This window comes from Pseudomonas sp. (assembly GCF_030696055.1).
Lineage (GTDB): Bacteria > Pseudomonadota > Gammaproteobacteria > Pseudomonadales > Pseudomonadaceae > Aquipseudomonas.
Map to the genome: position 1 here is coordinate 1 of NZ_JAUYNP010000329.1, position 46,470 is coordinate 46,470.

The 46,470-nt window shown below is 61.8% G+C and carries 45 protein-coding genes, 1 other RNA gene, 2 pseudogenes and 1 riboswitch; of the genes and pseudogenes, 21 read left to right on the top strand and 27 right to left on the bottom strand.

Translation table 11 applies throughout. The features are described 5' to 3' along the window. A pseudogene (locus Q8Q83_RS19800) lies at positions 1 to 138 on the top strand (IS1595 family transposase); the annotation flags it as partial. Positions 139 to 188: 50 nt separating this feature from the next. On the opposite strand, the gene Q8Q83_RS19805 reads toward Q8Q83_RS19800, so the two are convergent. Next, on the bottom strand, positions 189 to 818 hold the full coding sequence (locus tag Q8Q83_RS19805; protein WP_305625843.1) for a LysE family transporter: 630 nt from the start codon (positions 816 to 818) through the stop codon (positions 189 to 191). Between the two features lie 81 nt (positions 819 to 899). Here Q8Q83_RS19805 and Q8Q83_RS19810 point away from each other — a divergent pair, with 81 nt between their 5' ends. From Q8Q83_RS19810 to Q8Q83_RS19825, 4 genes are all read left to right on the top strand, one after another. Beyond that, positions 900 to 1,865, top strand: coding sequence for a 2-hydroxyacid dehydrogenase (locus tag Q8Q83_RS19810; RefSeq protein WP_305625844.1), 966 nt, complete (start codon positions 900 to 902; stop codon positions 1,863 to 1,865). A gap of 28 nt (positions 1,866 to 1,893) precedes the next feature. Then, entirely contained in the window at positions 1,894 to 2,892 is a 999-nt protein-coding gene (locus Q8Q83_RS19815) for a class I SAM-dependent methyltransferase (protein ID WP_305625845.1), read from the top strand. Between the two features lie 30 nt (positions 2,893 to 2,922). Then, a riboswitch (yybP-ykoY riboswitch) is annotated at positions 2,923 to 3,057 on the top strand. Positions 3,058 to 3,130: 73 nt separating this feature from the next. Continuing rightward, positions 3,131 to 3,709, top strand: a complete 579-nt coding sequence (locus Q8Q83_RS19820) for a TMEM165/GDT1 family protein (protein ID WP_305625846.1) — start codon at positions 3,131 to 3,133, stop codon at positions 3,707 to 3,709. 103 nt (positions 3,710 to 3,812) lie between these two features. Then, on the top strand, positions 3,813 to 4,256 hold the full coding sequence (locus Q8Q83_RS19825; RefSeq protein ID WP_305625847.1) for a ketosteroid isomerase-related protein: 444 nt from the start codon (positions 3,813 to 3,815) through the stop codon (positions 4,254 to 4,256). Between the two features lie 74 nt (positions 4,257 to 4,330). Here Q8Q83_RS19825 and Q8Q83_RS19830 read toward each other — a convergent pair whose 3' ends face one another. Further along, positions 4,331 to 5,143, bottom strand: coding sequence for a M48 family metallopeptidase (locus Q8Q83_RS19830; protein WP_305625848.1), 813 nt, complete (start codon positions 5,141 to 5,143; stop codon positions 4,331 to 4,333). Between the two features lie 1,257 nt (positions 5,144 to 6,400). Between Q8Q83_RS19830 and Q8Q83_RS20310 the strand changes: the two are divergent. Then, positions 6,401 to 6,601 (top strand): annotated as a pseudogene (locus tag Q8Q83_RS20310) (HAMP domain-containing protein); the annotation flags it as partial. Between the two features lie 15 nt (positions 6,602 to 6,616). Next, positions 6,617 to 7,459 (top strand): methyl-accepting chemotaxis protein, encoded by an 843-nt coding sequence (locus tag Q8Q83_RS20315; protein ID WP_371132443.1) that lies wholly within the window; start codon positions 6,617 to 6,619, stop codon positions 7,457 to 7,459. 87 nt (positions 7,460 to 7,546) lie between these two features. Here the strand turns inward: Q8Q83_RS20315 and Q8Q83_RS19840 are convergent, their stop codons facing one another. Genes Q8Q83_RS19840 through Q8Q83_RS19850 form a run of 3 tightly spaced genes read right to left on the bottom strand, consistent with a single transcriptional unit; the run spans position 7,547 to position 8,667 of the window. Beyond that, entirely contained in the window at positions 7,547 to 8,164 is a 618-nt protein-coding gene (locus tag Q8Q83_RS19840) for an SOS response-associated peptidase (RefSeq protein ID WP_305625850.1), read from the bottom strand. A 60-nt stretch (positions 8,165 to 8,224) separates the two neighbouring features. Then, positions 8,225 to 8,485: a putative signal transducing protein gene (locus Q8Q83_RS19845; protein WP_305625851.1), complete on the bottom strand. Its 261-nt coding sequence runs from the start codon at positions 8,483 to 8,485 to the stop codon at positions 8,225 to 8,227. Next, positions 8,485 to 8,667 carry a CPXCG motif-containing cysteine-rich protein gene (locus tag Q8Q83_RS19850; protein ID WP_305625852.1) on the bottom strand — a complete coding sequence of 61 codons (183 nt, stop codon included), beginning with the start codon at positions 8,665 to 8,667 and terminating at the stop codon, positions 8,485 to 8,487. The genes Q8Q83_RS19845 and Q8Q83_RS19850 overlap by 1 nt, the downstream gene beginning before the upstream one ends. Positions 8,668 to 8,759: 92 nt before the next feature. Here Q8Q83_RS19850 and Q8Q83_RS19855 point away from each other — a divergent pair, with 92 nt between their 5' ends. Beyond that, positions 8,760 to 9,926, top strand: coding sequence for a 1-acyl-sn-glycerol-3-phosphate acyltransferase (locus tag Q8Q83_RS19855; protein ID WP_305625853.1), 1,167 nt, complete (start codon positions 8,760 to 8,762; stop codon positions 9,924 to 9,926). A gap of 65 nt (positions 9,927 to 9,991) precedes the next feature. Here the strand turns inward: Q8Q83_RS19855 and Q8Q83_RS19860 are convergent, their stop codons facing one another. Further along, the gene (locus tag Q8Q83_RS19860) at positions 9,992 to 10,279 is read right to left on the bottom strand and encodes a hypothetical protein (RefSeq protein ID WP_305625854.1); all 288 of its coding nucleotides are present in this window, start codon (positions 10,277 to 10,279) and stop codon (positions 9,992 to 9,994) included. Between the two features lie 273 nt (positions 10,280 to 10,552). Between Q8Q83_RS19860 and Q8Q83_RS19865 the strand changes: the two genes are divergently transcribed. Beyond that, positions 10,553 to 10,759, top strand: a complete 207-nt coding sequence (locus Q8Q83_RS19865; protein WP_305625855.1) for a hypothetical protein — start codon at positions 10,553 to 10,555, stop codon at positions 10,757 to 10,759. 111 nt (positions 10,760 to 10,870) lie between these two features. Here the strand turns inward: Q8Q83_RS19865 and Q8Q83_RS19870 are convergent, their stop codons facing one another. Beyond that, the gene (locus Q8Q83_RS19870; protein WP_305625856.1) at positions 10,871 to 11,455 is read right to left on the bottom strand and encodes a YajG family lipoprotein; all 585 of its coding nucleotides are present in this window, start codon (positions 11,453 to 11,455) and stop codon (positions 10,871 to 10,873) included. Between the two features lie 188 nt (positions 11,456 to 11,643). Between Q8Q83_RS19870 and Q8Q83_RS19875 the strand changes: the two genes are divergently transcribed. After that, positions 11,644 to 11,877: a hypothetical protein gene (locus tag Q8Q83_RS19875; RefSeq protein WP_305625857.1), complete on the top strand. Its 234-nt coding sequence runs from the start codon at positions 11,644 to 11,646 to the stop codon at positions 11,875 to 11,877. Positions 11,878 to 11,908: 31 nt separating this feature from the next. Here the strand turns inward: Q8Q83_RS19875 and Q8Q83_RS19880 are convergent, their stop codons facing one another. After that, positions 11,909 to 12,286: a hypothetical protein gene (locus Q8Q83_RS19880; RefSeq protein ID WP_305625858.1), complete on the bottom strand. Its 378-nt coding sequence runs from the start codon at positions 12,284 to 12,286 to the stop codon at positions 11,909 to 11,911. A 49-nt stretch (positions 12,287 to 12,335) separates the two neighbouring features. On the opposite strand from Q8Q83_RS19880, the gene mqo reads away from it, so the two are divergent. Next, positions 12,336 to 13,847, top strand: a complete 1,512-nt coding sequence (gene mqo / locus Q8Q83_RS19885) for a malate dehydrogenase (quinone) (protein ID WP_305625859.1) — start codon at positions 12,336 to 12,338, stop codon at positions 13,845 to 13,847. Positions 13,848 to 13,981: 134 nt separating this feature from the next. Here mqo and Q8Q83_RS19890 read toward each other — a convergent pair whose 3' ends face one another. The 3 genes from Q8Q83_RS19890 to Q8Q83_RS19900 all read right to left on the bottom strand — a co-directional run bounded on the left by Q8Q83_RS19890 (position 13,982) and on the right by Q8Q83_RS19900 (position 15,272). Then, positions 13,982 to 14,338 carry a PilZ domain-containing protein gene (locus Q8Q83_RS19890; protein WP_305625887.1) on the bottom strand — a complete coding sequence of 119 codons (357 nt, stop codon included), beginning with the start codon at positions 14,336 to 14,338 and terminating at the stop codon, positions 13,982 to 13,984. 67 nt (positions 14,339 to 14,405) lie between these two features. Beyond that, entirely contained in the window at positions 14,406 to 14,828 is a 423-nt protein-coding gene (locus tag Q8Q83_RS19895) for a DUF4124 domain-containing protein (protein WP_305625860.1), read from the bottom strand. Between the two features lie 69 nt (positions 14,829 to 14,897). Next, the gene (locus Q8Q83_RS19900; RefSeq protein ID WP_305625861.1) at positions 14,898 to 15,272 is read right to left on the bottom strand and encodes a tol-pal system YbgF family protein; all 375 of its coding nucleotides are present in this window, start codon (positions 15,270 to 15,272) and stop codon (positions 14,898 to 14,900) included. A 414-nt stretch (positions 15,273 to 15,686) separates the two neighbouring features. Here Q8Q83_RS19900 and Q8Q83_RS19905 point away from each other — a divergent pair, with 414 nt between their 5' ends. Both Q8Q83_RS19905 and pyk read left to right on the top strand, forming a co-directional pair. Then, on the top strand, positions 15,687 to 16,493 hold the full coding sequence (locus tag Q8Q83_RS19905) for a tetratricopeptide repeat protein (RefSeq protein ID WP_305625862.1): 807 nt from the start codon (positions 15,687 to 15,689) through the stop codon (positions 16,491 to 16,493). A gap of 135 nt (positions 16,494 to 16,628) precedes the next feature. Beyond that, positions 16,629 to 18,080: a pyruvate kinase gene (pyk, locus tag Q8Q83_RS19910; RefSeq protein WP_305625863.1), complete on the top strand. Its 1,452-nt coding sequence runs from the start codon at positions 16,629 to 16,631 to the stop codon at positions 18,078 to 18,080. A gap of 224 nt (positions 18,081 to 18,304) precedes the next feature. Here the strand turns inward: pyk and Q8Q83_RS19915 are convergent, their stop codons facing one another. Genes Q8Q83_RS19915 through Q8Q83_RS19925 form a run of 3 tightly spaced genes read right to left on the bottom strand, consistent with a single transcriptional unit; the run spans position 18,305 to position 21,105 of the window. After that, entirely contained in the window at positions 18,305 to 19,078 is a 774-nt protein-coding gene (locus Q8Q83_RS19915) for an enoyl-CoA hydratase (protein WP_305625864.1), read from the bottom strand. 31 nt (positions 19,079 to 19,109) lie between these two features. Then, entirely contained in the window at positions 19,110 to 20,051 is a 942-nt protein-coding gene (locus Q8Q83_RS19920; RefSeq protein WP_305625865.1) for an iron-sulfur-binding ferredoxin reductase, read from the bottom strand. Beyond that, positions 20,044 to 21,105: a GGDEF domain-containing protein gene (locus tag Q8Q83_RS19925; RefSeq protein WP_371132444.1), complete on the bottom strand. Its 1,062-nt coding sequence runs from the start codon at positions 21,103 to 21,105 to the stop codon at positions 20,044 to 20,046. Before Q8Q83_RS19925 ends, Q8Q83_RS19920 begins: the two co-directional genes overlap by 8 nt. A gap of 345 nt (positions 21,106 to 21,450) precedes the next feature. Here Q8Q83_RS19925 and Q8Q83_RS19930 point away from each other — a divergent pair, with 345 nt between their 5' ends. Continuing rightward, positions 21,451 to 22,974: a fumarate hydratase gene (locus tag Q8Q83_RS19930; protein WP_305625867.1), complete on the top strand. Its 1,524-nt coding sequence runs from the start codon at positions 21,451 to 21,453 to the stop codon at positions 22,972 to 22,974. Positions 22,975 to 23,172: 198 nt separating this feature from the next. On the opposite strand, the gene Q8Q83_RS19935 is transcribed toward Q8Q83_RS19930, so the two are convergent. From Q8Q83_RS19935 to Q8Q83_RS19950, 4 genes are all read right to left on the bottom strand, one after another. Continuing rightward, the gene (locus Q8Q83_RS19935; protein ID WP_305625868.1) at positions 23,173 to 24,135 is read right to left on the bottom strand and encodes an acyl-CoA desaturase; all 963 of its coding nucleotides are present in this window, start codon (positions 24,133 to 24,135) and stop codon (positions 23,173 to 23,175) included. After that, positions 24,135 to 24,698, bottom strand: coding sequence for a hypothetical protein (locus tag Q8Q83_RS19940; protein WP_305625869.1), 564 nt, complete (start codon positions 24,696 to 24,698; stop codon positions 24,135 to 24,137). Before Q8Q83_RS19940 ends, Q8Q83_RS19935 begins: the two co-directional genes overlap by 1 nt. A 147-nt stretch (positions 24,699 to 24,845) precedes the next feature. Continuing rightward, a complete protein-coding gene (locus Q8Q83_RS19945) occupies positions 24,846 to 25,187 on the bottom strand; it encodes an FKBP-type peptidyl-prolyl cis-trans isomerase (protein ID WP_305625870.1) in 342 nt (113 codons plus the stop codon). Between the two features lie 54 nt (positions 25,188 to 25,241). After that, the gene (locus tag Q8Q83_RS19950) at positions 25,242 to 25,754 is read right to left on the bottom strand and encodes a MarR family winged helix-turn-helix transcriptional regulator (RefSeq protein ID WP_305625871.1); all 513 of its coding nucleotides are present in this window, start codon (positions 25,752 to 25,754) and stop codon (positions 25,242 to 25,244) included. An 82-nt stretch (positions 25,755 to 25,836) separates the two neighbouring features. Between Q8Q83_RS19950 and Q8Q83_RS19955 the strand changes: the two genes are divergently transcribed. Continuing rightward, on the top strand, positions 25,837 to 26,772 hold the full coding sequence (locus Q8Q83_RS19955; protein ID WP_305625872.1) for an EamA family transporter: 936 nt from the start codon (positions 25,837 to 25,839) through the stop codon (positions 26,770 to 26,772). Next, on the top strand, positions 26,769 to 27,386 hold the full coding sequence (locus Q8Q83_RS19960; RefSeq protein WP_305625873.1) for a nitroreductase family protein: 618 nt from the start codon (positions 26,769 to 26,771) through the stop codon (positions 27,384 to 27,386). Before Q8Q83_RS19955 ends, Q8Q83_RS19960 begins: the two co-directional genes overlap by 4 nt. A gap of 178 nt (positions 27,387 to 27,564) precedes the next feature. On the opposite strand, the gene Q8Q83_RS19965 is transcribed toward Q8Q83_RS19960, so the two are convergent. The 5 genes from Q8Q83_RS19965 to Q8Q83_RS19985 all read right to left on the bottom strand — a co-directional run bounded on the left by Q8Q83_RS19965 (position 27,565) and on the right by Q8Q83_RS19985 (position 30,483). Beyond that, entirely contained in the window at positions 27,565 to 27,867 is a 303-nt protein-coding gene (locus Q8Q83_RS19965) for a ribbon-helix-helix domain-containing protein (protein ID WP_305625874.1), read from the bottom strand. A gap of 109 nt (positions 27,868 to 27,976) precedes the next feature. After that, positions 27,977 to 28,258, bottom strand: a complete 282-nt coding sequence (locus Q8Q83_RS19970) for a hypothetical protein (protein WP_305625875.1) — start codon at positions 28,256 to 28,258, stop codon at positions 27,977 to 27,979. A gap of 63 nt (positions 28,259 to 28,321) precedes the next feature. Further along, positions 28,322 to 28,903: a DJ-1/PfpI family protein gene (locus Q8Q83_RS19975; protein WP_305625876.1), complete on the bottom strand. Its 582-nt coding sequence runs from the start codon at positions 28,901 to 28,903 to the stop codon at positions 28,322 to 28,324. 149 nt (positions 28,904 to 29,052) lie between these two features. Continuing rightward, positions 29,053 to 29,466: a hypothetical protein gene (locus Q8Q83_RS19980; RefSeq protein WP_305625877.1), complete on the bottom strand. Its 414-nt coding sequence runs from the start codon at positions 29,464 to 29,466 to the stop codon at positions 29,053 to 29,055. Between the two features lie 243 nt (positions 29,467 to 29,709). After that, positions 29,710 to 30,483 (bottom strand): FCD domain-containing protein, encoded by a 774-nt coding sequence (locus Q8Q83_RS19985; protein ID WP_305625878.1) that lies wholly within the window; start codon positions 30,481 to 30,483, stop codon positions 29,710 to 29,712. Positions 30,484 to 30,861: 378 nt separating this feature from the next. On the opposite strand from Q8Q83_RS19985, the gene lldD reads away from it, so the two are divergent. From lldD to Q8Q83_RS20000, 3 genes are all read left to right on the top strand, one after another. Further along, a complete protein-coding gene (gene lldD, locus Q8Q83_RS19990; RefSeq protein WP_305625879.1) occupies positions 30,862 to 32,007 on the top strand; it encodes an FMN-dependent L-lactate dehydrogenase LldD in 1,146 nt (381 codons plus the stop codon). 116 nt (positions 32,008 to 32,123) lie between these two features. After that, complete coding sequence (locus Q8Q83_RS19995) at positions 32,124 to 34,931, top strand: FAD-binding and (Fe-S)-binding domain-containing protein (RefSeq protein WP_305625880.1); 2,808 nt, start codon at positions 32,124 to 32,126, stop codon at positions 34,929 to 34,931. Between the two features lie 106 nt (positions 34,932 to 35,037). Beyond that, positions 35,038 to 35,283, top strand: a complete 246-nt coding sequence (locus tag Q8Q83_RS20000) for a hypothetical protein (protein ID WP_305625881.1) — start codon at positions 35,038 to 35,040, stop codon at positions 35,281 to 35,283. Positions 35,284 to 35,299: 16 nt separating this feature from the next. On the opposite strand, the gene Q8Q83_RS20005 is transcribed toward Q8Q83_RS20000, so the two are convergent. Beyond that, positions 35,300 to 38,215, bottom strand: a complete 2,916-nt coding sequence (locus tag Q8Q83_RS20005; RefSeq protein ID WP_305625882.1) for an ATP-binding protein — start codon at positions 38,213 to 38,215, stop codon at positions 35,300 to 35,302. A 147-nt stretch (positions 38,216 to 38,362) separates the two neighbouring features. On the opposite strand from Q8Q83_RS20005, the gene ssrA reads away from it, so the two are divergent. Both ssrA and Q8Q83_RS20015 read left to right on the top strand, forming a co-directional pair. Then, positions 38,363 to 38,750: a transfer-messenger RNA gene (gene ssrA, locus Q8Q83_RS20010) on the top strand. A 184-nt stretch (positions 38,751 to 38,934) separates the two neighbouring features. Continuing rightward, positions 38,935 to 40,191: an integrase domain-containing protein gene (locus Q8Q83_RS20015; protein ID WP_305625883.1), complete on the top strand. Its 1,257-nt coding sequence runs from the start codon at positions 38,935 to 38,937 to the stop codon at positions 40,189 to 40,191. A 198-nt stretch (positions 40,192 to 40,389) separates the two neighbouring features. Here Q8Q83_RS20015 and Q8Q83_RS20020 read toward each other — a convergent pair whose 3' ends face one another. From Q8Q83_RS20020 to Q8Q83_RS20030, 3 genes are read right to left on the bottom strand one after another with little or no spacing between them, the layout of a single operon-like run. Next, the gene (locus Q8Q83_RS20020; RefSeq protein ID WP_305625884.1) at positions 40,390 to 43,392 is read right to left on the bottom strand and encodes an AAA family ATPase; all 3,003 of its coding nucleotides are present in this window, start codon (positions 43,390 to 43,392) and stop codon (positions 40,390 to 40,392) included. Continuing rightward, a complete protein-coding gene (locus Q8Q83_RS20025; RefSeq protein WP_305625885.1) occupies positions 43,389 to 43,988 on the bottom strand; it encodes an ABC-three component system middle component 1 in 600 nt (199 codons plus the stop codon). The genes Q8Q83_RS20020 and Q8Q83_RS20025 overlap by 4 nt, the downstream gene beginning before the upstream one ends. A 1-nt stretch (position 43,989) precedes the next feature. Then, positions 43,990 to 45,963, bottom strand: coding sequence for an ABC-three component system protein (locus Q8Q83_RS20030; protein WP_305625886.1), 1,974 nt, complete (start codon positions 45,961 to 45,963; stop codon positions 43,990 to 43,992). Positions 45,964 to 46,470 lie beyond the last annotated feature (507 nt).

A 46,470-nucleotide genomic window follows, 5' to 3' on the forward strand; every position in this document is an offset into this window, starting at 1 on the left:
CATGGTGTCGCCACCCGCTACCTGCCGAATTATCTGGGCTGGCGGCGCATGCTTGAACGTTACCAACAGCGTATTCAGCCGGATTACTGCATCCAGGAAGCGATGGGGCGAACCATGCAACACATAATTGGGACATAGCCATAAAAAACGCCCCGCATTCGCGGGGCGTTGTTGTTTTAGCGCCTGGCTCAGCGCAATTCGCTGAACGCCAATTTGACGCCCAAGCCCACCAGCACTGCCCCCATCAGACGATCGAACCAGTGCCCCATGCGCGCGAAACCGGCGCGCACCCGCTGCTGGCTGAACACCTGCGCCACCAGGCAGAACCACAGCGCGGTCGCCAGCGCCAGGTACAGGCCATAGCCCGCCTGCACCGGCAACGGCGTGTGCGGATTGATCACCACCGTGAACAACGAGAGGAAGAACAGAGTGGCCTTGGGGTTCAGACCATTGGTGATAAAACCCGCGGTAAAGGCCGCGCGCGGCGAACGCGCACCGGCCACCAGGCCGAGTTCGGCGCTGGCCGGATCCGCCGGTTTGGCGCGCAGCGCCTTGATCCCGATATACAGCAGGTAGGCCGCCGCCAGCCATTTCAGGGCATTGAACAGGACAATCGATTGCGAAACGATCAGGCCGATACCGAGCAGCGAATAGGCCACATGGATAAAGATCCCGCAGCCCACGCCCAGCGCGCTGAAGATACCGGCACGCCGACCGAAACCCACGCTCTCGCGCACCACTATCGCAAAGTCCGGGCCCGGGCTGGCCACCGCGAGCAAGTGAATCAGCGCCACAGTTAAAAACTCAGTCCAGTACATAAGCGGCTCCGCGACGTGGAAATCTTTCTGCTAGGCTCGCCAGCTTACCCCCCGCCCAGACTCGCAGGAAAGATACAGCTGATGAGCAACAGTCCCCGCGCGGTATTTCTCGATCACAGCTCCCTCGATCTGGGCGACCTCGACCTGACACCCCTCCAGCAGTGCTTTGCCGAGCTGCAACTCTACCCGCAGACCACGCAGGCGCAGGTCATCGAACGCCTGCAAGGCGCCCAGGTCGCGATCAGCAACAAGGTGCCGCTGGACGCCGAGGTCTTTGCCGCCTGCCCCGAGCTGAAACTGCTGCTGGTCGCCGCCACCGGCACCAACCCCATCGACCTGGCAGCCGCCCGCGCCCATGGTGTCGTCGTGAGCAACTGCCAGGGCTACGGCACCCCCTCGGTGGCCCAGCACACATTGATGCTGCTGCTCGCCCTGGCCACCCGCCTGCCCGACTATCAGCGGGACGTACGCGCCGGCCGCTGGCAGCAAGCCCAGCAGTTCTGCCTGCTCGACCACCCCATAGTCGAGTTGCACGGCAAGACCCTCGGCCTGCTCGGCCATGGCGAACTCGGCAGCGCGGTGGCCAAGCTGGCCGAAGCCTTCGGCATGCGCGTATTGCTCGGCCAACTGCCGGGGCGCCCGCCGCGGGCAGACCGCCTGCCACTGGATAAACTGCTTCCGCAGGTCGACGCCCTGAGCCTGCACTGCCCGCTGAACAGCGACACCCTGAACCTGATCGACGCTCGCGAACTGCACCTGATGAAACCCGGCGCCTTTCTGGTCAATACCGCCCGTGGCGGTCTGGTCAACGAGCAGGCCCTGGCCGACGCCCTGCGCAGCGGCCATCTGGGCGGCGCGGCCAGCGACGTACTGACCCAGGAGCCGCCGACAGCGGGCAACCCGCTGCTCGCCGCCGATATCCCGCGCCTGATCATTACCCCGCACAGCGCCTGGGGCAGCCGCGAGGCGCGGCAACGCATAGTCGGCCAGCTGAGCGAGAACGCTCAGGCCTTTTTCAACGGCGCGCCCGTGCGCGTTGTCGGCTAAGCTACGCGACTTTTTTCAAGGAACGCTTATGGACCCGCGAAGCGAAGTACTGCTGCGCCAAGCCGAACTGTTCAGCGGCCCACTGCTGCTCGCCGGCTTGCCGGCCGATGACCTGCTCGGCCAGCTTCCCGAGGCCCAGGGCTGGAGCTGGCATGCCGGCGAACACGCCCTGCTCGCAGCCCGCTTTGCCGGGCGCTGCCAGTTCGGCGTCAGCCCGCCTGAGAGCGACTGCAGTGCCGCCGTGGTATTCCTGTCGAAATCCCGCGAACTGACCGATTACCTGCTGGGCGTCCTGGCGGCACGCCTGGCCGGGCGCGAGTTGTTTCTGGTCGGCGAAAAACGCGCCGGCATCGAGCGCGCCGCCAAGCAACTGGCGGCTTTCGGCCAGGCGCGCAAACTCGACAGCGCACGCCATTGCCAGCTGTGGCAGGTACGCGTGGAGCAAGCGCCGCCGGCGCCGCACCTGGAAAGCCTGGCGCAGCATTATCAACTGCAGCTAAGCGACGGACCACTGGCAGTGGTCAGCCTGCCCGGCGTCTTTAGCCATGGCCGCCTGGATATCGGCAGCGCCCTGCTGCTGGAGCACCTCGAACAGCTGCCCACCGGCCACTTACTGGACTTCGGCTGTGGCGCCGGGGTTCTCGGCGCGGCGCTCAAGCGCCGCTATCCGGACTGCCGGGTGAGCCTGCTGGATGTCGATGCCTTTGCCGTCGCCAGCAGCCGCCTGACCCTGGCCGCCAACGGCTTGCAGGCTGAGGTGATCTGCGGCGATGGTATAGATGCCGCGCCATTCGAGCTCAGCGCCATTCTCAGCAACCCGCCCTTCCATCAGGGCGTGCACACCCACTACCAGGCCACGGAGCAGCTGCTGCGCCAGGCCGCCAGGCACCTGAAGGCCAAGGGCGAGCTGCGCCTGGTGGCCAACAGCTTTCTCAAATACCCGCCATTGATCGAGCAGCACCTCGGCCCCTGCCAGACCCTGACCGAAGCCAAGGGATTCCGCATCTACCGGGCGGCGAAGCGCTGACTTGCCCAACGCTCCCCTAGCGGGCAGAATGCGCCCGTCCTAGGGGAGTAGTCTCCCGCGAGCGCCAGCTCGCCCGGCACGCGTCAACATACTTGCTCAACCGAGCATGGCGCGTGCGACCCAAGGCCCACATATAAATGTGGCCTGCGGTTTGACCAGACCTATGACACGCACACCTTACCCGGGGCGGAAGGCTGTACGTGTCATAGCCATGTCGACCCGCCCTTTAGGAAATCCGATGCTCGAATCCCTGTTTATCCCGACCCTGATAGTCGCCTTGGCCGAAATCGGCGATAAGACGCAATTGCTTGCCTTGCTGTTGGCCGCGCGCTTTCGCCGGCCCTGGCCGATCATCGGCGGCATAGTGGTCGCCACCTTGGCCAATCACTGGGCCGCAGGTGCCCTGGGCAACTGGGTGGCCGGTTGCTTTTCCGCCGCCAGCCTCGGCTGGATTCTCACCGCCAGCTTTGTCGCGGTAGCGCTCTGGACCCTGATCCCGGACCAGCTGGATGACGACGAAAGCTCCAGTCTCAAGCGCTATGGGCCTTTTATCACCACCCTGATCGCCTTCTTTATCGCCGAGATGGGCGACAAGACCCAGGTCGCCACCGTCATGCTGGCCGCGCAATATCCCTACTTGCTCCTGGTGGTCATAGGCACCACGCTGGGCATGCTGCTGGCCAACGTGCCGGTGGTGCTGGCCGGCAATCTTGCCGCCGAACGCTTGCCACTGACGCTGATTCGCCGCAGCGCGGCCTGCGCCTTTCTGGCCCTGGCGCTCTATGCCGGCTATCAGGCCTTTAGACTCGGCGCTTGAAAGGACGCCGACTCACCGGCGTTTCGGCCAATAGGCTTGTGCCCCTACGACTGCTAAAGTGCGCTAAATCCTGCTCACCTAGACAACTCCCAGGGAGACAAACATGTCGCTGGATGATCGAAAAAAACTGGTGCGCCAGCATATCGACCTGTCTTGGAACAAAGGCCGCACGGCCCTGGCCGAACAGCTGCACAGCAAGGACTTCCTCTATAAGAGTTCCTTTGTCGGCCACCCCCTGAGCAGCCTGGCGTTTGCCCAGATGGTGCAGGACGTTCGCCATGCCATGCCGGACCTGCAGGTGGTGATAGAGGAATGCATCGCCGAAGACTACAAGGTGGTCACCTGGAGCACCCTGATCGGCACCATCCAGAAGCCGGCGCTGGGCTACCCGCCGAGCGACAAGATCCTCAGTATTTCGGCCATGGCCTTCTGGAGCCTGACCCCGGCCAACGAGATTCAGGAAATCTGCACCATATTCGATATGGAAAGCTTCCGCTCGCAACTGGGCCTCGCCACACAACCCTTCGCCGCCAAGGCCTTGCCTTAGGCACGGAACCCGAGGCGACAGCCCACCCCTAATAAGAAAGCCCCCGATTCGGGGGCTTTGTCGTCTCTGCCGGCTTAACGGGCCTGCTCGTATAGCGGCAGCACTTTCGGAATGGCGGCCTGCAAAGCCGCAATCCGGCTGCTCGACGAGGGGTGGGTGCTCATAAATTCCGGCGGCGCCCCGCCACCGGCCCGGGCCATCTTCTGCCACAGGCTGACCGCCGCATTGGGGTTGTAGCCGCCGCGCGCGGCCAGCTCCAAGCCCAGCAGGTCGGCCTCGTTCTCATTGCCGCGACTGTTCGGCAGGGTCAGGCTGTACTGCGCCACGGCATCGGCCAGGGCCATGCCACCCTCACCCAGGCCGAGCAATGCACCGGCACCCTGCTTGGCCAAGGCCACGCCATAAGCCCGGGACATTGCCTCACGGCTGTGCTCGCGCAGGGCATGGGCCATTTCGTGGCCCATGATCGCGGCGATCTCATCGTCGCTCAGCTGCAGCTGGTCGATGATGCCCGTGTAGAAAATGATCTTGCCGCCGGGGCCGCAGTTGGCATTCAGCTCGGGACTCTTGATCAGGTTGACCTCCCACTGCCACTGCGCGGAGTCGGGGCGGAACAGCGGCGCCTGCTTGATCAAGCGGCCGGCGATCACTCGCAGGCGCTTGGCATTGGCACTGCTGTTATCCAGCACACCCTTGCTGGACGCTTCGCCCAAGGTCTGCTGGTAGGACTGCGCATACATCTGATTGACCTCTTGGGTCGAGAGCATGCTGAACATGTACTGCTTGCGCTCGACGCCCACTGCGCCGCCGCTGGTGGTATTCACCGCCTGGCAGGCCGTCAGCAGGCAGCAGAGCGCCAGACCGGTCAGGCGAAATGGGGTATTCATGTCAGTCCTCCATCACAACAGGGCACGTATGCTAGGCCGAGCTTCACAGCAAAACAACCAGCACTCCTTGCACTATGACCCTTAGCCTTCTTTGCTAGTTGCATAGTGTGCTAATGCTTTATCGCCAAGCTGCCGATAAGCCAGGGACAGGCGCAACCATACCGTTGAGGAGTCCCCATGCGATTCAAGTCGATCCAGTTTTCCGTAGTCACCATGGCGGGGGCCAGCATCCTTGCGGTGGTCGTGGCGCTGGTGCTCTACGCCCTGTTTGCCGGATCGCGCACCCAGACCCTGGTGCAAGAACGCACCCAGAGCCTGCTGAAAGACGTGATAGATCAGCGTCTGGTGGCCCTGGCCGAAGCCCAGGTAGGCCAATTGCAGCGCCAATTCGAACACCCCATGAGGGTGGCAAAAGCCCTGGCCACCCTGAATAGCCGAATGGGCACTAGCAACGACGGCACGTCCAGCCTCAGCCTCAGTCGCGAGGAATTGACCGCACTGGTCGGCGACTACCTCAAGGCCAACCCGGAACTGCTCGACATCTATATCGGCTGGGAGGCCAACGCCTTCGATCAGGACGATGACCTCTACGCCGGGCAGAAGGAAAATGGTTACGACCAGAGCGGCCGCTTTATGCCCTGGTGGTATCGAGACGGCGATAGGCTGAAGCTCGAGCCCCTGACCGTGGAGCAGATGGAAAGCCAGGAAGTCCAACCCACCGGAGTCCGAACCGGCGAGTACTACCTGTGCCCCAAGGAAACCGGCAACCCCTGCGTGATCGACCCCGCTTCATTCGAGTTCGGTGGCAAGCAGGTGCTGGTCGCCTCCTTCAACGCCCCGATCATGGTCAACGGCCAGTTCCGTGGCATCACCGGCAACGACCTGGCCCTGGACTTTATCCAGGGACTGCTGAACACCGCCAAGGGCGAGCTGTACGATGGCGCCGGCGAGCTGGCCCTGATCGCCGCCAATGGCACCCTGATTGCGGCGACCCAGGACGCCAGCCTGATCGGCCAACCGGCCAGCAAAGCCCTCGATGCTGAACTGCTGGACCAGCTCAAGCGAAGCAGCAACGACCAGCCGATCAACAAGCTCGACGAGGAACACCAGCTGCTCCAGTTGCTGCTGCCGTTCCAGGTCGCCGGCACCTCGACCCGCTGGACCCTGGCCATAGTGCTGCCGACCAGTGCGGTGTTTGCTGACCTGAAAGAACTCCAGGCCGGCCTCACCGAGCAAGCCCAGGAAGATACCCTGGGCATGACCCTGGTAGGTCTGCTGGTGGCCGGTGTCGGCCTGCTGGTGATCTGGTTCGTCGGTTACGGTATCGCCCGCCCGCTCCGGCAGATGGTCGTGATGCTCGAGGATATCGCCCAGGGCGACGGCGACCTGACCCGCCGCCTGGAGGTCGACCGCAGCGACGAGCTGGGGGATATCGCCAAGGGCTTCAATACCTTTCTGGGCAAGTTGCAGAGCATGATCACCCAGGTGGTCAGCTCGGTGCAGAAGGTCAGCGACTCCTCCGAGCACACCGCCGATATCGCCATTCGCACCAACCAGGGCGTGCAGAAACAGCTGTCCGAGATCGAACTGGTCGCCACTGCCGTGCATGAAATGACCGCCACCGCACAAGACGTGGCGCGCAACGCCACCCATGCCGCCGAAGCCGCCAATCACGCCGACCAGGCCGCCAACCAGGGCCGGAAGACGGTGCAGCAGACCGCCGATGCGATTGCCGCCCTGGCCCAGGAAATCAGCCGCGCCGTCGGCGTGGTGCAAACCCTGGCCAAGGACAGCGAGAACATCAATGCCATTCTGGTGGCGATTCGCGGCATTGCCGAACAGACCAACCTGCTCGCGCTCAACGCCGCGATCGAGGCGGCGCGCGCCGGCGAACAGGGTCGCGGCTTTGCCGTGGTGGCCGATGAGGTGCGCAACCTGGCGCAGAAGACTCAGCAGGCCACCGAAGAAATCCAGAGCATGATCCAGCAGTTGCAGCACGGCACCCGTGAGGTGGTGAGGGTCATGGAAGACAGCCAGGACAAGACCGAGATCAGCGTGCAGCAGGCCAACCAGGCGGCCCATGCCCTCGAGTCGATTACCCAGGCGGTGTCGGTGATCAACGACATGAACACCCAGATCGCCAGCGCCGCCGAGGAACAGAGCGCGGTGGCCGAAGACATCAACCGCAACGTCACCAATATCGGCCAGGTGGCCAACGAGGTGGCCGGCGGCGCCGATGAAGCCAGCCAGGCCAGCGCCGAGCTGACCAAACTGGCCGAGCAGCAACGGCGCCTGATCAATCAGTTCAAGGTCTAGCTAGTCGCGTAACAAAAGGGCGGACTGCCACAGACAGTCCGCCCTGTTTATTTATGCGGCATAACGCTGCCTTAACGCCGCATCGACCTAGGCCGGGGTCAGGCACTCCGGCCCATCCAGCTTGGGATCGTTGACCAGATTGGCCAGCACCCGTTCACGCAGCGCGGGCTGCGGACTCGCCAACAGAGCCTGCAGTTCCGCCAATGGCGTATCGGCCGCCAGCCAGGCCTCCTGCCCCGCCGCATCGAGGAGCAAAGGGCGGCGCTGACTGGCGGCGGCCTGGGTCACCACAGCCGCGCTCAGGTAGACGCACCCCTCAACCGGATAGGCTTCCCACAGCGCGGCGAAATACAGCGGCGTGCCCTCGCCGGTCAGCCAGTAGGGGCGCTTGCGCGCCGCACCGCGCCACTCGTAAAAGCCGTTGGCCGGCAACAAACCCCGGCGCAGGCGGAACGCCTCGCGAAACATCGGCTGTTCGGCCAGGGTTTCCGCCCGCGCCTGCGCCGGGGTCTTCGACAAGTCGGTCAGCCAGGGCGGGGTCAAGCCCCAACGCGCGCGGGTCAGCTGCCGCTCGCCAGCGATGCTACGCAGCAGCAGTACTTGGGAATTGGGCGAAATGCTCCAGTGCGGCAACTGGTCAGCAGGAAAACCGGGAATAGCCGCGAACGCGGGCGTCCAACGGAACAGGGCAAAACGTCCACACATGGGGAAACTCGATAACGGTCGGGGGCTGCCCGCAACTTCAATCAACCAGTAGAAGTTGATCTAGCACAGCAGTTCGCCGAGAAAACTCTCCGGCTCATCGCCGGGTAGCGGTTGCGCGGCATTGTACGCGGCGATCAGCCGTTGTGCCTGGTGCGCCTGAGCATCCTCGACCAGCACCCCGAGCAGACCGCAGGCCGGCAACTCACCCACGGCGCCGGACAGGTGCTGCCCGGTCAGGTAGGCCTCGATGCCCTCGCTGGCCAACATGCTTAGCAGCAACTCACCTTCCATCTGGTCTTGTGGCTCATACACTCGCTGCATCAGTCATTCTCCCCGCGCACATCCAGCGTCCAGTCACGGCCATCGGTTTGCAGCGTAAAGATGATTGGCCGGCAGCACACCGGGCAATCCTCGATGTACTCCTGGTCACCCGCCGACAGATCCAGCACGGCTGCAACCTGCTCGCCGCAGTAGGGGCATTGGTAGTCCTGACTTTCCAGCATCGCGGCCTCCGTGTGACTTGGGCGTATAATCGCCGGTCTATAGCTGGCTCCATCCACCGGAGCGCTCCCACAGCCAACCACAACAAGAGAGCATGATGGGCGAATTCGATGCCATCCGACCTTACGCCGACACCGAAGTCCCTGCCGTGCTGGCGCGCTTGCTGGCGGACGAGGCGTTTCTCGACATCCTCACCCAGTTCCGCTTTCCACGCCTGGCGGCCCCGTTGGGTTGGTTGCTTAAACCACTTATAGCCTATCGCCTGCGTCTTGAGTTCCGCGACATTCGCTCGGTGGCGGCGCTGCAGGAAAAAATCGAGGCCTATGTCGACCGCACCATAGAGCGCGCGACGGACGGCGTGACCTATTCCGGTATCGAACGCCTGCAGGCCGGCAATGCCTACCTGTTTCTCGCCAACCACCGTGACATCGTCATGGACCCGGCCTTCGTCAACTACGCGGTGTATCACGCCGGCCTGCCGACGCCGCGCATTGCGATTGGCGACAACCTGCTGCAGAAGCCCTTCGTCAGCGACCTGATGCGCCTGAACAAGAGCTTTATCGTGCACCGCTCGATCGCCGGCCGGCGTGAGAAACTGGCGGCCTACCAGTTGCTCTCGGCCTATATCAATCACTCGATCCGCACGGACTGCGAGTCGATCTGGATCGCCCAGGCCGAAGGCCGCGCCAAGGACGGCGACGACCGCACCGACTCGGCGATCCTCAAGATGTTTCATATGAGCCGCAAGAACGAGCCCTTCGCCGACGTCATAGGGTCTCTGCACATGACGCCGGTATCGATCAGCTACGAGTACGACCCCTGCGACCAGGCCAAGGCCCGCGAGCTGTTTATCCGCGCCAGCAGCGGCAGCTACACCAAGGCACCCGGCGAGGATGACCAGAGCATCGCCCTCGGCATCACCGGCTATAAAGGCCGCGTGCATATACACTTCAGCGCACCTGTCGCTCAGGGCTTGGAAGACAGCAAACAGCTGGCGGCCGAGATGGATCGGCAGATTCTCAGCGGTTACCGACTATTCCCCGTGCACTACCTGGCCTACGCCATGTGGAGCGAGCGCGACCCTGAGCTGGCCGTGCCCGCTGCCGCCGAACTCTTCCCCGCCGCCGAACTGGCGGCGGCGCAAAGCGAATGGCACAAGCGCCTGGGCAACTGCCCGGCCGAGCAGCAGCCTTACCTGATCCTGCAATACGCCAATCCGGTGCGTAACCAGTACCGGATCAAGGCGGGCCTGCCACTGTAGCTGGCCAGCAGCATAAAAAACGGCAGCTCTAGGGCTGCCGTTTTTATTGGTTCGGGATAACGTCTTTAGAGCTGCGTGCTGGCCCAGGATACCGTCAACGCCACAACCAAGCAGGTATAACCGAAGCGATAGAAGAAGCGATTCAAGCGCGCAGTCGGCTCATCGATCACATAGGTTGGTTCGGCCAACTCTTCCATCTCGCTGCTGGCCAGCAAACGGGCCACCGCGCGCTGCTCGCGCATCCGGGTCGCCAGCAGCAGCCAGGCACCGGCCATTGCGAAGAACAGCGCCAAACCATTGAGCAGCTGCCCAGGGTAGGCCAGAAAGAGCGACCACAGCGCTTGCACAGACATTATCGACCTCAACCCCTGACTGCATGCGGCGAGCGCCGCGGCGACAATAACGGCCCTGCGCGCTGCTGGAACGGACAGGGTGAATACGGCCGCGGAGTCTACCTAAGCCAGCTGTTGCCAGGTTTCGTTTCCGACGAATTGCAGTAGATATGACCAAGCGGTCTAAACACTGTCATATCCATGGTCTATGGTTGAACACTTGTCCCCGCGAGCATGACCCAAGCCCCATGGCTTGCGGGAACAGGCCATAACATTCCACGGAGGAACTCCAAGATGCTGCATGCTCAACCCCAGGATCGCGACTATCTGATCGACTCGCTCGACGACGTGGAGGCAGTGATAGATGAGCTGTCCTTCAACGTGCAAGACCATAACTGGCTGGTGTATTGCGCCTTGGGCGGGCATGAACACTATGCCCTGCCAGAGGTAGATGAACTGACGGGCTTCAGCCCGCCGGAGCTCTACCACGAGGCGGCATAAACCCCGCCAACGGCCTGGGTCAGGCAGCCGCGACAGGCAGGCCCAGTACAGTGCCCAGATGCAAAAAGCCCGGAATAATCCGGGCTTTTTCTATTCTGGCGGGAGACAAATTTACTGCGCCAGCATTTGCCCGATGGTCGGGTCCTTGAACGCGCGGGTCAGCGCATCGCTCAGCACATCGCTGATCAGCTTGGTGTTGGTTTCCTGGTTCGGTGCCATGCCGAAACGCTGGTTCAGCGAGGAACCGTAGCGACCACTGTAACGCCGGCTGCTGTTCTGCACATCGGCGCGGAAAGTCGCGGTGATGTTGGCTTCGGTCACGTACAGCCCTTCTTTTGGCGACTGGTATTTCAGCTCCGCCAGAGTCAGGGTCAACTGCGGCGCATTGTAGGCACCCGGGGTCGGGGTAAAGCCGAGCAAACGTACCGCCGCTTCAGCCTGGGCCTGCAGCTTGGGCAGGATGTCCTGGCCGGTCACGCTGATCGCACTGGTTTCCGGATAGAGGCCACCCCGGGTGCCCAGCACCGGCGATGGACGGCCGTCAGCCACGCGAACCACCACAGGCTGGCCCTGACCAACAGCCGTCAACGGGCTATTGATCTTCGGTTGCGGGCTGAGTTGTTGCGGGCTGTGGGCGCAGCCGACCAGAGTCAGGCTGGCGACAGCCATCAGGCCAAACAGCAGACGATGCAGCATGCTCATCTCTCCAAATAAAAAGGGGGCGAAAGTGCCGCGCAGTATAACCAGCGCTTACTAGGCCTGACAGCACTGCCTAGCGGGCGCTGTTGAGGTAAGACTTTTAAGCGGGCCGTGGGTTCCCGTCACAGGCCTGTCATGGCGCCATGGCATAAGACTTTAGTCATCCGCCCCCTGAGTCATCCGCCATGTTTTCACTGCGTGCCCTGCTGGCTCCAGCTCGCCCCCTGCGCTCCTTTGCCCTGCTGGACAACCACGGCCTGTGCCGCGCGCTACGTCAGTCAGCCAAGGCGCCACTAGGTGCAGGCTGGGTCGAGGTGGCGCAGATAAACCCGAGCTGGCTGCAGCACCCGCTGCCGGCCAGCGCGCGAGTCGCCCAAGTCACGGCGCACGCGCAAACCGGCAAGGCGCTGGCGGCCTGACCGACGGAAGAAGAAAAGTCACGCCAAGCGATCAATTTTCCTGCTTTGCCCTTATAATCTCGCCCCGATTATAAGGACGCCTCCTGATCGGGCCTTGCCGTAGCGCTGATGCATCATTCATCGGCCACGCCCCAGAGAGTCGCCCACTTCGCGCTGCCTTCCGGCTGCCGCTTTCACCCATCACGTAGAACGCCTTGCAACTGGCAATGGTGGCTTTACGCCGGTGAAAAGGCTGCCCCTCGCAGACGTGCTTATTGAGGCTCACTGCTCCAAAAGAGCGTGAAAAAGGTTTTAAGAACTTCACAAGAGTGTGGCGAACATGAACGATCTTGCGGCTGGCATCTGCACCCAGGGCCATTTTTCCTTTAATCCAGATTATTTCGGCGACTACCGAGCGACTGTGTTTCACGCACAGGCTACCTAACGTCTATTGAGTGCTGGTTTGCGGAGAAGTGGTAATGGCGCAGAACGATTACGAAACGATGGATGTGGTGCTGGTCGGAGCCGGCATCATGAGTGCGACCTTGGCCGTACTGCTGAAAGAACTCGACCCCAGCATCAAGCTGGAAGTGATCGAGCTGATGGAGTCCGGAGCCATAGAAAGCTCCAACCCGTGGAACAATGCGGGCACCGGCCATGCCGGCCTGTGTGAGCTGAATTACACCCCTGAGTCGGCCGACGGTTCGATCGACATCAAGAAGTCGGTGACCATCAACACCCAGTTCGAAGAGTCCAAGCAGTTCTGGGCCTATCTGGTGGAGAAAGGCCGCTTCGGTTCGCCCAAGTCCTTTATCAACCCGGTGCCGCACCTGAGTTTCGTGCGCGGCCAGGAAGGTATCGACTACCTGAAGAAGCGCTTCAAGGCGCTGACCGCGCACCACGCCTTCGCCGAGATGGAATACACCGAAGACCGCGCCACCATGGCCAAGTGGATGCCGCTGATGATGCCGGGCCGCGACCCGCATGAGCCGATCGCCGCCACACGCGTGCTGGCCGGTACCGACGTCAACTTCGGCACCCTGACCAAACACCTGCTCGACCACCTGGGCCAACAAGCGGACGCCAAGGTCACCTGCAGCCAGAAGGTCATCGGCCTCAAGCGCAATACGCAGGGCTGGCGCGTCAGCATCAAGAACCTGCAGAACGGCAGCATCCGCGAAGTTCAGAGCAAGTTCGTCTTCCTCGGCGCCGGCGGCGCGGCCCTGCCGCTGCTGCAAATGTCCGGTATCCCGGAAGGCAAAGGCTTCGGCGGTTTCCCGGTGAGTGGCCAGTGGCTGCGCTGCGACAACCCCGAAGTGGTCAAACAACACCAGGCCAAGGTTTACAGCCAGGCCGAAGTGGGCTCGCCCCCCATGTCGGTACCGCATCTGGATACCCGTATGGTCGACGGCAAGACGTCCCTGTTGTTCGGGCCTTACGCCGGCTTCTCGACCAAGTTCCTGCGCCATGGCTCCTTCCTCGACCTGCCACTGTCGGTTCGGCCGAACAATATCGGGCCGATGCTGGCGGTGGCCCGCGACAACTTCGACCTGACCCGCTACCTGGTCAAGGAAGTGCTGCAGTCCGAAGAACAGCGCCTGCAGACCCTGCGCGGCTTCTACCCTGAGGCGAAAGCCGAGGACTGGCGCCTGGAGATGGCCGGTCAGCGCGTGCAGATCATCAAGAAAGACCCCAAGCACGGCGGCATTTTGCAGTTCGGTACCGAACTGGTCGCCGCCGCCGATGGCTCCATCGCCGCCCTGCTCGGGGCCTCGCCAGGCGCTTCGGTGACGGTATCGATCATGCTCGACCTGATCCAGCGCTGCTTCCCCGAGCAGGCTAAATCTGCGCAGTGGAGCAGCAAGCTGAACGAAATATTCCCCGCCATGGGCAAGGTGCTCGCCAGCGACGCCGAGCGTTATCGCGAGGTGCAGGCGCGCTCGGATGCACTGCTGCAACTGGAACCCTTGGAGCAGCCCGTCAGCGCCTAAGCGCAGGCTCTACAAGAAAAAAACCGCCTCTCGGGGCGGTTTTTTATGGCCTGCCATCCATGGCGGCCACCCTTCGGGCCGTCGCTGCGCGACGTTAAAAATTGTTCCAGACAATTTTTTATGGGCGGCCAGAATCAGGCTGAGGCGGCCATCGGGTAGAAGCTGAAGTAATGGCGCAGGGCATCGACCATTTCCACATAGTCGGCCGGCGGCGCGACCAGCGCGAAGCCCGAGTCGTAACAGCCCGGGGTGACATCCTCACGGCACCACTGGCAGGTGGCGGAAAAGTCGATGAAGTGCTGCTCATTCAGCCCGGGGATTTTCAGGCGCATGTCGAAGCGCGCACCAACCAGCATCGGCAACTGGCTGACCAACAGCAAGCCATCCAATGACACATTGCCGATATAGCCCATCGGCTTGTCGGTGATGCGGTTGAACACCTTCAGGTAGTAAGGCAACTGATGGCGTTCGATGCGGCGCTGGACTTGCATATGCATAGTGGCAAATCGCTATAAGTGGCCATTGAGTATGGTCCGACTACTGCGCTTAAACCAGATTTCAGGAACAGCGTTCGGACACCCGGTCGCGTAACTGACGACGAGCGGTATCGAGCTCTTCATCACTGTAATACTTACGCTGACCATCCGCCGCGGGCTGGTAATAGGTCGGCCCTTCGGCGATGTCCGCCAGCATGCTGCGCAGCTTGCGGCATTCGGTTTCGCGCTCGGCCTGCTGCTGTGCGGCAGCTGCCATAGCCTGGGCCTGCTCCTCGCGGCGCGCCTGGTAGAAACGACTGGTGCGCTCTTCGCGCTCCCGGGTCAACTGATCCCGTTCGACCACCTGCGGCCTCACCTCGACCTGCTCGGCCCCAGACGCAGCGGGCCGTTGATCGAAGTGCACCTGACCACTGGCATCGGTCCAGCGATAGATTTCAGCGGTGGCCAACCCTGGCACTAACAACAGGCAAAACAACAGACGCATGGATTCCCTCCCTTAAAACCCCAAGCTTAATGCTCCGCCCACAGAGCCTGGACATTCGACGACCAACGGTCAAGGGACGGCCGGGGAAACCTTGACCGCTGCCGAACTGCCGTCATGCCCTAGCTGACGCAAGGTGTCCATACGCGCGCGAGCGCGGTAGGCATATTCGCTGGCCGGGTAAGTGGTGACGATAAATTGGTAGGTCTGCATGGCATCGACGAACAACGCCTGACGCTCCAGACACTGGCCGCGCAACAGGGAGATCTCCGGCTGCATATAGCGACGCGAGCGGCTGGTTCGCTCGGCCTTGGACAGCGACAGCATGGCCGCCTCGCACTCACCGCGATCATAGGCCTGGTAGGCGCTGTTCAAATGGTGATCGAACGAGAAACGGTTACAGCCGACCACACTCAACGTCAGCAGTAAAAGCACAAGTATTCGCATAAAGCCCTCCTTCCAATGTGCAGTGTATCGACTGCCCTGGAAAAATCTGCAGCCATATCCTCCGATGGGTAATGGCCGAGCGCCCTTGGCCTGGCCTCGTGCGCCTGGCTAGACTGCCACTCCATGGCCGAGGGTCTGTTCCCGCTTCATCGCGAGGCGCGTTGCTGCGAGAAATGGCCCCCGGTTAGGCGCAGGACGCAGGTAATGGTTATTCCCTTGCCAAGTCCTGCAACAACAGCGGGGGCCATTTCCCGCACAACCCGAAGGGCCGGGCCTGTTTTTGCGCGATGCGGCGTTTCTCGTCGCTTATTTGGAACAACCAAACCGCGCTCCTCGGGCCTTGCCTCGCGCAAAAACAGGCTCCGGCGCGACCGCGAATGAAACGGAAACAGACCCTAACGCCCAGGAGTTGTCATGTCGTCCGCCCGTATCCTGTTGCCTCTGCTCTGCGCCAGCCTGCTCAGCGCCTGCTCCCCCACCACCCCGCTATTTATCGCCCAGATCACCACCAACGAAGTGGTCGAATACAAGACCCTGAAGAACAACCGCATGCTCGCCGCCATCGAGGATGAGGGCGACCTGCTGACCTACAGCGCCCAGGCCATCCGCGACGCCAAGAGCGAGCAGGCCGAGCGGCTGTACCTGAGCGGCTACCACGACGCCAAACTCAGCAGCGAGGTGCGCGCCATCGCCCTGTACCAGATCGGTCTGCTGTATATGAACCGCTTCAACGAGCAGCGCGACGACAACCAGGCGCTGAACTATTTCTACCAGGTGCTTAACCAGTTCCCCGCCAGCCGCGCCGCCGCACGCGCCGAGGCGCGCATCGCGCTGATCCGCGCACGCGCCAATAAGCCCCTGCACAAAACCTCGCGCGAGCTGCTCGCCCACTGGCAGCCCAATCAGCAGTTCGATCTGTACAAGCCCAGCCTCGATCCAGATATGACCCTGCTGTCGCGCCGCGCCGTGCTAAAGAACCGCGTCGGCGAGGCCGAGGAGTTGTATCTGCTGGCGCTTAGCGACAGCGGCATTGCCGCCGAGATCAAGCAGAAGGCCCTGTATCAGCTCGGTTTGATGCACCTGGCCAGCGATAACCGCAACGCCAATCGCGACCAGGCCATCGACTATCTGCGCCGGTTGTTGGCGGAGTATCCGCAAAGCGAGCTGAAGGCTAAGGCCGCCCGCCATCTGGATCAGGCGCTCAATCGCGGCACGCTATAAGGCGCCCGCCCGAGCCTGATTAAACGCCCGCAAACGCCGGGTTGAAGGACAGCCGTATAGGTAGTGCAGAGGAACAATGACTACAGGGTTGCGGCATAGTAGCCTCGTGCACAGTCGCAATTCAGGAGTCAGTGCATGACCTTTCGCCGCAGCAAAATCGTCGCCACCCTCGGCCCAGCCAGCAACTCCCCCGAAGTTCTCGAGCAGCTGATCATCGCGGGCCTGGATGTCGCCCGCCTGAACTTCTCCCACGGCTCGCCCGACGAGCACAAAGCCCGCGCCAAGCTGGTGCGCGAGCTGGCCGCCAAGCATGGCCGCCACGTCGCCCTGCTCGGCGACCTGCAGGGGCCGAAGATCCGCATCGCCAAATTCGCCAATAAGCGCATCGAGCTGAAAGTCGGCGACCGTTTCACCTTCTCCACCAGCCATTCGCTGACCGCCGGCACCCAGGACATAGTCGGCATCGACTACCCGGACCTGGTGAAAGACTGCGGTGTCGGCGACGAACTGCTGCTCGACGATGGCCGCGTGGTGATGCGCGTGGAAACCGCGACTGCCGACGCCCTGCACTGCGAAGTGCTTATTGGCGGCCCGCTGTCCGATCACAAGGGCATCAACCGCCGCGGTGGCGGCCTGACCGCCCCGGCGCTGACCGAGAAAGACAAGGCCGACATCAAGCTGGCCGCCGAGATGGAGCTGGATTACCTGGCCGTGTCCTTCCCCCGCGACGCCGCGGACATGCACTATGCGCGCAAGCTGCGTGACGAAGCCGGCGGCACGGCCTGGCTGGTGGCCAAGATCGAACGCGCCGAAGCGGTAGCCGACGATGAGACCCTGGACGGTCTGATCCGCGCCAGCGATGCGGTGATGGTGGCCCGTGGCGATCTGGGCGTGGAAATCGGCGATGCCGAACTCTGCGGCATCCAGAAGAAGATCATTCTGCACGCGCGTCGGCAGAACAAGGCGGTGATCACCGCGACCCAGATGATGGAGTCGATGATCCAAAACCCCATGCCGACCCGCGCCGAAGTCTCAGACGTAGCCAACGCCGTGCTCGACTACACCGATGCGGTGATGCTCTCGGCGGAAAGCGCCGCCGGTGCCTACCCGCTGGAAGCGGTGCAGGCCATGGCGCGGATTTGCCTGGGCGCGGAAAAGCACCCGACCAGCAAAACCTCCAGCCATCGCATGGGCACCGAGTTCGAGCGCTGCGATGAAAGCATCGCCCTGGCCGCCATGTACACCGCCAACCACTTCCCCGGCGTCAAAGCCATCATCGCCCTGACCGAAAGCGGCTACACCCCGCTGATCATGTCGCGCATCCGCTCCTCGGTGCCGATCTTCGCCTTCTCCCCGCACCGCGCCACCCAGGCCCGCGCGGCCCTGTTCCGCGGCGTCTACCCCGTGCCCTTCGATCCGGCGGCACTTCAGCCGAGCGAAGTCAGCCAGGCGGCGGTGGACGAACTGCTCAAGCGCGGCGTGGTGCAGACCGGCGACTGGGTGATCCTGACCAAGGGCGACAGCTACCATACCATCGGCGGCACCAACACCATGAAGCTGCTGCATGTGGGTGAAGCGCTGGTGTAACAGCTGCTGCGCCATGCAAAAGGCCGCTCAATCGAGCGGCCTTTTTGTTGCCGTGCACATGGCCGTGTTGGGCTGAGCTGCGCGAAGCCCAACACGGCGTTCGAGGGCCACAAGTCAGGCCGCCGAGCGGAGCGCTGCGCGCTCCTCGTTGGGCTTCGCAGGCTCAGCGCCAACCTACACAGCCTGGAAAATCCGTAGCCGAATACAATCCGGGGCCAGGAGCATCAGGCAAACTTGGAGAAGTCCGGCGTGCGCCGCTGCATAAAGGCGGTCAGCGCTTCGATGGCTTCCGGCGAACGCAGGCGCTGGCCGAACAGCGCGCCTTCCTCCTCTATCACCCGGCGCAACTCCTCGCGCCCCGGCGCACGCATCAGGCGTTTGCTGTCGGCCACCGCCGCAGGCGCCAGTTGCTGGAAGCGCAAAGCCATTTCGCGGGCCTTGGCCAGGGTCGCGGCGCCGTCGTCCAGAGCCTGATTGGCGATACCCCAGTTGGCGGCCTGCTCGCCGGTGAAACTCTCGCCGAGCAGCAGCAACTCGGCCGCCCGCGAATGACCGAGCAGGCGTGGCAGGATCAGGCTGGAGCCGTATTCGGGGCACAGGCCAAGATTAACGAAGGGCATCTTCAGGGTCGCAGTGCGGCTCACGTAAACCAGGTCGCAGTGCAGCAACATTGTGGTGCCGATGCCCACCGCCGGGCCGCTGACCGCCGCCACCACCGGCTTGCTGAACTCGAACAGCGCCAGCATAAACTGGAACACTTCACTGCCCAGCCCGCTGGGCGGCGCCTGGATAAAGTCGGCCACATCATTACCGCTGGTAAAGCACTGCTCGCTGCCGCTGATCAGTACGGCGCGCACGCTCCTGTCTTGATCGGCCTGGCGCAGCACCTCGGCCATGCCGCTGTACATGGCGCGGGTCAGGGCATTCTTCTTGTCCGGACGGTTCATGCGCAGGCACAGCAGCCCCTGTTCGCGCTCAACCAGCAGATGCTCGCTCATCACTTATCCTCGCAGGGCCGCCCCGCCAGGCTCAGCTAGCGTGCGGCAAAAATACATCGGCGAATACCTGGTTACGCGGCAAACCGGCCAGATACAGGCGGCGCGCGAAGGCTTCGACACTCTTGGGGTGGCCGCAGAGTAAGGCCAGGGTTTGCCGCGAGACAAGGCGCAGTTCGGCCAAAGCCGCTGGCAACTCGGCCGCCGTGAGCAGCTCGAGCTGCACCTGGGCGTGGCTGCGGGCCAGCGCCCGCAAGTCGTCCGCCAGGTAATGCTCGCTGGACTCATGAGCCAGGTGAATAACCCGGATAAGGCCTTGGTGATCCTGGCGCAGCGCCTCGCGCAACACCCCGTACAGCGGCGCCAGACCGGTGCCGGCGGCCAGCAGCCAGAGCGGGCGCTGCTGCCAGCCCGGGTCGTAATGCAGGGCGCCGCTGCGCAGGTCGCCGAGGCGCAACCCATCCCCAGCTTTGAGTTGGCGCGCGGCATCGCTGAAGGCGCCGCTGTGGCGGCAATCCAGGTGGAACTCCAGCCAGGGGTCTTCCCCCGGCAGGCTGGCCAGGGAATAGGGCCGGGCAATGCCCGTGCCGGTCCACAGCACCAGGTGCTGGCCGGCGCTGTAGCGCAGCGGCTGCTCCGGGGCCAGGCGCAGGCGCAACACGCTGGGGCTGAGCCAAGCACTGGCGACGACGCGTGCGGGGCGGCCATCGCGGGCCGGGTCGAACACCTCGACCTCCAGGTCATCGACAATCCGGCACTGGCAGGCCAGCCGCCAGCCTTGCTCACGCCGGGCATAGTCGAGGGCTTCGGGCTGGTCATCCAGCGGTTCGCCGCGCACGCAACGCACCAGGCAGGCATGGCAACTGCCGGCCCGGCAGCTGTAAGGCACGGCAATCCCGCCGCCGTGCAGGGCATCCAAGAGATTGCTGGCGACCTCGACCTGCAGACACTGCTCCCCGACCCGCAGCTCAGGCATCGACATCCTCCCAGGTCGCCGCGCAACGGTTACGCCCGTCACGCTTGGCCTGGTACAGCGCCTGGTCGGCGCGCTGCAGCGCCTCGTCCAGGTCGTCATTTTTACTCAGCAGGGTCATGCCGATGGACACGCTCAGGCTCTCCACCTTCACCCCCAGCGGCTCGGCGCGGCTGAAGGCCTCGCGCAGGCGCTCGCAGCAGGCGGTGAACTGATCGGCCTCGGTGTTGGGCAGCAGCAGCACGAATTCTTCGCCGCCATAGCGGGCGATCACATCGCCATCGCGCAGGCAGGCCCGCGCTACCGCGGCGAAGGTCTGCAGCACACGGTCACCGGCGGCATGCCCGTGCACATCGTTGATCCGTTTGAAGTGATCCAGATCGAGCAAGGCCAGCCCGTGCTGGCGGCCACCGCACAAACCTTGCAACTCATGGCCGGCCAGACGCAGAAAATGCCGGCGGTTGCACAGCCCGGTCAGCTCGTCGGTGGCGGCCAACTCTTCCAACTGATGCATCATGCCGCGCAAGGTGTCCTGGTGCGCCTGCAAGGCATAACGGCGCTGGCGCATGCGTTGGCGCATGGCCTGGGCGTAGCTGGCGAACAGGCTCAACCAGACCAGCACGGCAGCCAAGACGCTGACCTGAAAGATCGCCACACCGGGATTGTCCAGCTGGAAGTGATAGGCCTCGTAGAGGTTCAGCCCGGCAAAGCCGAAGAAGGCGAACAGCGCGCAGCGGGCGAACACCCTGGGCGGCAACTGGAACACGCCGAACAGCAGAACCAGCACATAGATCACCAGCATGCTGCCGCGCCCTTCGCCGAACAGCGCCAGCAACACCGTCACCCATGCCAGGGCCACCAGCACCTGGGGCTCGGTCAGACTGGGGTCGACGCAGCGCAGATTCAGCTTGGAGAGGAACAGTCCGAGGAACACCAGCTGGCTGACGGCGGCCAGCAGGGTGAGCAACAGGGTGCTGGTCGGCGAGGCATGGAACAGCCCATTGAACATCGCCACCCAACACAGCAGTGCGCTCAAGGCATAGCTCGCCACCGCCATGCCGAAACGTTTCAGCAGCAGGCTTTGTAACGTTCGCTGAGTGACCCTCTGGCTGATTAGGCTCACGGGTGGCGCCCCATACTGGCATCTAGCCGCCACTCTACCCGCGCGCCGCTGGAATGCCTAGGCTCTATTGAGACAAGCTTGCCAGCCTCTTGCGGACCCAGGTCGCGGGCCCCTCTAGAGGGCGACCGGCGCCCCAGGTCGACCGTCGGCGACTGTCCGCCCCGACGGCTGCGCGTTATACTGCCGCGCCTTTTTTACCGTAACAGCGCGCCGGGTTATGGTTCGGCGCCCCTCGAAGTTCCTGCCCACTCCTACCCTATACAAAAAGGAGCGCCAAGCATGACCGTGATCAAGCAAGACGACCTGATCCAGAGCGTCGCCGACGCCCTGCAGTTTATCTCCTACTACCACCCCGTGGATTTTATCCAGGCCATGCATGAGGCCTACCTCAAGGAAGAATCCCCGGCCGCGCGCGACTCCATGGCGCAGATCCTGATCAACTCGCGCATGTGCGCCACCGGCCACCGGCCGATCTGCCAGGACACCGGCATAGTCACGGTATTCGTCCGCGTCGGCATGGACGTGCGCTGGGATGGCGCCACCCTGAGCGTCGACGACATGATCAACGAAGGCGTGCGTCGCGCCTACAACCTGCCGGAAAACATCCTGCGCGCCTCGATCCTGGCCGACCCGGCCGGTGCCCGCAAGAACACCAAGGACAACACCCCGGCGGTGATCCACTATCAAATAGTCCCCGGCGACAAAGTGGAAGTGGACGTCGCAGCCAAGGGAGGCGGCTCCGAGAACAAATCGAAGATGGCCATGCTCAACCCGTCCGACTCGATAGTCGACTGGGTACTCAAGACCGTCCCGGAAATGGGCGCCGGCTGGTGCCCGCCGGGCATGCTCGGCATCGGCATCGGCGGCACCGCCGAGAAAGCCGCGGTGATGGCCAAGGAAGTGCTGATGGAGTCCATCGACATCCATGAGCTGAAAGCCCGCGGCCCGCAGAACAAGATCGAAGTGCTGCGCCTCGAGCTGTCCGCCATCGTCATCCAGCTGGGCATCGGCGCCCAGGGCATGGGCGGCCTGACCACTGTGCTCGAAGGCATGATCATGGACTACCAGACCCTCGCCTCCTCGCTGCCGGTGTGCATGCTCCCCAACTGCGCCGCCACCCGTCATGCCCACTTCGTGCTCGATGGCAGCGGCCCGGCCGAGCTGGAAGCGCCGGATCTTTCCGCCTACCCGGAAATCGTCTGGGAAGCCGGCCCGAGCGCGCGCCGCGTCAACCTCGATACCATCACCCCGGAAGACGTGCAGAGCTGGCAACCGGGCGAGACCGTGCTGCTCAACGGCAAGATGCTCACCGGCCGCGACGCCGCGCACAAGCGCATGGTCGACATGCTGAACAAGGGCGAGCAGCTGCCGGTTGACCTGAAAGGCCGCTTTATCTACTACGTCGGCCCGGTCGATCCGGTCGGTGACGAAGTGGTAGGCCCTGCCGGCCCGACCACCGCCACCCGTATGGACAAGTTCACCCGGCAGATCCTGGAAAGCACCGGCCTCTTGGGCATGATCGGCAAGTCCGAGCGCGGTCCGATCGCCATCGAAGCGATCAAGGACAACAAGGCCGTGTACCTGATGGCCGTCGGCGGCGCCGCCTACCTGGTGGCCCAGGCGATCAAGAAGTCGCGCGTGGTGGCCTTCGCCGAACTGGGTATGGAAGCCATCTACGAGTTCGAAGTGAAAGACATGCCCGTCACCGTGGCAGTCGACACCAAAGGCGAGTCGGTACATATCACCGGACCGGCGATCTGGCAGAAGAAGATTCACGACAGCCTGGCGGTCGAGATCAAGTAAGCGCTGCTGCATAAACAACAAACCCGGCCTAGTGCCGGGTTTGTTGTTTTGGGGGATGGGTATGGTGGGATACAGCTTTTGGCCAATCGCAGAAGCTGGTGGACAAGCAAGCGTTGTCCACCCTACACGCCACTCAAGTCAACGTAGGGTGGAAAACCGCAGAACGTTTTCCACCAATGGCCATCCAGACTACCTCGCTTAACGCTCATCGGCTCGGTGCATGATGTATTCCGCACCTTCTCTCAAAGCTGTTATTCCTTGCCGCGGTGGCAGGGTGCTCGGCACATTGACCTCCCAGACCAGACCGAGTCGTTGCAACAATTGAATGAAGTGCCAGCCTAGATCGATTTGCCCAGGGTACAGCCCGTGACGAGCAGAAGCGGGAAACGCATGATGATTGTTGTGCCAACTCTCACCAAAGGTAGGTATCGCGGCAATGGGGACGTCATGCGCCTGCACACCTGCGCCATCCACCTCCCAGCTCTGCGGTCCCCGCGTATGGGCGAAATATGAAATAAACCAGTGCATGGTGGTGCAAGCAGCCACCCTTACCGATATTCCCCAAATGACCCACGGCACGCCGCCGATCACGTACAGGACGATAGCTATCGGCAATTGCTGCAGCATCCAAGTTCGCTCAAGAAACTGGTAGAACCGGTCTTCCAATATCTCCTTCCCAGGATCAAACCCAGGCGGATGATCGAGAACAAACTTGCAGTGCAGGTTATACCAAGCATCTTTGAGTAACCCTTGGCGGTGGGCCAAGTAATCGTGACAAGCCGGCTGGCGTTGCGACCAGTCACGGGTGTCATGGGTACGGATTGTCCAAAGGGGGCCGCCTATCCCGACTATGGTTCCCATCCACACGAGAAAACGCTCAAGGCCTTTCGAGCATTTGAAACTGCGGTGGATAAGACGTCGATGAAAACCCACCGAATGTCCCGCACAGAGGGTTGCAGCACTGAGCAGCAGGAACACCAGGAGCGCTCCCCAGCTGAAATACAGCGGGGCCAATATAAGCGCCGTGGAGAAAATGAAGCTGTTCCACAGAGAGCGCCATGTGTCCCAGACAATGATTCCAGTCAGCGGGCTGGCACCGTTGTCCAATATTAAAGAATTGACCTTGAAGGCACCTTCTGCGGCACCGGCATGAGTAGACATCAAACTATCTCCGAGAAGGCCACATAGAGTGCGAGAAAAGGTAGGGCTATCACGCAAGCCGAGCAGGCAACGAGCACCAGATATTCGAGGTAGTGTCGGGGCTTCGCTGAAACTGGGCCATTGGGCAGTATCTCTGCCCTGATCTGCGCCACGCTCTTATCGAGAAGTTGCTCGTAGCTCCAGCCGGCATAAAGCGTCTTGCTGTGCTTACCGCGCACAAAGGCTGAGAAGGTGCGCTTGGGTACCAAGCATGCCCCCATGCTTAACAACGGAATGCAGAAAAGCGTGGTGAGCGGATTGGGGTATCTGCCGGCTGCAAACTCCCAAGCCGCAATCTCGAACTCACCGCTTGGACGCAGTGGATAACCGGTCAACACATGGTGGAGATCATGAAAAGGAATGGCCTTGCGCCGCCATGCGAAGTTGGGAAGATACACTTTCAAATCCCGACAGCCGAAAGGTGACCACCTTTCGGCGTTGATACCGCCATCAACTGGGAAGCCATGCTGCTGATAGAACTGAGTTACTGCTTCTCTTAGAGAAGATCCCGGGTTGATCTCCATAGCTCCAGACTCCTGTCAGGCTGCATTTTTCTAGCTGATTCATATTAGCGAGCCAGCACTATTTGACGACCCCTTTTTACCTGCTTCTGGCCGAACCAACCCGCCAGTCCCATAGGGCATGAGGCAGCAAGCCCCGCTTTGTCAGTTTCAATCATCCCTTGTTAGCACTTCCAGCAGCTCGATCTCGAAGATCAGATTGGAATTGGGTTTGATATGGGCGCCGAACTGGCGTTCGCCATAGCCGAGATGAGCTGGGACGAAAAGTTTGCGTTTGCCGCCAACGCGCATGCCCATCAGGCCCTGGTCCCAGCCCTTGATCACCCGGCCGGTGCCGATCACGCATTGGAAGGCTTTGCCGCGATCATAGGAGGAATCGAACTTGCTGCCGTCTTCGAGAAAGCCGTTGTACTGGGTGGTGATCAAGGCGCCTTTGACCACCGCCTTGCCCTCGCCCAGTTGAATATCTTCGATCCGCAATTCGTTGTTCATCACTCAACCTCATCTAGTCGCCAGACCGCTGCCCGGCCTGGCTTTGCTCGGCAATCACTCGGTCGCCGGTTCCAAAACCGTCAACAGCTCCGACAGCCGCTCATCCAGCTGCGCCAGCTGTGCCGCGGCTATAGGCGCGAGAATCCGCGCTTCGTTGGCGACATGAGCGGTCACCGCGCGGTCGATCAGCTCCAGCCCGGCCGGGGTCAATTGCACCAGCAGGCTGCGCGCGTCACTGGGGTTGGGCGTGCGACTGACCCAGCCGGCGGCCTCCAGTTGTTGCAGCTGCCGGGTCATGGTGCCGGAGGTGATCATCAGGGCCGAGAACAGCGCGGTCGGCGCCAGGCAATGAGGCGCGCCGGAGCGGCGCAGGGTGGCCAGCACATCGAACTCCCAGGCGCTCAGGCCAAAGGCGCTGAAGACCTTGTCCAGCTCACGCTGCAGCAGCGCCGAGCAGCGCTTGATCCGGCCAATGGTGCCCATGGGGCTGACGTCCAGATCCGGGCGCTCGCGCCGCCACTGTTGAAGAATCATGTCGACCGCATCGGCCTGGCGCTGGATTGCCATTTGCTCACCTCTCGAAGATTTATCTTGAACTCAAGATAAATCACTACTAGCCTCTAGTTTATCTTGAATGCGAGATAAATACATGGGCAAGTTAAGCACCCGCAGCTCCTGGCTGGATGTCCTGAGCACGGCGCTGGCCCCGGCCATCTGGGGCTCGACCTATATAGTCACCACCGAACTGTTGCCGCCGGACCGGCCCTTTACCGCCGCCTTGCTGCGCGCGCTGCCGGCCGGCCTGTTGCTGGTGCTGTACAGCCGGCATCTGCCCAAGCGCGCCGATTGGCTGCGCCTGCTGATCCTGGCGGCGCTGAATATCGGCTTCTTCCAGGCCCTGCTGTTTGTCGCCGCCTACCGTTTGCCCGGCGGCCTGGCTGCCGTGGTCGGGGCCATCCAACCGCTGCTGATGACGGGCCTGGTGTGGACGCTGGACCGCCAGCGTCCTGCTTATCTGGCAGTCGGCGCCAGCGTGCTGGGGATAGTCGGGATGGCCGCGCTGCTGCTAGCGCCGGGCGCCTCCTGGGACCCGCTCGGCATAGCCGCGGCCTTTATCGGCACCGCCTGCATGGCGGCCGGCAACTACCTGACGCGGCGCTGGCAGCCGGCGCTACCGCTGCTGGCCTTTACCGGCTGGCAGCTACTGGTGGGCGGCCTGTTGCTGCTGCCGGTGGCCTGGTTGGTCGATCCGCCGCTACCGAGCCTAAGCCTCAGCCAGTGGCTGGGTTACGCCTACCTGTCGCTGTTCGGCGCGCTGCTGGCCTATGGGTTGTGGTTTCGCGGGATTGCCCGGTTGGCGCCGGTGGCGGTGTCCTCCCTGGGTTTGCTCAGCCCGCTGGTGGCCGTGCTGCTGGGCTGGGCGCTGCTGGGGCAGAGCATCACCGGCCTGGCGCTGCTGGGGCTGATCACCGTGCTGGGCAGTATCCTCGCGGTGCAATGGGCCTCAACCCCAGGCGCGCCGGCCAAGAAAAAACCAACCGATTCACCCACTCTAGAAACCCCTGTGCAACGGAGAATGCTATGAACACTGCCATCAAGGAGCTTATCGAATCACGGGTTTCCACCACCCGTTACCAGGCCGGTCGCGATCTGCCCGAGCCGCTTATCCGCGAGCTGGTGCAGCTGGCCACCCGTGCGCCTACGGCCTACAACCTGCAGAACTGGAAATTTATCGCGGTGCGTTCGGACGCTGCCAAGGCCCGCCTGCATGCCGTGGCCTACCAGCAGCGCCAGGTCCTGGATGCCCCCGTGACCTTTATCATCTGCGGCACCCTGGCGGCCCACGAGACCTTGCCGCAGAGGCTGCAGCCCTCAGTCGACGCCGGCATCCTGCCGCCCGCCACCCTTGATGGCTGGGTGGCCATGGCCAGCGAATCGCACGCGGGCAATCCGCAGCTGCAGCGCGACGAGGCGCTGCGTTCGGCCTCCCTCACCGCCATGACCCTGATGCTGGCGGCGCAAGGCATGGGCCTGGCCAGCGGGGCCATGAGCGGCTTCGATGCCGAAGGCGTGGCGCGGGAGTTCGGCCTGGCGGCCAATGAGCTGCCGGTCATGCTGGTCACCACCGGCTACCCGGCCGCCGGCAACTGGCCGCAAAAAGTGCGCAGGCCACTGCATGAGGTGCTGGCGTTCGCCTAAGAAGCTGTCTCGGATCTGCTGCGCGTCGGCGATACTGCGTTAAAAACAGCCTCGGAATGCTCATTTACAGCCAGTAAACTCCGCTTCCTCGGCTGTTTTTGCCTTGTCTCGCTCTAGCTCGCGAGATCCGAAACAGCTTCTAAGCGCCAGCGCTTACCGACAAGGGGCGCAGCGCGTGCTATTGCGCCCGCTGCGCCAAGGACAGCTCGCGCACATTGCTCGGCCGCTGGCTGAGGAAACGGGTGCAGCTGACGCGCAGAAAGGAGGCGAAGTTGACCACTTCGCCGCGGTACTCCATGACCTCGTCATACAGCTTGCTGATCAGCTGGTTGGTGGTCATGCCGTCGACTTCGGCGATCTCGCGCAGGATGTCCCAGAACTGGTTTTCCAGCCGCAGGGTGGTGACCACGCCGCGGATGCGCAACGAGCGCGAGCGCGACTCATAGAGAATCGGGTCGGCTTTGACATAGAGTTCGCACATGCTATTGCCCCTCATCTATTGAACAGGTTTAAGGGCGCGTGAATGCCCCGGCCCGCGGCACCTGAACAGGTGGAACCTACTGCACAGCTGCCCGCCACAAGCCCGAGCATTACCAGCGGAAGGGCAGCCAGCTAAACCAGCCGAAGCCGGGCCAGGCTTTACGTACCTGGCGCAGGCATTCCTTGAGCAAGGCCTTTTGCGCGGAGTTAAGCGGCCGACATTCTTTGCGGATGGCCAGCACCGCTACACCCAGCTCGGCAATAAGCTCCGATGAAGTGGTCCAGGTGCCATCGAGAATGCTTTCCAGACGGCTGCCGTGAGCGCTAAAGCCGCTCTCCTTTAAAGCCGCTGCCAACGCATAGAACGGCTCAGAGCTTACAGCTTCGGGCATATATCACGCCTAACCAGTACGCGGGGAACAGCGCACTGCCGCCCCACCGCTAGAAGCAAAGCCTTAGAGGCTGATCACGGTGCCCAAGAGCAGCAGAAAAGCCGCCAACCAGTTCGGGTGCGCCGGCCAGGCCGGAGCGGTGACCAGATTGCCTTGCACATGGGCCTGATCCACGGCTATGTCGATATAGCTACCGCCGGCCAGTTTCACTTCCGGAGCGCAGGCCGGATAGGCGCTGCATTCGCGGCCTTCGAGCACGCCCGCCGCCGCCAATAGCTGAGCGCCGTGGCACACCGCGGCGATGGGCTTTTTGGCTTTATCGAAGGCCTGCACCAGTTCCAACACCTGGGCGTTCAGGCGCAGGTACTCGGGGGCGCGGCCACCGGGGATCAACAGGGCGTCGTAGTCTTCGGCCTTGACCCGGGCGAAGTCGAAATTCAGGGCGAAGTTGTGCCCGGGCTTTTCGCTGTAGGTCTGCTCGCCTTCGAAGTCGTGGATGGCGGTGCGCACACTTTGCCCGGCGGTCTTATCCGGGCAGACCGCATGCACATGGTGACCGACCATCAGCAGCGCCTGAAACGGCACCATGACTTCGTAGTCTTCCACGTAATCGCCAACCAGCATCAGAATCTTTTTCGCCGCCATATGCCTGCTCCCTCTAGTGGTTTGAGTAGCTTTCAGTGTCGTACCGCCACGCCCTGTGCGGGTAATAGCTGGGTACTACAGGACGAAAAACTGATAGGCGGTCTATCGCGGTTGCAGTCGCGTCCAGGCCGCGACTGCAACCGAATACCTTAGTCCAGCACCTCTTCATCACGGATCAGCACATAGGTGCAGCCGCTGTCGTCCTCCAGGTAGTCATGCACGTAATACATCAGCACCTCGCCCAGGCCCGGCATGGTCGCCACATAGTCGCCCACATCCACGGTGAAATACGCTGTCGAGCCCGGTTTGGCTTCGCATTCGATGCGCGCGTTAAGAAACAACTCGGGCTCGCTGTCGCCGAAGTACTCCTCGCGCTCGGCCGCGTCCCAATCCGCCGGGGCCTGGAACTGGCCGCTAAACAGGATCTTGGCGTCGCCCAGATCGATTTCCTCGGCTTGCGGGTCCTTGTCATCGGCGCGGTAGACCGTGCAGTCCTGCGCCTCGGGGTTTTGCACAATGGCCAGACGGGCCGCCAGTTGTTGCTCAGTATCCATAGGGGGCATAGCTATCTCCGAGCGTATGGCGCTTAAGGGCATGTTTTGCTGCTGACGCAGAAAAGGCAAAGCACTGCGAAAGGAAAACGCAGGCTAAGCCCGAGATAAATATTTTGCGACTTAATTTAGCGTTAAGCCTGGCAATCGAGACTCGCAGCCAAGTTCACAGACGGGGTTCCAGTCGTGCGACTGCCTTGGGTGTAGCCAGACCGCGAGCCGCCGCTCAGCCTTTACCTGGCGCAGGACCGCGGGTTAGCGCGGCGACGTCCCTCGGCGCTGCGCCCGCTCTTCGCGGCGCGCCTGTTGCTGTACTTCGGCCAGCACTTCCTGCACATAGTCGATATGCCGGTTGGAGAGTTGCCGGGCGTCTTCGGCGCGGCCCTCGATAATCGCCTGGTAGAGCGCGCGGTGCTGCTCGATCAGCATGTCGCGAGTCTCGTCGCGCTGGGCGTACATGCCGCCGATATTGGTCAGCACGTTGCGCTTGAGCAGGTCGAACAGGCCGCGGATGGTGTGCAGCAGCACGGCGTTGTGGCTGGCTTCGGCGATGGCCAGGTGGAAATTGGCATCGGCGGCGCCCTCCTCGGCGCGGCTCACCTTGCCGCTGCGGCTGTAGCAGTCCTGCAGCGCGGCGAAGGCCTCGCCCAGGCGCTGACGATCCGGCTCGGTGGCGCGCTGGGCGGCATAGAAGGCGCAGGAACCTTCCAGGGTGTGGCGAAATTCCAGCAGATCGCGCTGGGCCTCCGGGTTGCTTTCCAGCAGGTGCAGCAGCGGGTCGCTAAAGGTTGAGCCGAGGGACTCGGCCACATAGTTGCCGCCGCCCTGACGGCTGACCAGCAAGCCCTTGGCCGCCAGCTTCTGCATCGCCTCGCGCAACGAGGGCCGCGACACGCCGAACTGCTCGGCCAGCACCCGCTCGGCCGGCAGCCGCTCGCCGGCCTTCAGCGTGCCTTCCAGGATCATGGTTTCCAGCTGACTGACGATGTCATCCGACAAACGGCGCTGGCGCACCTGACCTACTTCCATAACCCGCACTCCACTGGTTTTACCACCTCAAACGCCGGCATGCGGCCCTTTCCCGGCCAGCCTATAGCGCCGCCACAAGCCAGGCAAGGCGCGGCCCTTAGGCCCAAGTGGCACGCCGGCCAATTGACAACGGCGCACCCGCACTTTTACTCTGGCCAGGCCATTATGTAAATTGGTATTACCAATTTACAGCGAATTGCGGCCCGGCACGCCGCCACCCGCCTGCGAGTGCGCCCGAGCCGCAACCGCAGCGCCACTAACAACACTGACCTCAGGCTGCGACTGCGCGCCCTCTACCATTTCTGCCGGGTCTCGCTCCAGCTCGCCAGAGCCGGCTGCAACTACCCAGCGCTACCACTTGCATCGGTAAGAACCGCCATGATCATTGCCGCCGCCACCGACTACCGCGCCGCCGCCCAACGCAGGCTGCCGCCGTTCCTGTTCCACTACATAGACGGCGGCGCCTATGCCGAGCACACGCTTATGCGCAACGTCGCGGACCTGGCCGAGATCGCCCTGCGCCAGCGCGTACTCAGGAACATGTCCGAGCTAAGCCTGGAAACCCGCCTATTCAATGAAACCCTGGCCATGCCGGTGGCCCTGGCCCCGGTCGGCCTGGCCGGCATGTTCGCCCGGCGCGGCGAAGTGCAGGCGGCCAAGGCGGCGGCAGCCAAGGGCGTGCCCTTTACCCTGTCCACCGTATCGGTGTGCCCGATCGAGGAAGTGGCGCCGGCCATCGACCGGCCCCTGTGGTTCCAGCTCTACGTACTGAAAGACCGCGGCTTTATGAAGAACGCCCTGGAGCGGGCCAAGGCCGCCGGCGTCACCACCCTGGTGTTCACCGTGGATATGCCGGTGCCCGGCGCGCGTTACCGCGATGCCCACTCCGGCATGAGCGGCCCCAACGCGCCGCTGCGGCGCATGCTGCAGACCATGACCCACCCGCGCTGGGCCTGGGATGTGGGCCTGCTGGGCAGGCCCCATGACCTGGGCAATATCTCCGCCTACCGTGGCCACCCCATTGGCCTGGCCGACTATATCGGCTGGCTGGGCGACAACTTCGACCCCTCGATCTCCTGGCAGGATCTGCAGTGGATTCGCGACTTCTGGGACGGGCCCATGGTCATCAAGGGCATCCTCGACCCGCAGGACGCCAGGGATGCCGTGAGCTTCGGTGCCGACGGCATAGTGGTGTCCAACCACGGCGGCCGTCAGCTCGACGGCGTGCTGTCCAGCGCCCGCGCCCTGCCGGCCATCGCCGCTGCGGTGAAAGGCCAGCTGGCGATTCTCGCCGACTCGGGCGTGCGCAGCGGCCTGGACGTGGTGCGCATGCTAGCCCTGGGCGCCGACTGCGTGCTGCTCGGCCGCGCCTTTATTTACGCCCTGGCCGCCGCCGGCGGCGCGGGGGTGAGCCACCTGCTGGAGCTGATCGAGAAGGAGATGCGCGTGGCCATGGTGCTGACCGGCGCCAAGTCGATTAGCGAGATCAGCGCCGAATCGCTGGTGCGTGAGCTGGGCCACTGAGCAGGCCGTTGCACCGCCTTTGTAGGAGCCAGCTTGCTGGCGATGCTTTTGCAGCCCGCTGATCGCCAGCAAGCTGGCTCCTACCGACACAGAACAGCAGACCTTCCGGAGCCCATATGAGCCTGCCTGCCGCCTTTCTCTCCGCCGTAGAGCGCCTGATTCCTCAAGAGCGCCGCTTCGACGACCCGCTGTCGACCCTGGCCTTCGGCACCGACGCCAGCTTCTACCGGCTGATTCCTAAGCTGGTGATCCGCGTCGAGGCGGAGCTGGAGGTGGTCGAACTGCTCAAGCTGGCCGGCACGCACCGGGTGCCGGTGACCTTTCGCGCCGCCGGCACCAGCCTGTCCGGCCAGGCCATCAGCGACTCGGTGCTGATAGTGCTGGGCGATAACTGGAATGGCCGGGAAGTGCGCGACCAGGGCCGGCAGATCCGCCTGCAGCCAGGCGTCATAGGTGCCGCCGCCAACGCCGTGCTGGCGCCCTTCCAGCGCAAGATCGGCCCCGACCCGGCCTCGCTCAACGCCTGCAAGATCGGCGGCATAGTGGCCAACAATGCCAGCGGCATGTGCTGCGGCACCGCGCACAACAGCTACCACAGCCTGGCCGGCATGCGTCTGCTGCTGGCCGACGGCACAGTGCTGGACACCGAAGACCCGTTGAGCGTGACGCGCTTTCAGGCCAGCCACGCCGAGCTGCTTGAACGGCTGGCCGAGCTGGGGCGGCAGACCCGCGCCAATAGCGCACTGGCCGCCAAGATCCGCCATAAATACCGGCTAAAAAACACCACAGGCCTATCGCTCAACGCCCTGGTGGATTTCGACCAACCCATCGATATTCTCAGCCATCTGCTGGTCGGCTCCGAAGGCACCCTGGGCTTTATCAGCGCGGTGACCTACGACACGGTGCCCGACCATCCGCACAAGGCCAGCGCCTTGCTGGTGTTCCCCGATGTGCACAGCTGCTGCCGCGCGGTGACCCAGCTGAAAAGCCAGCCGGTGTCCGCCGTGGAGCTGCTGGACCGGCGCAGCCTGCGCTCGGTGCAGGACAAGCCGGGCATGCCGGACTGGGTCAAGGGCCTGTCGGGCAGCGCCTGCGCCTTGCTGATCGAGTCCCGCGCGGCCAGCCAGAGCCTGCTGCACGAGCAGCTGAGACTGATCGGGGCGTCCATCGAAGGCTTCCCCCTGGAGAAGCGGGTGGATTTCAGCGAGGATCCGGCCGTGTACAACCTGCTGTGGAAAATCCGCAAGGACACCTTCCCCGCAGTCGGCGCGATGCGCCAGACCGGCACCACCGTGATTATCGAGGACGTGACCTTCCCCATCGAGCAGCTGGCCGAGGGCGTCAATCGCCTGCTGGCGCTGTTCGACCAGCACGGCTACTTTGAGGCAATCATTTTCGGCCACGCCCTGGAAGGCAATCTGCACTTCGTGTTTACCCAGGCCTTCGAAACGCCTGAACAGATCGCCCGCTACTCGGCCTTTATGGATGAGGTGGCGCAGCTGGTGGCGGTGGAGTTCGGCGGCTCGCTCAAGGCCGAGCACGGCACCGGGCGCAATATGGCGCCCTTCGTCGAGCTGGAATGGGGTGCGGACGCCTACCAGCTGATGTGGCAGCTCAAACGTCTGCTCGATCCCCAGGGCATCCTTAACCCGGATGTGGTGCTGTCGGCAGATCCACAGATCCATCTAAAACACCTTAAGCCGCTGCCGGCCGCCGACGCCATAGTCGACAAGTGCATCGAGTGCGGCTTCTGCGAGCCGGTGTGCCCCTCCCAAGGGCTGACCCTGAGCCCGCGCCAGCGCATCGTGATCTGGCGCGATATCCAGGCGAAAAAACGCGCCGGTATCGACACCAGGGCCCTGGAGCGCGATTACCAATACCAGGGCATCGACAGCTGCGCCGCCACCGGCCTGTGCGCCCAGCGTTGCCCGGTGGGCATCAATACCGGCGATCTGGTGCGCCAGCTGCGTGCCCGCACTGCCAGCAACACGCGCACGGCCGACTGGCTGGCGAATAACTTCCAGCGCGCCATGCAGGGGGCGCGGATGATGCTGCAGGTGGCCAACGGCGCGCGCCGGCTGCTGGGCGCGCCTTTACTAAGCCGTACCTCGGCGGCGCTGAGCAAGGCCAGCCACGGCCGCGTGCCGCAATGGACAGCGGCCATGCCGCAGCCGCTGCAACGCTTGCAACTGCCCGCGGCCAATCATGATGCGCGGCCACGGGTGGTCTATCTGGCCGCCTGCGTATCCCGCGCCATGGGCCCGGCGGCCGGCGATGCCGAGCAGATGCCGCTGCTCGACAAGACCCGCGCGCTGCTGGAGAAAGGCGGCTTTCAGCTGGTGTTCCCGGACCATCTGGACAGCCTGTGCTGCGGCCAGCCGTTCGCCTCCAAGGGCTATGCCGAGCAGGCCGAACGCAAGAAGCAGGAGCTGATCGAAGCTCTGCTCAAGGCCAGCCGCGGCGGCCTCGATCCCATCTACTGCGACACCAGCCCCTGCACCCTGCGCCTGCTGCAGGACGGCCTGGATAAGCGGCTCAAGCTGCATGACCCGGTCAGATTTATCCGCGAGCAGCTGCTGGACAGGTTGGAGATCACCCCGCAAGACGAGCCGGTGGCCGTGCATGTGACCTGCAGCACCCAGCATCTGGGCGAGGCCCAGGGGCTGATCGATATAGTCCGCCGCTGCACCCGCGAGGTGGTGATCCCCGAAGGCATTCACTGCTGCGGCTTTGCCGGCGACAAGGGCTTTACCACCCCGCAGCTCAACGGCCACGCCCTGCGCGGCCTGAAGTCGGCGGTGCAGCATTGCACAGAAGGCATCAGCACCAGCCGCACCTGCGAGATCGGCCTGAGCCAACATGGCGGCATCGATTACCACGGCCTGGTCTATCTAGTGGACAGAGTCAGCCGCGCCAAGCCCTGATCCCCAGCCCCGCGGGGCTTTCCCCGGCGAGAAAGCAGACCAACGGCCGCAGCGCACCAGGGGCGCTTTCTATACTGAAAGCCCAGCCGTTTACAGGAGCACCACCATGCGCCGCCTAGTCGCCTTTCTTGCCACAGCGCTGCTCAGCACCTCGCTCTGGGCCATGCACTGCCCAGCCGATATGGCGAAGATCGATGCCCTGCTGAAAAGCGACCCACCGAGCGATGCCGCCGTACTGGCGCAAGTGCGCCAGCTACGCGCCGAAGGCGAATCCCTGCATAAGGCCGGCGATCACAGCCAATCGCTCAAGGTGCTCGGCAAGGCCCTGAAATTACTCGAAGCCAGTGAATAGCCCGAACAGTTGTGAGTTAAAGCTCCTGCCTCAACAAGCTCAGGGCGATGCGCCGCACCTGCGCCAGATCGATGGGCTTGGCCAGGCAGGCCTGGGCGCCGCGGCGCCGCGCCTCGATAAAAACCGCCTCATCGGCGGCGGCGCTGATCACCAACACCGGCACGGCCTGCAAGCGCGGATGACGGCGCATGGCATCCAGCACCTGCAGGCCGTCGCCATCGGGCAAGTCCAGGTCGAGCAGCAACAGGGACGGCGTGCACTGCTCCAGTTCGGCCATGGCGCGCTGGATCGAACCCACCCCGCGCACCTCGGCAAAGTCGCGCAGGGCCTCCTGGGCCACTTTCAGGCAAGCCGGGTGATCCTCTACGCAGAGCACCTCGGCCAACTGCCTGGATTGCGCGGTCTCCTGCGCGGCGTCCGGGGCACTCTGCAGCGACGGCGCCGCGGCCCCTGGCAGGTCGATCCAGAAGCGGCTGCCGCTGCCAGAGACGCTGCTAAAGCCCATTTCGCCGCCCATCAGGCTGGCCAGCTCACGGCACAGCACCAGGCCGATACCGGTGCCGGGGATGCTGGAATTTTCCCGACCCAGGCGCTGGAACGGCTGGAACAAATTGGCCTGCTGCTCGGCGGTCAAACCCGAGCCGCTGTCCTCGACCCATAGCCGCACGCAGTCCGAGCGCACTTCATAGCCCATGCTGATCATGCCTTGCGGGCTGTTGTATTTGATCGCGTTGGACAGCAGGTTGAGCATCACCTGGCGCAGCCGGCGCATATCCGCCTGGACATAGAGGCCGGCATTGACGTCTGCCAGCACCTGCAGTTGCAGCTGGCGTTGCTGCACTTCCGGCTGCACCAGTTCGGCACAACCCTGCAGCAGCGCACAGACCTCGACGGGCTGCAGATTGAGCTGCTGCCTGCGGCTTTCGATGCTCGACAAATCGAGAATGTCATCGACCAGCGAGGTCAGGTGACGGCTGGCGTTGACTATCTCGTGGGCGTAATCGGCTTCCTGGCGGGCGTCCGGCTTGTCTTGGGTTTCCATCTCGATCAGCTGGCCAAAGCCGTAAATCGCATTGAGCGGCGTGCGCAGTTCATGGCTCATGCTGGAGAGGAAACGACTCTTGGCCTGACTGGCCGCCTGGGCATCCAGGCTGGCGCGGCGCAGATCATCCTGCACCTGCTTGAGCCGGGTGATGTCGACGTGGGTACCGGCGATGCACAGGGCATTGCCCTCGGCATCGCGCTCCAGCACCTTGCCGCGGCTGAGCAACCAGGCGTACTCGCCCTGGGCATCGGCATAGCGGTACTCGGCCTCGAACTGATCCTCGCCGCTGGCGGCGAACAGCTGGCGTAGATGGCGGATGCGCTCCAGATCATTGGGGTGCACGCGCTGGTTGAACTCGCTGAAACTCATGCGCTCGTGGCTCAAGCCGAAGCGTTTGAGGAAGTGCGCGCTGAGTTTGATGGTCATGCTCGGCGCATCCACCTCCCAGAGGCTTTCCGTAGTGCTTTCCAATACCAGCTGGAGAATCCGCTGCGCCTCACGGCGCTCGCTCTCGCTGAGCTGCAACTGCTCACCGGTGTGCAGCACCGCCTCGGCCATGCTGCTCAGCTCGACAATCCGGCTGGGCGGTACATTGGGCTGGTAATTACCTTGGCCCAGTTGGCGCATCATCCCGACTATGCCGTCAATCGGCCGCACCAGCTGCTCGTTCAAACGCCGCGAGCGCATCCACATCCAGGCGAAGAACAGCAGGTAGAACAGCAACAGACCGGCGATCAGCAGGTAGCCGATATGCAAATAGCGCGTCGCCAAACGGTTGGTTTCACTGAAGATATTCTCCTCATCCACCACCAGCAGCAGACGCCAGCCGGTTTGTGGGATCTCGCTCCAGGCCACCAGCTGCCTGCGCCCGCCGAGCATGACCTCCTGCACCTTGCCCTGGCCGGTCGCCATGGCCTTCAACAGGGGCTGCATCTCGGCGCGCTTGTTCAGGCTGAAATCCTCGGGCTTGAGCACTTCGCGGCGCACCGCCTCGGCATAGGAATACTCGGTCAGCTCGCGCAGGCCGAAGTCCTCCTCGCCCGCGCGGGGCAGCGCCATGATGTTGTGATCGCGGCTGACCAGCATGGCATAGCCTTGCCAGGGCACATCCAGCTCGCCGATCTCGGCCAGCATCTGCCCCACCGTGATGTCCAGGCCGACCACCCCTTCGAGAAAGTCGCCCCGGTAAACCGGCGCCACCGCCGACAACATCCAGCCCTGACCGGCCGGGTCGAGGTAGACATCGGTCCAGGCGACCTTGCGCTCGGGGTTGTGCTGGGCATCGGCGAGGTAATAGAAGTTGAAGTCCGGAATCACCATGTCATGGGGATACTGCTCGGGCGTCATAAAGAAGGGATAGATGCGGTTGTAGCTGTCCCAACTATTGAAGTAGGACGCCGCGACCAAGGGGTTGGCCGCCCGGATCGAACGCATCAGCGGATCGATCTGCGCCAGGCGCAGTGCCTTGGCGTGATCCTGCTGCGCCGGCGGCGTGCTGTTGGCGTAGAAGGAGGCGGCCCGGCCATCATCGCTGCGGGTATAAAACACCCCACTGTCGGTCATCGCATGGCGCTGGCGCTCCAGCGCATCGGGCTGGAAATCTTTGTTGAGCAGGGCATTCACCGCCGCATCACGGAAGATCTGTACCTGCGCCTCGACCGAACGCAGGCGGCTGTCGATCACCTGCCCCTCACGCTCCACCGCGGCGGCAAGATCCCCAAGCGCACTCTGCTGTAGGTGGTCGATCTGCGCATCGCGAATCGCCGCATTGCTCAGCAGATAGACGCCAATCAGCACCGACTCCACGAGAATCAGCGGGATCAGCGCACTCTGTACAAAGGCGCGCCAGATCCACTGACGCAAGGGGTAACGCAACGCACGCGGCATACGTAGGTCTCATCCAGAAGACAGGCTAACTGGTAAAGTGCTAATCATAGCCGGCCGCGAGCCCAGACGTCCGCTTTGCCATTGCCGGGTCGACGCTGGGGAACCTTTGTCGTACACTCGCATCTTAGCTACAGATGTAAAAGTTTTGGGGCCGATTAGGATTCGACGCCGGTAGCAAAACTTGAGGGGCATGCCGAGTTGGTAACAGAACTCGTAAATCCACTGTTGCAAAACTCTATAATTGCCAATGATGACAATTACGGTGCCCAACTAGCTGCGTAAGCAGCCTAGTCGCACTTCTGGTAGCTTCGGCTCCAGCAATCATTAGGGGATGTCTGTAAACCCGAAATGATTGTCATATAGAACAGAATCGTCGCCTAGTACGTTGTGGACGAAGCGCCTAAAACTTACACAACTCGCCCAAAGCACCCTGCCCGTCGGGCGGCCAAGGGTTAACTCAGTAGACACGGCTAAGCATGTAGAACCGATAGCGGAGAACTGGCGGACGGGGGTTCAAATCCCCCCGGCTCCACCATTACACCATCTAAAGACGTCCACGGACGTCTTTTTTTGTGCCTGAAACCCAGTAAATACGGGGCTTTCAGCACCATCAGTGTCCGTGAGCGTCCAGCAAGATCTATGTCTTTTGGTATTCCAGATGGTATTCCAAGCCTTCAGGTGCTAATTTTTGGAATACCAAAACATCTCGTGGAATACCAATGTGCGCTCAAGCTACTCGCCTTTCTGAACTCAAGATCAGAGCCGCCAAGCCTTTAGAGAAGGATTACGTCCTGGTTGATGGTGACGGCCTTCAGATGCGAGTGAGAATCAATGGCTCTAAGCTGTGGAACTTTAACTACTACCACCCTGTAACCAAGAAGCGCATCAACATGGGGCTTGGCACGTACCCTGAGCTGTCTCTTGCCCAAGCACGAAAAATGACCATTGAGGCAAGGGAGCTCCTGGCTACTGGTATTGATCCGAAAGAGCATCGAGATACCCTGAAGCAGGCTAAGAAGGCTGAAACCGAACACACATTTCAGAACGTAGCGACGGCTTGGTACGAGCTCAAAAAAGACTCGGTCACGCCTGCTTATGCTGAGGACATCTGGCGCTCGCTGACGCTGCACGTGTTTCCGGATTTGGGCACCACGCAGATCTCAACCATCAGCGCACCACAAGTCATCAACCTGCTTCGGCCACTCGAAACCAAAGGCAGCCTTGAGACCGTTAAGCGGCTGTCACAGCGACTCAACGAGATAATGACGTACGGGGTCAACTCAGGACTGATTCATGCAAACCCGCTTACCGGGATTCGCTCCGTCTTCAAAAAGCCGAAAAAGAAGAACATGGCAGCACTTGCTCCCGATGAGCTAAAAGAGCTCATGGTGGCAATTGCCAATGCCAGCATAAAAAGGACCACGCGCTGCCTTATCGAATGGCAGCTCAACACCATGACCCGCCCAGCAGAAGCAGCCACCGTGCGCTGGGTCGACATCGACGTCGAAAAGCGAATATGGACGATCCCAGCTGAACGCATGAAGAAACGCCGCACGCACATCGTGCCGCTCACTGATCAAGCATTGGCGCTTTTGGAGGCGATCAAACCCTATAGCGGGCATCGAGAGTACGTATTTCCTGCAGACCGTAATCCACGCACCCACTGCAACAGTCAGACTGCCAACATGGCACTAAAGCGCATGGGCTTCGAAGGGCGCCTAGTCAGCCACGGCATGCGCTCAATGGCAAGCACGATCCTCAACGAACACGGCTGGGATGCTGAGTTGATCGAAGTAGCGCTCGCCCACGTCGACAAGGATGAGGTTCGCAGCGCTTACAACCGAGCGGAATATATCGAACGCAGACGCCCGATGATGGCTTGGTGGAGTGAGCACGTTCAGGAAGCAGCTACAGGCAATCTGTCGGTATCAGCCATCAAGGAAAACAGGGACAGGAAAGTCGTTTCGATACGTTGATTAGAGAGCTTCTCGTCGATAGCAACAGGCAAAAATCCGACCAAAACCGGACATTCGCCTCCAGCATGTCGGCGCTGCGCTGACTTAAACGCCGCGCTGCCGTGTAGCGGTCTAGTGAAACCGGATATTCATTTAGCGGCGACCACTCGATCTCAAGAAACGGACAAGATCGCTTCTAGCGCTCAGCGCTGTTCCTACTCACTCACCGCTAACAGTTCTACCCGGCCATGGACTTTCTGAGGCCGTAACGCCCCCAGGGGTTGGGGCGAGTGACCATATGCGTGCTTCGATCCCGTCATTTTGTAGCTTACGCATGAAGTAACGGGCTTGAAGGGCGTCATGGGTTGCAATCACGACCTGGAAACCATGATCGACGATGTAATCACGAAGCACGTCGAATACCGACGCTGCATGTACCAGGTCATGATGCTGGGTTGGGTCGTCTAGAAGCAGGCCGCGCCAGGAAGACCACTGATGATCCAGCGCCATTGACAGCAGGAAGGTTAGCTGCAAATCCGTCAGCTGCGCCTCACTGGCTATCGCCGGTACCGGGACTAATTCCCCGTGTAGCGGCACCGACACTTCAGCACGCTCCTTTCTATAGAGGCTGCGAAAATCCAGATTCGTTCCGGTAAAACGCTGCTCTCTAACCACTCGTTTCAAGAGCGCCTGCCATCGCGGCACCACGGAGAGCACGTGTTTTTGAACGTTAGCGATTTCGGTGGATAGGTACTGATTGAGCGTGTCCATCGCATCGGATAGCAGCGACAGACGCTTCTGGCCCGATTGTTCTTTCTCTACTCGCTGACAAAGATTGGCGGTGAACTCATCCTCCGACAACTCGCCGCGCCGACGATCTAGGAGACCCTGAGCCAGGCGCGCCTGCTCCAATTTGCCCCAGGCACCAATCTCGACTTTGATAGTTTGAAGCGTTTCTGAGTGTCGAGCCAGCTCGGTGACGGAGGACTGCAACTGAGCCTCTCGACTGCTCGCAACCTCGGCAGTTGGATCGCCGGGGAACGATAGCTGGCGCCAGGAAGCTCGGACAGTAGCGAGTCGAGATTGGGAATCGGATAGCTGTGTTTCCAGGTCAGATACCCTATTCGTCACGTCGGTCAGTTGAACCTGCTGCCGATCCAAGGCGAATTGCTCGGCCGTCACCTTGGCGCTCAGGTCAGTTATCTGATTGGCATTTTGGTTTTGCTCCAAGGACAACTCTTCAAGCGTTTGCGCTGGCGGAGCGTCTGCAGTGATTGCTGCCAATGCCGCCGTCGCCTGTTCGAGCCTGCTGCTGGCCTCTGATCGGCCCTGCCGCGCGGAATCCAATGCACGAACAGCCGAATCGTAGGCGTTTTTGGTCTGATCAAAGACATCGGTGGCTAGTGGGGGCGCAAGATTACGCTGCTTCTCGTCGAGCAGAAGCTTGGCTGAAGCATTTGCATCTTCGCGACGTCGGATCGACTCTTTCGCGAGGGGTACCGTATCGCCGCCGAGCAGAACATTGGTTCTTAGACCGTCGATGTCCGCCGCCAGGCCCGCCTGCTGGAATTTCAGTTCAACAACCCTACCCTTGCATGCTCTCAATTCTGCTTCGGCGTGTGTTATCGCCTCTGTGCACTCACGCAAAGCATCAGTTGCCTTCTTGACGCGTCGCTCGGCGTCGACAACATTGGGGTCGATTGCCTCTAAAGCCTTGGCAACACGTTCATGAAGACCTACTGCTCCGTGCTCTTCGCCACATAAGGGGCAGTCACCACGATCGCTTGGCAGGTGGGCCGCGATGGACGCAACGGCTTGCCTTATCGAATCAGCGGCTGAGGTCAAAGTGTCGTAATGGCTCTTCGCGGCCAGCTCCTCAGCTTCAGCGGATACCCTGGACGAAACTGCGGTTCGAAGCTGTTCTTGAAGGACATCCTCTTGCGCTTCTTCACCACTGATAGAGCCCGTAACATCTGCAACGTGCTGAAGTGTCTGCTCCCAGCGTTCCAGGAGTTGATGAGCGGTGAGAAGGTCAGCGTCTATCTGTAGCAACGCCTTGCGCTGTCTATTGATGAGGTCATGTTGGACGCCGAGCTGCTCGTTGCCTTCATGCTCGCTACGCAAGGTGGAGGCTACCAACTCAGCGCTGGTCAGAGTTTTGTCAGCGGTCTCCAGTACCTGCTTGCGTAGATCGACCGCCTCTTTGGCCTGACTCTCATTCACGTGCCGATTGAGCTGCTGACCAATAGCATCACGCTCACCTTCTGCAGCGACCAACTCCTGCTGGAGTCGCTCATGATTGGCAGCGACTAAGGCGCGATCTTGTTTCTTCTGTGCAAGCTCCTGCCTAACAGTGATGAGATCGTTCCCAAGCTGCTCAGAACGTGCTTGCTCAGACACGAACCGGCCTATGAGCCCGTCAACCTCAGCCAGCGCCGTGATCTGATCACGAAGTCGGTCTAGCTTGGCTTGTACCAATTGCTCCAACGCATCGTGCACCGTTTCCAAGCCATCCTGGCCCAGTGGCGGCACCAGTAGGCCGGCGGGCAACTGCTCGAAGCTCTGCGCCTGGCGCGCGATGCCCGAAATGGATTCAGCGATGTTTTCTTTGCTACGAAGTGCACCTTGAGACTGAGAAGCCGCCAGATCCCGTTCAAGGGTCAAGCTTTGCCATTCACCAAATTCTGCTTCGAGTGTTTCGAGAGCGCTCTTGGCTTGTTTCAGTTGCTCTGTGAGCGCGCGACGAATGCCGCCAAGGGCAGAGCTTACCTGGGTGCCATCTTTGCCAATCGGCAACCTGGCCAACTGAGAGCCTGCAACTTTGGCATCTGCCTTTACCAGCCATTCCCCTTCGCGCTGATCAAGCAGATGGGTAAGCCTCAGCAGAAATGGAATGTCCTCAGGGTTTGTATCTGGAAAAAGAGGGCTGAGATCGCCCGTTCTTTCAACGTCACCAATTTTGCTCACCTGAGCAGAGGCTTGCACATCACCGAAATCCAGGCTCACTCGAGCCATGGTTTGAGTGTCTCGAATGATTGGTGAAAGATTCTCGCCAAGCCGGGAGATCTTGCCGGTGAGACCGAACTCGATGGCTTCGAAGATCGCCGTCTTTCCGGTGCCATTGGGGGCAAGGAGAATGGTTGCACCGCGGCTAAGCTCAATCGTGGTGTCGGCGCCAAACCTGCGGATGTTGGAAAGCGTAATGGACTTCAGCTGTTTCATTGAGAGTCCTCTTCACCAAACGCTGAAACCTTCAGGGCTTCAGCGATATCACCGCCTGATTTTCCAGACAACAGTAATTCTCGCCACGTTTCGAGATGCGGAACCACCCAGGAATGCGCCAAGCCCAGTGAGCCCAGGGACGCTAGCAGTGGATCGCTGATGTTGCCTGAGCTACCGGAGGGCGAAAGGGTCGCCAAGAAACTACGGTCTAGAAAGGAGCCGACGTCTTCCTGCTCTCTGACCACTATCTTTCTGCAGAAGCGATCGTCCGTCTCGAGGCGAGCTGCGTCTTCTGACGCAATGCCTTCGATGAGCATGAACATATAGAGGTCGGCTGTTTGCGGCTCCGCAAGCATGTCACGGACATCCGCTGCCCACCGAAAGGCGCCTTGGATTTTTGCCGAATCGAAGGGAAAAGCTGCGATCAACACAGTCCGCCAGCCCGCACCTTCCTGATTGACTCGTTTGAGCTGCACTGTAGTAGAGTCGATCTCGATCGACGGCGAAGCCAGTTCAAACGTATCGGACGAGAAAACTTCATAGCGACCTTCGGCACGCTTTGAGATGGCCGCAACCATCTCCGGGATTGTTAGCATTTCAGAGTCCTTTCGCGTTCGTCTCGATGGCTGACTTGCGGGCGAGCAGTCGATCTTGCCATTGCTTAGTGAAGTGTTGTCGCACAGAGGCCAGGCTCCCCTTACGCAGATGATTAAACGCCCCAGACCGGGTTACGAGCAGGTGCGGCTGGCGCTCTGCCGCCATGCTGGTAGCCGCCTCGGCGTCGTCAGCCATCCCTATATTCAATAGCTCTGAGGGGGAAGCGCTCACGCCTGACAGGATTACGACCGGAGCAGGGGAAGGGCCGATAACCATCATCAAAGGATCGTCAGACAGCTCACGGACTTCTGGAGCGCTGCCTGCGGGGCCAGACCAGTACTTAAGCGCGATGCTCAGCACCTGCCCACAATCCGGGAAGGACGCCCAGTCGCTGCCGCTTCCACCGACCCCAACCGCAACCAGCAACAGAATTTCAACGGCGGTGACCAGCAAGTCTAAGGTGCGGGGGCCGAGGCGAAGCGCGTGCTTCGCGTTTTTCCCTTCCGTTTCCGGGTACAGAAGCTGTTCCAGAAATTTTCGGCGGCTCTCGGGATTCTTGGCGAATCCGTCCAACCATTCCAGCCAAACCGTTTCCATGGCGTCAGCGAGGGCCGGATCTGTAATCACGGTAAGCTTTTCAGAGACGCCTTGAATGAGGCGCTGCCACATTAGGTCGTCCATAGCGCTTTCGAGCGCATCAGCTTCCGTTCGGGCCGCGCCTTGTGTCTTGAATTCATGATCCAGCGCGCACGCAAGACGCTCAGGGTTTTCGAGCCACGGGAGGTTTTTCAGGTCGCTCTCTGTGCAACCGAGCGTGTGCCCGACTTCATGGCCGACGCTACTGCGCCACGTTGGTTCGCCTAGCATCAGACTTTGACTGCCATTAGGCAGGTGCAAAGCCATGCGCAGTATTGCTGATGGAAGAGTGAGGTTTGCTCCGATGGAGGGCGTGTATGGGGCGTATATCCTGAGCTTCCGGTTTCCAGGCTGACTACTCCACATGTGCTCCACAACCCCCTGCGCAGATCGGGGAGCCACCCCACCAAGATCATGAGTCCCTGCGAACGACCATGACCTGCCGGCCGGCAGAACTTCGTCGCCTAACAGATACTGAGCCCAGGTTTCGATATCTGGGCGAAGCTCGTCCTTGAGCTCTCGGACTACCGCATGGCAGCCCAAAGCTGACACGTCAGATGTCTCGCCAGTGATGTACGTTATCAGGCGTTCAAGCGCCCTTTTCGGATCGGTAAAGTGCCGGCCAAGAGATTCAGCGCAGCGTTGCTCCAAGGTCGCATCGTTGCCAACGCAGACTATGGTGACTCGACGCAGGGTGTCACTGATCTGGGCCCAATCTTTGAACCCACACCATGTCGTGAGCCAAAGATAGGTTCGCTCTGTGGGGCCGTCCTTGCGATTGGCAAGTTCGTCCAGATCAAGTCCGTCCTGGCGACACAGTTTGCATAAAGCATCCACATGGTCGACGGTGAGTTCGGCCTTGACCTTCAGGCTAGCACCCACGAGGGTCAATTTGAATTGACGGTCGGGTAGGGCGTCGAATGTGCCCTGTCTGGCATGCTTCGCGAGGCTAGCGAACGCTGAATCCAGGACAGATTCTACTTGTGGTGGTTTCTTGGGCTTGAGAGGTGCATTCAAAGGGGGAGGGTTGGGGCCAGCTACGGGCTGCAGCGTAGCAGTGGCAGATCCACTCTTTGCACGCTTGGCCAAGTACTTTGCCTTGTCGGGATCTTTGGTGCAGAAATCACTGGCTTGGCGTTTGACTTGCAGATGCTCAAGGGAGTTAGGGGAATGCTGGATCACGACGTCATCCCACTCCTCGATACCGCCCTGTTCGGCGCCGATCGCGAGTGGAGCGCGCCTCCCATCAAGGAACTTCTCAAGCATGTCCGACAAGCGCTGAGCAATCACTAGCCTCTCGTAGTGAGACTTCTGCTCCAGCCGGAACCTTCTGATCATACCGACATCCCTTACTTCATTATTGTCCCAACCAGCTCCGCCAGCAGTGTGCCACATGCTAACCCTCGAGATGGCTCAGTGATGCGCACCTATTGACTCCACTCCAAGACGTCCCCGCTAACAATCTGTATCTGGCCTGGAACAAGACCTCAATGCGCAATCCACGTATTGTCTATGTACGCGATTTCATCTTGGGATTGTTTGCGGATGACGTAGGGTCTATCGCGTTAGCCGCTGAATAGCTGAAACACCTCGCGAATGTCCCCTTAGGCCGGTTTTGGCCATTCACCACAGACAGCTTTGGGGCGATTGCTGCCCCTCGCCCCGTCCCTAGTCACGATCTGATCGCCATCATTCGATTCAAAAAAATCTCAGCCCTACATAACTGCAATGACATCACCACCAAGAAGGTTCTCCCCATGTCATTGCACTGCCCCCGCTGTCACTCACCCAAAGTCGCTTCCTTCCATCACGCCATGAAAATCGGCGCGGCCATCGGCACCGTGG

Coding starts and splice junctions, on each gene's coding strand:
- Q8Q83_RS19805 (WP_305625843.1), bottom strand. CDS start 818: ATGTACTGGACTGAGTTTTTAACTGTGGCGCTGATTCACTTGCTCGCG.
- Q8Q83_RS19810 (WP_305625844.1), top strand. CDS start 900: ATGAGCAACAGTCCCCGCGCGGTATTTCTCGATCACAGCTCCCTCGAT.
- Q8Q83_RS19815 (WP_305625845.1), top strand. CDS start 1,894: ATGGACCCGCGAAGCGAAGTACTGCTGCGCCAAGCCGAACTGTTCAGC.
- Q8Q83_RS19820 (WP_305625846.1), top strand. CDS start 3,131: ATGCTCGAATCCCTGTTTATCCCGACCCTGATAGTCGCCTTGGCCGAA.
- Q8Q83_RS19825 (WP_305625847.1), top strand. CDS start 3,813: ATGTCGCTGGATGATCGAAAAAAACTGGTGCGCCAGCATATCGACCTG.
- Q8Q83_RS19830 (WP_305625848.1), bottom strand. CDS start 5,143: ATGAATACCCCATTTCGCCTGACCGGTCTGGCGCTCTGCTGCCTGCTG.
- Q8Q83_RS20315 (WP_371132443.1), top strand. CDS start 6,617: ATGATCACCCAGGTGGTCAGCTCGGTGCAGAAGGTCAGCGACTCCTCC.
- Q8Q83_RS19840 (WP_305625850.1), bottom strand. CDS start 8,164: ATGTGTGGACGTTTTGCCCTGTTCCGTTGGACGCCCGCGTTCGCGGCT.
- Q8Q83_RS19845 (WP_305625851.1), bottom strand. CDS start 8,485: ATGCAGCGAGTGTATGAGCCACAAGACCAGATGGAAGGTGAGTTGCTG.
- Q8Q83_RS19850 (WP_305625852.1), bottom strand. CDS start 8,667: ATGCTGGAAAGTCAGGACTACCAATGCCCCTACTGCGGCGAGCAGGTT.
- Q8Q83_RS19855 (WP_305625853.1), top strand. CDS start 8,760: ATGATGGGCGAATTCGATGCCATCCGACCTTACGCCGACACCGAAGTC.
- Q8Q83_RS19860 (WP_305625854.1), bottom strand. CDS start 10,279: ATGTCTGTGCAAGCGCTGTGGTCGCTCTTTCTGGCCTACCCTGGGCAG.
- Q8Q83_RS19865 (WP_305625855.1), top strand. CDS start 10,553: ATGCTGCATGCTCAACCCCAGGATCGCGACTATCTGATCGACTCGCTC.
- Q8Q83_RS19870 (WP_305625856.1), bottom strand. CDS start 11,455: ATGCTGCATCGTCTGCTGTTTGGCCTGATGGCTGTCGCCAGCCTGACT.
- Q8Q83_RS19875 (WP_305625857.1), top strand. CDS start 11,644: ATGTTTTCACTGCGTGCCCTGCTGGCTCCAGCTCGCCCCCTGCGCTCC.
- mqo (WP_305625859.1), top strand. CDS start 12,336: ATGGCGCAGAACGATTACGAAACGATGGATGTGGTGCTGGTCGGAGCC.
- Q8Q83_RS19890 (WP_305625887.1), bottom strand. CDS start 14,338: ATGCAAGTCCAGCGCCGCATCGAACGCCATCAGTTGCCTTACTACCTG.
- Q8Q83_RS19895 (WP_305625860.1), bottom strand. CDS start 14,828: ATGCGTCTGTTGTTTTGCCTGTTGTTAGTGCCAGGGTTGGCCACCGCT.
- Q8Q83_RS19900 (WP_305625861.1), bottom strand. CDS start 15,272: ATGCGAATACTTGTGCTTTTACTGCTGACGTTGAGTGTGGTCGGCTGT.
- Q8Q83_RS19905 (WP_305625862.1), top strand. CDS start 15,687: ATGTCGTCCGCCCGTATCCTGTTGCCTCTGCTCTGCGCCAGCCTGCTC.
- pyk (WP_305625863.1), top strand. CDS start 16,629: ATGACCTTTCGCCGCAGCAAAATCGTCGCCACCCTCGGCCCAGCCAGC.
- Q8Q83_RS19915 (WP_305625864.1), bottom strand. CDS start 19,078: ATGAGCGAGCATCTGCTGGTTGAGCGCGAACAGGGGCTGCTGTGCCTG.
- Q8Q83_RS19920 (WP_305625865.1), bottom strand. CDS start 20,051: ATGCCTGAGCTGCGGGTCGGGGAGCAGTGTCTGCAGGTCGAGGTCGCC.
- Q8Q83_RS19925 (WP_371132444.1), bottom strand. CDS start 21,105: ATGGCGGTGGCGAGCTATGCCTTGAGCGCACTGCTGTGTTGGGTGGCG.
- Q8Q83_RS19930 (WP_305625867.1), top strand. CDS start 21,451: ATGACCGTGATCAAGCAAGACGACCTGATCCAGAGCGTCGCCGACGCC.
- Q8Q83_RS19935 (WP_305625868.1), bottom strand. CDS start 24,135: ATGTCTACTCATGCCGGTGCCGCAGAAGGTGCCTTCAAGGTCAATTCT.
- Q8Q83_RS19940 (WP_305625869.1), bottom strand. CDS start 24,698: ATGGAGATCAACCCGGGATCTTCTCTAAGAGAAGCAGTAACTCAGTTC.
- Q8Q83_RS19945 (WP_305625870.1), bottom strand. CDS start 25,187: ATGAACAACGAATTGCGGATCGAAGATATTCAACTGGGCGAGGGCAAG.
- Q8Q83_RS19950 (WP_305625871.1), bottom strand. CDS start 25,754: ATGGCAATCCAGCGCCAGGCCGATGCGGTCGACATGATTCTTCAACAG.
- Q8Q83_RS19955 (WP_305625872.1), top strand. CDS start 25,837: ATGGGCAAGTTAAGCACCCGCAGCTCCTGGCTGGATGTCCTGAGCACG.
- Q8Q83_RS19960 (WP_305625873.1), top strand. CDS start 26,769: ATGAACACTGCCATCAAGGAGCTTATCGAATCACGGGTTTCCACCACC.
- Q8Q83_RS19965 (WP_305625874.1), bottom strand. CDS start 27,867: ATGTGCGAACTCTATGTCAAAGCCGACCCGATTCTCTATGAGTCGCGC.
- Q8Q83_RS19970 (WP_305625875.1), bottom strand. CDS start 28,258: ATGCCCGAAGCTGTAAGCTCTGAGCCGTTCTATGCGTTGGCAGCGGCT.
- Q8Q83_RS19975 (WP_305625876.1), bottom strand. CDS start 28,903: ATGGCGGCGAAAAAGATTCTGATGCTGGTTGGCGATTACGTGGAAGAC.
- Q8Q83_RS19980 (WP_305625877.1), bottom strand. CDS start 29,466: ATGCCCCCTATGGATACTGAGCAACAACTGGCGGCCCGTCTGGCCATT.
- Q8Q83_RS19985 (WP_305625878.1), bottom strand. CDS start 30,483: ATGGAAGTAGGTCAGGTGCGCCAGCGCCGTTTGTCGGATGACATCGTC.
- lldD (WP_305625879.1), top strand. CDS start 30,862: ATGATCATTGCCGCCGCCACCGACTACCGCGCCGCCGCCCAACGCAGG.
- Q8Q83_RS19995 (WP_305625880.1), top strand. CDS start 32,124: ATGAGCCTGCCTGCCGCCTTTCTCTCCGCCGTAGAGCGCCTGATTCCT.
- Q8Q83_RS20000 (WP_305625881.1), top strand. CDS start 35,038: ATGCGCCGCCTAGTCGCCTTTCTTGCCACAGCGCTGCTCAGCACCTCG.
- Q8Q83_RS20005 (WP_305625882.1), bottom strand. CDS start 38,215: ATGCCGCGTGCGTTGCGTTACCCCTTGCGTCAGTGGATCTGGCGCGCC.
- Q8Q83_RS20015 (WP_305625883.1), top strand. CDS start 38,935: ATGTGCGCTCAAGCTACTCGCCTTTCTGAACTCAAGATCAGAGCCGCC.
- Q8Q83_RS20020 (WP_305625884.1), bottom strand. CDS start 43,392: ATGAAACAGCTGAAGTCCATTACGCTTTCCAACATCCGCAGGTTTGGC.
- Q8Q83_RS20025 (WP_305625885.1), bottom strand. CDS start 43,988: ATGCTAACAATCCCGGAGATGGTTGCGGCCATCTCAAAGCGTGCCGAA.
- Q8Q83_RS20030 (WP_305625886.1), bottom strand. CDS start 45,963: ATGATCAGAAGGTTCCGGCTGGAGCAGAAGTCTCACTACGAGAGGCTA.